54 protein-coding genes (2 of these 54 cut by a window edge) are annotated in these 57,671 nt (G+C 37.5%); 20 read left to right on the top strand and 34 right to left on the bottom strand.

From position 1 onward, the window contains the following. From GQR39_RS08470 to galU, 13 genes are all read right to left on the bottom strand, one after another. Window positions 1-1,300: the 5' portion of an undecaprenyl-phosphate glucose phosphotransferase gene (locus GQR39_RS08470; protein WP_165735367.1), read on the bottom strand. Its footprint begins 104 nt before the window's first position; 1,300 of the gene's 1,404 nt are visible here — the first part of the coding sequence; the start codon lies at window positions 1,298-1,300; its stop codon lies off the left edge, out of view. Window positions 1,301-1,503: 203 nt separating this feature from the next. After that, window positions 1,504-1,890: a 3-phosphoshikimate 1-carboxyvinyltransferase gene (locus GQR39_RS08475; RefSeq protein WP_165735368.1), complete on the bottom strand. Its 387-nt coding sequence runs from the start codon at window positions 1,888-1,890 to the stop codon at window positions 1,504-1,506. A 42-nt stretch (window positions 1,891-1,932) separates the two neighbouring features. After that, entirely contained in the window at window positions 1,933-3,105 is a 1,173-nt protein-coding gene (locus GQR39_RS20475) for an O-antigen ligase family protein (RefSeq protein WP_346774494.1), read from the bottom strand. Beyond that, window positions 3,098-4,135, bottom strand: coding sequence for a glycosyltransferase (locus tag GQR39_RS08485; RefSeq protein WP_165735369.1), 1,038 nt, complete (start codon window positions 4,133-4,135; stop codon window positions 3,098-3,100). The genes GQR39_RS20475 and GQR39_RS08485 overlap by 8 nt, the downstream gene beginning before the upstream one ends. Window positions 4,136-4,177: 42 nt before the next feature. After that, window positions 4,178-5,116, bottom strand: a complete 939-nt coding sequence (locus tag GQR39_RS08490) for a glycosyltransferase family A protein (RefSeq protein ID WP_165735370.1) — start codon at window positions 5,114-5,116, stop codon at window positions 4,178-4,180. Between the two features lies 1 nt (window position 5,117). Continuing rightward, complete coding sequence (locus tag GQR39_RS08495; RefSeq protein ID WP_165735371.1) at window positions 5,118-6,227, bottom strand: glycosyltransferase family 4 protein; 1,110 nt, start codon at window positions 6,225-6,227, stop codon at window positions 5,118-5,120. After that, complete coding sequence (locus tag GQR39_RS08500; protein WP_165735372.1) at window positions 6,228-7,367, bottom strand: glycosyltransferase; 1,140 nt, start codon at window positions 7,365-7,367, stop codon at window positions 6,228-6,230. A 15-nt stretch (window positions 7,368-7,382) separates the two neighbouring features. Further along, a complete protein-coding gene (locus tag GQR39_RS08505) occupies window positions 7,383-8,345 on the bottom strand; it encodes an acyltransferase family protein (RefSeq protein ID WP_039490018.1) in 963 nt (320 codons plus the stop codon). Further along, entirely contained in the window at window positions 8,342-9,997 is a 1,656-nt protein-coding gene (locus tag GQR39_RS08510; RefSeq protein ID WP_165735373.1) for an AMP-binding protein, read from the bottom strand. Before GQR39_RS08510 ends, GQR39_RS08505 begins: the two co-directional genes overlap by 4 nt. 91 nt (window positions 9,998-10,088) lie before the next feature. Further along, on the bottom strand, window positions 10,089-11,534 hold the full coding sequence (locus GQR39_RS08515; protein ID WP_165735374.1) for an oligosaccharide flippase family protein: 1,446 nt from the start codon (window positions 11,532-11,534) through the stop codon (window positions 10,089-10,091). 1 nt (window position 11,535) lies between these two features. Beyond that, window positions 11,536-12,423 carry a sulfotransferase gene (locus GQR39_RS08520; RefSeq protein WP_165735375.1) on the bottom strand — a complete coding sequence of 296 codons (888 nt, stop codon included), beginning with the start codon at window positions 12,421-12,423 and terminating at the stop codon, window positions 11,536-11,538. Between the two features lie 2 nt (window positions 12,424-12,425). Further along, window positions 12,426-13,430: an NAD-dependent epimerase gene (locus GQR39_RS08525; protein WP_165735376.1), complete on the bottom strand. Its 1,005-nt coding sequence runs from the start codon at window positions 13,428-13,430 to the stop codon at window positions 12,426-12,428. Window positions 13,431-13,543: 113 nt separating this feature from the next. After that, window positions 13,544-14,434 carry a UTP--glucose-1-phosphate uridylyltransferase GalU gene (gene galU, locus GQR39_RS08530; protein WP_346774495.1) on the bottom strand — a complete coding sequence of 297 codons (891 nt, stop codon included), beginning with the start codon at window positions 14,432-14,434 and terminating at the stop codon, window positions 13,544-13,546. A 293-nt stretch (window positions 14,435-14,727) separates the two neighbouring features. On the opposite strand from galU, the gene GQR39_RS08535 reads away from it, so the two are divergent. The 4 genes from GQR39_RS08535 to GQR39_RS08550 are packed head-to-tail and all read left to right on the top strand — an operon-like array spanning window position 14,728 to window position 19,371. Further along, a complete protein-coding gene (locus tag GQR39_RS08535; RefSeq protein ID WP_165735378.1) occupies window positions 14,728-15,426 on the top strand; it encodes a transglutaminase-like cysteine peptidase in 699 nt (232 codons plus the stop codon). Then, entirely contained in the window at window positions 15,410-17,419 is a 2,010-nt protein-coding gene (locus GQR39_RS08540) for an EAL domain-containing protein (RefSeq protein ID WP_165735379.1), read from the top strand. Before GQR39_RS08535 ends, GQR39_RS08540 begins: the two co-directional genes overlap by 17 nt. Before the next feature lie 23 nt (window positions 17,420-17,442). Next, entirely contained in the window at window positions 17,443-17,994 is a 552-nt protein-coding gene (locus tag GQR39_RS08545; RefSeq protein ID WP_165735380.1) for a hypothetical protein, read from the top strand. 33 nt (window positions 17,995-18,027) lie between these two features. Next, on the top strand, window positions 18,028-19,371 hold the full coding sequence (locus GQR39_RS08550) for an O-antigen ligase family protein (protein WP_165735381.1): 1,344 nt from the start codon (window positions 18,028-18,030) through the stop codon (window positions 19,369-19,371). A 470-nt stretch (window positions 19,372-19,841) separates the two neighbouring features. On the opposite strand, the gene GQR39_RS08555 is transcribed toward GQR39_RS08550, so the two are convergent. The 14 genes from GQR39_RS08555 to yceD all read right to left on the bottom strand — a co-directional run bounded on the left by GQR39_RS08555 (window position 19,842) and on the right by yceD (window position 31,779). Continuing rightward, on the bottom strand, window positions 19,842-21,701 hold the full coding sequence (locus tag GQR39_RS08555; protein WP_165735382.1) for an alkaline phosphatase D family protein: 1,860 nt from the start codon (window positions 21,699-21,701) through the stop codon (window positions 19,842-19,844). A 4-nt stretch (window positions 21,702-21,705) separates the two neighbouring features. Beyond that, a complete protein-coding gene (locus tag GQR39_RS08560; RefSeq protein ID WP_007585741.1) occupies window positions 21,706-22,485 on the bottom strand; it encodes a YchF/TatD family DNA exonuclease in 780 nt (259 codons plus the stop codon). Between the two features lie 115 nt (window positions 22,486-22,600). Then, on the bottom strand, window positions 22,601-22,927 hold the full coding sequence (locus GQR39_RS08565; protein ID WP_002962367.1) for a PilZ domain-containing protein: 327 nt from the start codon (window positions 22,925-22,927) through the stop codon (window positions 22,601-22,603). Window positions 22,928-22,938: 11 nt separating this feature from the next. Then, window positions 22,939-23,853 carry a DNA polymerase III subunit delta' gene (locus GQR39_RS08570; RefSeq protein WP_024590369.1) on the bottom strand — a complete coding sequence of 305 codons (915 nt, stop codon included), beginning with the start codon at window positions 23,851-23,853 and terminating at the stop codon, window positions 22,939-22,941. 1 nt (window position 23,854) lies between these two features. Then, complete coding sequence (tmk, locus tag GQR39_RS08575; protein WP_007585737.1) at window positions 23,855-24,481, bottom strand: dTMP kinase; 627 nt, start codon at window positions 24,479-24,481, stop codon at window positions 23,855-23,857. A gap of 6 nt (window positions 24,482-24,487) precedes the next feature. Beyond that, window positions 24,488-25,474 carry an endolytic transglycosylase MltG gene (gene mltG / locus GQR39_RS08580; RefSeq protein WP_165735383.1) on the bottom strand — a complete coding sequence of 329 codons (987 nt, stop codon included), beginning with the start codon at window positions 25,472-25,474 and terminating at the stop codon, window positions 24,488-24,490. Continuing rightward, window positions 25,468-26,283, bottom strand: coding sequence for an aminodeoxychorismate lyase (pabC, locus tag GQR39_RS08585; RefSeq protein ID WP_165726123.1), 816 nt, complete (start codon window positions 26,281-26,283; stop codon window positions 25,468-25,470). Before pabC ends, mltG begins: the two co-directional genes overlap by 7 nt. Before the next feature lie 59 nt (window positions 26,284-26,342). Further along, a complete protein-coding gene (gene fabF / locus GQR39_RS08590) occupies window positions 26,343-27,581 on the bottom strand; it encodes a beta-ketoacyl-ACP synthase II (protein ID WP_007585731.1) in 1,239 nt (412 codons plus the stop codon). 216 nt (window positions 27,582-27,797) lie between these two features. After that, window positions 27,798-28,034, bottom strand: coding sequence for an acyl carrier protein (acpP, locus tag GQR39_RS08595; protein WP_002962377.1), 237 nt, complete (start codon window positions 28,032-28,034; stop codon window positions 27,798-27,800). 250 nt (window positions 28,035-28,284) lie between these two features. Further along, the gene (fabG, locus tag GQR39_RS08600) at window positions 28,285-29,031 is read right to left on the bottom strand and encodes a 3-oxoacyl-ACP reductase FabG (protein WP_007585730.1); all 747 of its coding nucleotides are present in this window, start codon (window positions 29,029-29,031) and stop codon (window positions 28,285-28,287) included. Between the two features lie 11 nt (window positions 29,032-29,042). Then, window positions 29,043-29,969: an ACP S-malonyltransferase gene (fabD, locus tag GQR39_RS08605; RefSeq protein WP_007585729.1), complete on the bottom strand. Its 927-nt coding sequence runs from the start codon at window positions 29,967-29,969 to the stop codon at window positions 29,043-29,045. 52 nt (window positions 29,970-30,021) lie between these two features. Beyond that, window positions 30,022-31,062, bottom strand: a complete 1,041-nt coding sequence (gene plsX, locus GQR39_RS08610) for a phosphate acyltransferase PlsX (RefSeq protein ID WP_165735384.1) — start codon at window positions 31,060-31,062, stop codon at window positions 30,022-30,024. Window positions 31,063-31,074: 12 nt separating this feature from the next. Continuing rightward, window positions 31,075-31,245, bottom strand: coding sequence for a 50S ribosomal protein L32 (gene rpmF, locus GQR39_RS08615; protein ID WP_002962381.1), 171 nt, complete (start codon window positions 31,243-31,245; stop codon window positions 31,075-31,077). Window positions 31,246-31,254: 9 nt separating this feature from the next. Then, window positions 31,255-31,779, bottom strand: a complete 525-nt coding sequence (gene yceD / locus GQR39_RS08620; RefSeq protein WP_007585727.1) for a 23S rRNA accumulation protein YceD — start codon at window positions 31,777-31,779, stop codon at window positions 31,255-31,257. A gap of 131 nt (window positions 31,780-31,910) precedes the next feature. Between yceD and GQR39_RS08625 the strand changes: the two genes are divergently transcribed. Beyond that, complete coding sequence (locus GQR39_RS08625) at window positions 31,911-32,510, top strand: Maf family nucleotide pyrophosphatase (protein WP_165735385.1); 600 nt, start codon at window positions 31,911-31,913, stop codon at window positions 32,508-32,510. A 9-nt stretch (window positions 32,511-32,519) separates the two neighbouring features. On the opposite strand, the gene GQR39_RS08630 is transcribed toward GQR39_RS08625, so the two are convergent. Then, the gene (locus GQR39_RS08630; protein WP_346774496.1) at window positions 32,520-33,182 is read right to left on the bottom strand and encodes an HAD-IA family hydrolase; all 663 of its coding nucleotides are present in this window, start codon (window positions 33,180-33,182) and stop codon (window positions 32,520-32,522) included. Further along, window positions 33,179-34,138 (bottom strand): 23S rRNA pseudouridine(955/2504/2580) synthase RluC, encoded by a 960-nt coding sequence (gene rluC / locus GQR39_RS08635; RefSeq protein ID WP_010554171.1) that lies wholly within the window; start codon window positions 34,136-34,138, stop codon window positions 33,179-33,181. The genes GQR39_RS08630 and rluC overlap by 4 nt, the downstream gene beginning before the upstream one ends. Before the next feature lie 772 nt (window positions 34,139-34,910). Between rluC and rne the strand changes: the two genes are divergently transcribed. Beyond that, window positions 34,911-38,087: a ribonuclease E gene (rne, locus tag GQR39_RS08640; RefSeq protein WP_165735386.1), complete on the top strand. Its 3,177-nt coding sequence runs from the start codon at window positions 34,911-34,913 to the stop codon at window positions 38,085-38,087. 780 nt (window positions 38,088-38,867) lie between these two features. On the opposite strand, the gene yejK is transcribed toward rne, so the two are convergent. Then, on the bottom strand, window positions 38,868-39,884 hold the full coding sequence (yejK, locus tag GQR39_RS08645; RefSeq protein ID WP_121955650.1) for a nucleoid-associated protein YejK: 1,017 nt from the start codon (window positions 39,882-39,884) through the stop codon (window positions 38,868-38,870). 62 nt (window positions 39,885-39,946) lie between these two features. On the opposite strand from yejK, the gene GQR39_RS08650 reads away from it, so the two are divergent. The 7 genes from GQR39_RS08650 to GQR39_RS08680 all read left to right on the top strand — a co-directional run bounded on the left by GQR39_RS08650 (window position 39,947) and on the right by GQR39_RS08680 (window position 46,333). Continuing rightward, complete coding sequence (locus GQR39_RS08650; protein ID WP_007375276.1) at window positions 39,947-40,159, top strand: DUF1414 domain-containing protein; 213 nt, start codon at window positions 39,947-39,949, stop codon at window positions 40,157-40,159. Window positions 40,160-40,164: 5 nt separating this feature from the next. Further along, window positions 40,165-41,661 (top strand): DUF3413 domain-containing protein, encoded by a 1,497-nt coding sequence (locus GQR39_RS08655; RefSeq protein ID WP_165735387.1) that lies wholly within the window; start codon window positions 40,165-40,167, stop codon window positions 41,659-41,661. 86 nt (window positions 41,662-41,747) lie between these two features. Beyond that, window positions 41,748-42,227, top strand: coding sequence for a DUF4124 domain-containing protein (locus tag GQR39_RS08660; protein ID WP_165735388.1), 480 nt, complete (start codon window positions 41,748-41,750; stop codon window positions 42,225-42,227). Between the two features lie 103 nt (window positions 42,228-42,330). Beyond that, window positions 42,331-44,049, top strand: coding sequence for a bifunctional isocitrate dehydrogenase kinase/phosphatase (aceK, locus tag GQR39_RS08665; RefSeq protein ID WP_165735389.1), 1,719 nt, complete (start codon window positions 42,331-42,333; stop codon window positions 44,047-44,049). 16 nt (window positions 44,050-44,065) lie between these two features. Beyond that, window positions 44,066-45,004, top strand: coding sequence for a LysR family transcriptional regulator (locus tag GQR39_RS08670; protein ID WP_002961484.1), 939 nt, complete (start codon window positions 44,066-44,068; stop codon window positions 45,002-45,004). A 177-nt stretch (window positions 45,005-45,181) separates the two neighbouring features. Further along, complete coding sequence (locus GQR39_RS08675; protein ID WP_165735390.1) at window positions 45,182-45,625, top strand: PA2169 family four-helix-bundle protein; 444 nt, start codon at window positions 45,182-45,184, stop codon at window positions 45,623-45,625. A 312-nt stretch (window positions 45,626-45,937) separates the two neighbouring features. Further along, complete coding sequence (locus GQR39_RS08680) at window positions 45,938-46,333, top strand: biopolymer transporter ExbD (protein WP_165735391.1); 396 nt, start codon at window positions 45,938-45,940, stop codon at window positions 46,331-46,333. 72 nt (window positions 46,334-46,405) lie between these two features. Here GQR39_RS08680 and GQR39_RS08685 read toward each other — a convergent pair whose 3' ends face one another. From GQR39_RS08685 to GQR39_RS08695, 3 genes are read right to left on the bottom strand one after another with little or no spacing between them, the layout of a single operon-like run. Further along, window positions 46,406-49,441 carry a TonB-dependent receptor gene (locus GQR39_RS08685; RefSeq protein WP_165735392.1) on the bottom strand — a complete coding sequence of 1,012 codons (3,036 nt, stop codon included), beginning with the start codon at window positions 49,439-49,441 and terminating at the stop codon, window positions 46,406-46,408. Between the two features lie 9 nt (window positions 49,442-49,450). Then, window positions 49,451-50,530 (bottom strand): FecR domain-containing protein, encoded by a 1,080-nt coding sequence (locus GQR39_RS08690; RefSeq protein ID WP_007585689.1) that lies wholly within the window; start codon window positions 50,528-50,530, stop codon window positions 49,451-49,453. Then, window positions 50,527-51,093, bottom strand: a complete 567-nt coding sequence (locus tag GQR39_RS08695; protein ID WP_002961494.1) for an RNA polymerase sigma factor — start codon at window positions 51,091-51,093, stop codon at window positions 50,527-50,529. The genes GQR39_RS08690 and GQR39_RS08695 overlap by 4 nt, the downstream gene beginning before the upstream one ends. 108 nt (window positions 51,094-51,201) lie before the next feature. On the opposite strand from GQR39_RS08695, the gene GQR39_RS08700 reads away from it, so the two are divergent. Next, window positions 51,202-51,717, top strand: coding sequence for a DUF2937 family protein (locus tag GQR39_RS08700; protein WP_165735393.1), 516 nt, complete (start codon window positions 51,202-51,204; stop codon window positions 51,715-51,717). On the opposite strand, the gene GQR39_RS08705 is transcribed toward GQR39_RS08700, so the two are convergent. Beyond that, window positions 51,697-52,584: a LysR family transcriptional regulator gene (locus tag GQR39_RS08705; protein ID WP_007585683.1), complete on the bottom strand. Its 888-nt coding sequence runs from the start codon at window positions 52,582-52,584 to the stop codon at window positions 51,697-51,699. The two genes, GQR39_RS08700 and GQR39_RS08705, sit on opposite strands and share 21 nt — an antisense overlap. A 122-nt stretch (window positions 52,585-52,706) precedes the next feature. Here GQR39_RS08705 and GQR39_RS08710 point away from each other — a divergent pair, with 122 nt between their 5' ends. The 6 genes from GQR39_RS08710 to mfd all read left to right on the top strand — a co-directional run. Beyond that, complete coding sequence (locus GQR39_RS08710) at window positions 52,707-53,357, top strand: peroxiredoxin-like family protein (RefSeq protein ID WP_007585680.1); 651 nt, start codon at window positions 52,707-52,709, stop codon at window positions 53,355-53,357. Then, window positions 53,357-54,124, top strand: a complete 768-nt coding sequence (locus GQR39_RS08715) for a haloacid dehalogenase type II (protein WP_010554072.1) — start codon at window positions 53,357-53,359, stop codon at window positions 54,122-54,124. Before GQR39_RS08710 ends, GQR39_RS08715 begins: the two co-directional genes overlap by 1 nt. A gap of 220 nt (window positions 54,125-54,344) precedes the next feature. Continuing rightward, window positions 54,345-54,953: a PilZ domain-containing protein gene (locus GQR39_RS08720; RefSeq protein ID WP_007585675.1), complete on the top strand. Its 609-nt coding sequence runs from the start codon at window positions 54,345-54,347 to the stop codon at window positions 54,951-54,953. 57 nt (window positions 54,954-55,010) lie between these two features. Beyond that, complete coding sequence (locus GQR39_RS08725) at window positions 55,011-56,066, top strand: agmatine deiminase family protein (RefSeq protein WP_165735394.1); 1,056 nt, start codon at window positions 55,011-55,013, stop codon at window positions 56,064-56,066. Beyond that, window positions 56,063-56,956, top strand: coding sequence for a carbon-nitrogen hydrolase (locus tag GQR39_RS08730; RefSeq protein WP_024608294.1), 894 nt, complete (start codon window positions 56,063-56,065; stop codon window positions 56,954-56,956). The genes GQR39_RS08725 and GQR39_RS08730 overlap by 4 nt, the downstream gene beginning before the upstream one ends. Before the next feature lie 59 nt (window positions 56,957-57,015). Beyond that, window positions 57,016-57,671 carry the 5' end (the start) of a transcription-repair coupling factor gene (gene mfd / locus GQR39_RS08735; protein ID WP_165735395.1) on the top strand. Its footprint extends 2,818 nt past the window's final position, so the window shows 656 of its 3,474 coding nt (coding positions 1-656); it begins with the start codon at window positions 57,016-57,018; the stop codon falls past the right edge of the window.

The following is a 57,671-nucleotide window of genomic DNA, read 5'->3' on the forward strand; positions in this document are numbered from 1 at the left end:
CGCGTTTTTCCATTTTATCAAGCGTATCGGTTTCGCCGCGCCAACCATTAATTTGTGCCCAACCGGTTATACCTGGTTTAGCTTTATGCCTAAACATGTAAAACTCAACTTTTTTACGATACTCTTCGTTGTGGGCAACGGCATGTGGGCGTGGCCCTACTATCGACATATCGCCTTTTAACACGTTTATAAATTGCGGTAACTCGTCAAGGCTAGTGCGGCGTAAAAAGCCGCCCAACTTAGTAATACGGGCGTCGTTTTTAGTAGCTTGAGTCACTACTGCACTATTTTCGGTTACCGACATTGAGCGAAACTTCCATACTTTAATTTTGCGCCCATCAAGCCCATATCGGTCTTGTTTAAATATTACAGGCCCCTTAGAGGTAAACTTAACAGCAAACGCTATAGCAATAAGCATAGGAGATATAAGCAGTAATATAATTGACGACACTATTATGTCTTCGGTGCGTTTAATAAACTCACGAGCACCAATAAAAGGAGATTCAAAAACGCTTAGCGTGTCTACATCGCCAACGTGTTCAACACGGGCATGTATTAAATTTGAGAGTAAAAAGTCAGGTATAAAGTGCACGTCTACGGTGGTATCGCCAAGTTGCAATAACAAATCGGCTATCCGCTTATCGGCTTTCATTGGGAGTGCTATATAAAGTATGTCAATTTTGCCTTCGCGGGCAGCACATATAGCATTTTGAATAGTTCCAGACACTTCGTACGTTTTTACATTATTAAATAAACGCTCTGGTTTACGATCGTCAAAAAAGCCTAAAAACTTAAAACCAAGCTCATCGTTTTTTTCAATCTCGTCATACAAATAAACGGCAGACTCTGTGGCACCTACAATTGCGACATTACGTAAATTCATACCTAAACTACGGCGATTTCGTTTATATAATTGCACCACAAAGCGCCATATATACAAATAAACCACACTAAGTAAAAACCATAAGCCTAAACCAATACGAGAAAGCGATTCGGTAAATTTAAACATAAAAGATATAAAAAATAAAATACTAAAGGCGACAAACAATGAGCCCCAAGCACACAAAACCATAGTTTTAAATTTACCAGCACGCCAAGAGCGATAAGCAGAAAATATTTCGGCGCAATATAAAAAGCTTAGTGCAACAGTTAAAACAGCTATCATATAATGAGCTGTCAGTTCAAAACTGTAAAAGAGTGCAGAGCATTGAAAGGCTAAAAATAACGCGAATATATCGAATAAACGATAAAAACTAGCATCGGATGAGCTATTAGGCTTAAACGTCCTTGACGACTTCATACTTTTAGTCCCTAAGTAAAGTGCAGTGGATAAATACCCACATAGCTATAAATAACAATAACGTATTACTTACCTGTATTCAATAATTCAGTTTTTTAAAAGCTAGAAATAGTGTAACAGGCCACAACCAAATTAACTTGTTCTTAATGCAATCGAAACATATATAAACAAAAATAAACATTTAAATTTTGTTTATATATAAACTACAAAAATAAACTTTTAACGTAACTCCATATACCTAATGAAAAACCTTCAAAGAGGTTTATACCTAAAGCCGATTTTAATAAATAAATAAATAACAACACTATAAAAAAACCTAAAGTCACTAAAGTGGCTTGGGCTATGGCAGAAGCTTTTTTTTCGGTAGCACTTAATTGTCGCCTATTTCGACCAGCTAATAATACAAAGTAATATCTGTACTTAAATAATCTAACAACACCTCTGCAATCTACAGCATGAACTCCCCACTGCCTAGCGCCAATGGCTATTTTTAGATGAGATAATTGTTCTTCAGTAAAGCTGTTTTGTACACCTTGGGGCATCCTATTTAGTAAGCTTCTTATTGCCGGGTCTTCAGATAAAGTAGGCATTAGCCACTCCACTTTGTTAAATATTTAATTAAATACAACAAGTTAATCACTCATCTTGTTAGCAATAAAAGCTTTAAAAATTGGTAAGTAAAAAATCACCATAGATGGCGCACCGCCAGACATAAAAAACAACATAAAAATGGAGTATAAACAAAAAGCAAAAAATATCGTTTTATCTTTTTTATTTTTTAACCCAGCATCTCGAGTAACATGAATTAAATAAGGCAAAATTAATAAAAATAAGCCAATTGTGCCTTGCTCAATTAACGTATCTAAAAAAACATTATGTGTATAAAGTGCAAGCCCTTGATTTATATAAAATTCCCCCATATACACTGGTAGCATTTTTGGCCCAACACCAAAAATAAAATGCGTGGTAAATATATCCCAACCATTTGTAACCAAAGATTGTCTGTGCAGGTTAGATATCCACAAAGCTTGCTCTTCATCTAGGTAGAGCATTTCGAGATCTGAGTATTCAAAAAAAGTAAAACTATTTAAAAACGATAAGTCATAAAATAATGCCAATAGCAGTACAGTTAAGCTACACAAGGCTGACATTATAAATTTATTTAACGACCTTAAAGTAATAAAAATATAAAAAAAAGTAACCATATGAAATGCTAAAATCCCTTTCCTCTCTAGAGAGAGTAATATCACTGGGTATAGAAATATCAATGGCTTTAAGTAGCTTTTATCGTCAAAGTAATAAGCGCAACTTATAAGTATTACCCCCGTTAATGCAAAGGCGTATTTAGCATCACCTAAAAGCTTATAGCGTGTTAAGTGCCCATGCATTAAATGATAGACTAGCGTAAAAAAACAAATAACTAATAAAGTTTTTATAAAAATCGCCCTGAACTTTTCAGGGTTTTTAACCGCACTTGTATATACCACAACCAAAGTAAAAAGAATTAGCACCCACTGTACGGTTGCAATAATAGCTTTAGTTAATCCCACTTGCACTAGCGCATTAAAAAAACAATATATTACAAAAATACATATATAGTTAAAACCAACCGGGTACTTAATAATTATTTTGTTTTTTAATAGCAGCAATACAAAAATAGAAATAGAAAATAAGGCTAAAACATCCGAGAGCCTTATTTTTATACTACTTTTTTCTAACCTAAAATCAGTGAAATACATTGGTATTACCATCGCGCTAATCACTAAAAGCACATATTCGAGGTTTTTAACTTTAATACTAAACATTGTTTAATACACTTTTATAAATATTGGTGTGCTCAATAGCTGTGTTTTTAATTGAAAAGCTTATTGCTTTATTAAGCGCAGCTACAGACTGCTCGTTATAATAATTAGTATCATTAACCAACGTGATTATTTTAGCAGTTAATGTATGTGCATCGCCTACTTCAAACAATCCTTGCTCAACAACAACATTATTTAAACCTTTAACATTAGTGGCAAACGATGGAAGCCCCGCTGCCATAGCCTCCACTACTGCAATACCAAACCCCTCCCAATGAGAGGATTGTATATAAACATCAAGTGTATCTAAAAAGTTTGGTATATCGTTAACTTGGCCTAAAAATTTAACTTTGTTGCTTACCCCTAAGCTTAATGCATAATCTTCGTACTCTGATCTTAGTTCTCCATCGCCCGCTAAATTAAGCACAAAACGCTCATCAAGTAATGTCATTAATTTTAGTAAGGTTTTAATATCTTTTTGTGGTGCAAAACGGCCAACCATACCTATGTTAATCTCTTTTGCGTCAGCTCTTAGTGTTTTAGCAGTTTGAGAAAATCGCTCAAGATTAACGCCATTATTTATAACATAAGCTTTTGAGCTATTAGCTTTAATGCTTTCTAAAAATTTAGTTTTAACGCCCTTCGATATACAAATTATTTTTTTAAACTTTTTATAAATAATACTTTCAAGTGTTTTTATAAAGAGTATATCGCGGCGCCTATAATGTGGGTTATGCTCTGTAACCACTGTTGGAGTATTCGTAAAATACGCAATATAAATTGAGGGGTATAAATGGGTATGCACTAAATCAGCTGCATTTAAGCGTTTTATAACACCTAAAAAACCTAAGTCACGCTTATGGAATACCTCTACCCCTAAAGCTTTTAACTCGTCTACGTATTCATTTTTACCACGAGTTAAAATCACTTCAAACTTAAAGTCATTGTTTTGTAGTGTCATCAAATCTACAAGCAGACGCTGAACACCACCTAGACGCTGTAGGTCGTTAGTTATGTGCACTATTTTTTTCATTTATTATCCATAATAAGCTTTAATTTTAAATACACAGTTAAATTACAAAACTCGCCCAATGAAACAGCAAAAGTAAGTAAAACTAAATTTTAAACGTTCAACAATAGAATCATTATATTTAACGAACAGGGGTTTAAACGAATCATTTATTTTTAAGCATTGCCTATAAAATAGATGCCTGTCTTTCCTATCTTTAATTTTAGAACCTTTTAATACTGTTAGTAAAGAGAACCTAGCAACTTCAGCAGTAACAATGTTTTTATGATCGAAAAGCTCAATAGTGTCTTTAACTGAATTAACTAAGTTGAGTAATAAATGAGAATAAGTAGAAGTGCGTATGCTAGTTGTAGAACCCGCTCTTTTTCTGTAGTAAACCAAAACAGAAGATATTTTCACTGTTGTACTTGCCTTCGAAAAAGCCTGGACATTATAAAAAACATCTTCGTAAATCATACCTTCGGGGAAAGTAAGACCATTCAACATACTTTTTCTGTATAAGCGAGTCCAAACAAAAAAACCACTGTAGAACGGGTTTAAATTTGATGACTTTAACTCGGTTAGTACCAGAGTAGACCTAGCGGGGAGAACAGAAGTAAACTCTTCAAAACTAAATTCAATTATGTCATTTTTTGCCGCTGTTACGTAAGATGAAAGTATACCCCAATAATTGGAAGCAATAGCATCGTCAGAATCTATAAAGCCAATATACTCACCTTTAGCAATTAATAAAGCAGCATTACGGGCAGCAGCTTGGCCTTTATTAACTGGCTGCTTAATTATTGTTGAATTAAACTTTATGACTGATTTATGCTCTAAAATAAAACTTTCGCACAGACTTATTGAATTTTCAGGGCAGCAGTCGTCAACAAAAATAACTTCTACCTGCTCGCTATTAACACCTTGCAGCAAGCTTTTCATTAAATCAGGTATAAATTCAGCTACTTTATAAACAGGGCATATAAGTGATAATTTAATAGGCATATTAATTGGTTACACCACTTTTTATTACACCATATTCTTTTGCGTAGCTTTCCAGCATTACAGGTAGCGAGTATTTTTGTTTATACAGTTCATAAGCAGCATCACCATGTGACACTGTTTTAGCCTTATTATTAATGTATTCACTCATAGCAATAGCCATTGTAGATGCATCGCGAATAGGGATTAAATAGCCAGATTCGCCTTCAATTATTAGCTCAGAGCAGCCACCAACATCAGAAGCAATTACCGCTTTTTTACAAGCCATTGCTTCAATAATACTGCGCGGTAAGCCTTCCCAAAAGCTAGAGAGTATAAATACATCGGCTTGAGTTAGTTTTTCGGCAAAGTTGTCAACCACACCACAAAACTTTATTACCCCTTCAGGAAAGTGGGCAAACAACTGCTTTACTTTAGCTTCGTACTGGCCATCGCCATATATGCTTAGCGTAAATGGTTTGCCTTGACTTAATAAAGAGCCACACGCTTGAGCAAGCGTAGTGTAGTCTTTTTGATCTTCAAAACGAGCTGCGGTAATAAAGTTGACGGGTTTGTCGGTTAGTTCCCACGTATCGTTAAATTTACCAAGCATACCGTTACGTATCACTAACAACTTTTTGTCGGGCACGCCTATTCGTAAATACTCGTTTTTGTCGAACTCGCACACACCTATAATTTTTGAGGGTAAATACGAAAGTAACTTTTCAAGTCGCTCATATTTTTTAAAGCCTTTATTTTCGGGTGTATTAACAAAAGGCACTCCATGAGGTACATAATAAGAGCGCTTAAAAGTAAGCATTGCAGCTATACGCCCAAGTGCACCTATTTTAGCCGTATGCCAAGTACAAACTTGCGGGTTTTCCGATATAATTAACCATATTAATTTTAGCAATGACCAAATATCGCTCAGCGGACTTAAATCTCTTTTTAAGTCAGTTAAAGCATGCACTTTAAAACCAGCCGCTCGCAATTTGGTTATAGCATCGCCATTACCACCTAATGCATATACAACTTCTGCACCTTCGTCTCTAAACTTTTCGCCAATTTGGCAAATATGTTTAAATGAACCAGATACAATAGTATCAGAACGCGTCATCCCTATTAAAACCTTCATCTATGAAGCTCCAAGTAATTTTTTATAAAGCTTTACGTATTCTTTTGCTATTACATCTACTGTAAAGTTTGATGCTATTAATTGCTCAGAAAAACTCTGTACTTCACCACTATTTTTATATTGTAATGCAATGCCATCTTCTGTACTTTTAGCAATTTCAGCTGCACTAAAACCTGCAGCAATATAACCGTTTTCATCTGTAAAAATGGCATCGCTTGCCCCACTTACTGGTGTCGACACTAGCACCTTTCCAGCTAATAAAGCCTCAAGTAATGAGTTCGAAAATCCTTCAGCCTCAGAGGCATTAACAAAAATATCAAATTGCTTAATAAAGTTTACCGGATCTTTTACCTCACCATAAAATGTTATTTTGCTTTGCAAGTTGTTTGTTTCAATATATTTTTTTGCTGCAGGTAGTACACTACCACTACCTATTAAGTGAAAATGCACTTGATTATGCTTTTTAGTAAGTAATGCAAACGCCTCCATTAATACATCTACTTTTTTAATTTGTTCTAACCTACCATGGTAAAAAAGATTTATTAAAGAATCATTTTTATCATTTAAAATTGGGCTGTCAGTGTTAATTAAGCTTTTATCAATACTGTTTGGTATATTAATAATATTTTTAAAGCCAAACTCTTTACAGTTTTGTGCGATAACACCCGATATTGCGACTATTGTAGGGTTAGTTTTTAGCACAAAATCAGCCATAATTGGCCCAACAATTTTTTTAGATTTTAATGCTTTAAAATCCATATGTTGGTTAGAGTTACCTACTTTTATTAATATTGGCTTTTTAAATAGACGCGCCAAGCAGCAACCCACAAAGGCGCCAAACTTACCTTGGTGACAATGTATTACATCAAAGCTTTTATTATTGAACATACCCCAAATTAATACGCGCATTAACCAATATACCGAAAAGGGTAACCAGCGACCAAGTAAGTCAGGGGCTATTGGCGAATATAAACGCGTTACAGGTACATCGTTCATTACCTCATTTGCTTTGCCTTTTAACTTTTGGCGTGATGTTAATATATGTACACTAACTCCCTCAGTTTGAATCCCTTTAGAAACTCGCCCACATTGTTTTTCAGCACCACCAAATACATCTGGCATATATTGACATGTCAACATTAGTATCTTCATTAATTATCCAACGCTCTCTAGGTTTCTCTTGTAAATCCTACTAAACGAGGTAGCAGATGCCCACAAAATTATGGATGCAAAAATACCGAAAAAGAATAAGGTTAAATATCCATAACTAAAGGGAGATAACTTTTCTAATACTTCAAAGAAAAATCGATGAAATAAGAAAATTATAAAAGTTGCTTGAGCTACTATAGTAAGTATTTTTTTTAAAAACTTACCAATAATAATAGTTTTATAAAAAACTAATAAATACCCTGCGGAACAAAGCCAATAAAAATTAAGGTCATATGGGCCTATTATTAATATGCATGAAAGAGCTAATATTATAAAAGCAAAGACCTTCTTTGAGAGTGACTCACTAACTTTTGCGTAATAAAAAACCCACCCCATAACGAAAACCCATGCGTACAATTGTGGTACCTTATATTTGAGCATATCTAGCTCAAATGTATAAATACCAATTATAGCTGAGGAAATAGTAATCATTAAAAATAATAAGGATAAACCCCAAGGTTTGCTCTGAATAAATCCAAATACCAATGGTAAAATAAGATAAAGAACTAAAAGCATCTGTAGCATCACCTGAGGATACCATATTGGAAACTTAGAGATTCTATCATTATCTATGAAATTCCTAATAAATAACAATTCATATATATTGAATTTTGATAAAATAACAAAGAAAAAAACAGTTAAAAGTAAAGAAGGTATAGCTATTTTTTTTGCAAACCCAACCAATGAGATTTTTAAGGATGAAACATCACTTTTACTCATTATAAATTCAGCAAAGTTAAAACCTGATATTAGCAATAAAACATTAGCTCCTCCAGCTAAAGATAAACCAAAAAAAACATCTTCAACCGAACCATAAGCTTCATAGTACCTATCTATATAAGCATGGTTAAAAACAACCGAAATAATTGCTAAAGCTCTTATAAATAAGTTCACATCCATTGTTTTCATAGTTCTCCTCCTTTAGACTCTAGTTCGATTAAATCTTTTATACTTAATGACTCCCAGCGCTCTGGAAGAAAACCTATTATCTCATCTAATTCCATGCTTATTGTTACATATGTCATAGAATCACCGCCTAGGTCTTTAAATGAAGCTGTTTCACTAGTGTTATCTGGGAATTCGCGAAAAAAAAGTTTTTTAACAGTTAAGCTTTTATCTAGGAATCCTAGTGTAGTGAAAAGTTCTTTGAAGTAATCTTTCCAAAAAGATTTAGTAAAAATAAATTTAAATATTCTAAAATGATTTTTATTATTTTTATCCGCTAAAGATTTAATAGCTTTGTAATCCACCTTATCATTAGACAAGGTTGGTACAAATTTTAGTTGCAAATTTTGAAAACATGTTTCAGGTATGTTTATTTTTTTTGAAAGTTTACTTATAGCAGCATTTGGGTTTAAAATTCCTGTATGCGCTACTATAATTTTAGTATCATCTCCTGTACAAATAACATCCTGACCTAGGCTATTAAAATACTCTTCTAAATCGTCTAAATTGATGCGGATACCAAATAGCTTAACGAAACGTGAACTCCTCCCTACTATTGTAAATAGGCCTAATTCATTAAACTTCGCTATATCACCAGTATATAATTCTGAAACAACCTTACCTTTACTCAAGTCATCTAAAGATGAGGCATAGCCTTGCATAACATTTGGACCACGATAGACAAGCTCCCCTTCGACATTAGGCTCTCTTATAATATTCTTTTTATCATCAACTAGTAAAATTTCTCCATTGGGAATTGCAACCCCTATAGAATCTGGGTACTGTTCTACATACTTAGGGGGTAAATATGACATTCTCGGTGCAGCTTCAGTTTGCCCATACATAACAAAAAACTCTATTTCGTTTTTAATGGATTTTTTACTCCACCTTAGTACATCATCTTTAAACATCTTCCCGCCAGCTTGGGTTATTTGCCTCAAAGAAGGGTACTGGCTCAAATCAAAGGAAGCCTTATCAAGAGCCTGAAATATAAATGGAACGCCTGAGAAACTAGTTATATTATGTTTCTTTATAAGCTTACCAAAGCTTTCATCCATAGCAGTGGTATTTGTAATTACTACTGAAGCTCCAACTGACATATACGAATTCAGTATTGACAACCCAAAAGAGTAATGTAACTTTAAATGCAACAGAGCTCTATCTGAAGGTCTTAGTTCTAAATAATCAGCAATAGCTGCGGCATTACTATCAATATTTGAACCAGTTAATCTAACAAACTTTGGAGTTCCAGTACTGCCAGAAGTAGAAAGTAGCAGTACAGTTTCGGAGTGCAAAGATAACTTGTCACTATGTAGTGTTGTATATTCGCCATTTTCAAATAGATAGTTAGGGTTATAAATATCAATTAAATTATTAACTACTGATTCATTATTACTGTCGTAAAGATATACAATATTACCCGCAACTAAATTACTCAAATAAGCAACAATCGTCTCTAAGTCATTACTTGCTTTTATAAATACTAATGATTTAAAAGGAAGTTTCAAAGCACTATTATTATTTATCTTTTCTGCAAGCTCCCTATATGTAATCTCTTCTGACCCGCTTATTATAGCAACATTTTCGTTGAATCTATCGAGATTTAAAAAAAACATCTTAAACTCCATTTTATAATATTAACATTTCAAATTAATTAAATTAACCCACTTAAAAATCCAATCAAATCCAACCCAGCATTGTAAAAAACTATTTTTTATTCTTTAAGTTTTTAATATCACCTATTATTCCCAACACTACTTCAGGGAATACAAGCCTGTAAAATAAAAAATAAAACAACAGTCCTATTGGAATAATTAAAACCACTTTAACTAACGCTTGTTCTTCAAATAAAATAAAATAATCTACAAGGTATAATACCCCTCCCATAGCAAAAGAAGACACTATCGTTGGTAATAAACTTATTATCATTAATTTAATAGAAAAATAAAATTTACTTCCTAAAACAAATAACATACTCGTAGTTAAAATACTTGCAATAACAACATTAGAAAAAACCACATGAAAAATTGAGTATTGAGCAAAAAAACTAACAACGGAGATTGTAATAATAAATTCTACAACCCTTAACTTAAATGGGATATTTGAATTATGAGTTGCATGACATAGTGGTGCAAAAAAATAATTAAATGATGCACTAAAGCCACTTAAACATAATATAGAAAATATCACTCCACTTTCAGACCATTTATCGCCAAAAACTAAGTACACCATTTCGTCACCAATAATAAAACCACCAATAAATATAGGTAACGAAAATAATGCAGTTGTAGTAATAAATTTAATAAAACAAGCTTCTAACTCACTACTATTGCTTTGTAAGGTAGAAAAAGCTGAAAAAGAGACATCAACAATTGGTCTTATTGTAAATTGCACAATAACGTCAAGCAATTTACCTGCAATTTTAAAGTAACCTAATGCAATTACTCCTAGAAAAAAACCTATTATAAGTTCAACAAATCTAAATATCCCCTGCCCAACCAGTGAACTTAATAATATAGGTTGACCTTGTTTTAATGTATTTAAAATATCACTTACTGATAAACTTAATACAGGCCTCCAGCTAATTGCCTTCCACACAAGTAATAATGATAAAAAAATTGATAAAATTTTCTGGATTATTAAGCTATAAAAGCCATAACTTGCATAAGCAAGGTAAACAGCTACAGCACCGGAAAATAATGACGAAAACAATAGCCTTATAGCAAGTGCTTTAAATTTAAAATCACGTTTAAGTAACCCCTCAGGTACTGTTGATAATGCTTGCATTACAGGTACGATTGAAAGTATTTGTAATGATATTGCAAGGCCAGGAGCTTCAAATAGCACTTCTAAATAAGGTGATGCAATAATAAAAAATAGAGTCGAAGCTAATCCAATTAATAAAGTGGCGAAGAAAACACTATTTTCTACATTTGAGTTGTTTTTACTACGTACAACCACTTCAACTAATCCGTACCTAACAATTGTGTTTGTTAGCTCAACAAAAACGATGGCTAATGCTGCAGTACCAAAATCAACAGGAGATAAAATACGTGATAAAATTATGAATATAATTAACCCAGATAATTGAAATGAAACATTACCTATAAAACTCCACAATGAACCACTAACAATTTTATTTTTTAATGTCATTTTATCTTTTATCAATATATTTTTTGGGGTTAACGAACTTTTTAAACCAGATTTCTTTTAAATACTCTTTAATTAAGTGTAATTTAGTTACTTTTAAACCATCAGTTTTTATTAATTTATAATCAAGTAAATTTAAAGTATCTTTAGCGTAGTATTGAAAGTCTGCTATGTTTTGTTTTGTCATTTTACCCTTCCATGCGCTTGCGCGGCTAGCATCAGGTGCTTTTCCGACTAGAGCATGTTGAGATTTAGTAAATTCAGGTAAAAATTCATTTTTAATACCATTTAAATCAATTATTTTTGGATTATTTAAAAAGCTTATAATTCTACTTATTTCATTTACTTCATTATGGAGTAAGTCTTCATACTTTACTAAAAGAGTTTTATTAGGAAATAATGCTTGGGTAATAAACCCATATAATATTTTGTTGTTCCAGGCTCTAGATGCGTCTAAATAGGTATTTGAACCCCATTCGAGTGGGACTTGTGATTGCGCCACCGCACGCCCATCACGAACTATATGTATGAAGTAACATTCACTAAAAACATCATTTAGCCACTTAGAATAAACTAAGTTATTAGGTGAGTGGTCAATCCAGTACTGAGCACCTCTTCTCTCATTATACAAATCAATTAAGTCGCTATAAAAATCTTCAAACGAACTATGTTCCACCTTTTTGAGAGAAGTAATATCTAGTGCCCAAGATTTAAACCTATCGTTATTTTCTAGTAAATCACAGTATATTTTTGTACAAAAATGTTGATCAGCTAAAACTTCATTTTTAAATAAAGATTCAGGGGTAACAACACTTTGGTCAATTTTAGAAAGCAAAGAAGCAAGCATGGTTGTACCGCTTCTATCTGCCCCACCAATAAATATACATTTCATGATTACTTCCCTGAGTTATAACTCCGGTACCAATCAACAAACTGTTGCATACCATATTCAATGTTTGTATTAGGTTTAAAGCCAACCTCAGCATGTAAGCTATCTATATCTGCAAATGTTGCTGGAACATCCCCTGCTTGCATTGGCATATAGTTTTTATCAGCTATTTTGCCTGCTGCTTTTTCGATTGATTCAATAAAGGTCATTAATGCAATGGGTTCGTTGTTACCAATATTAAACACACGATATGGTGCTTTACTTGACTCTGGCGAGGTATTGCTGTTGTTAGGATCTCTTTTTGGAACTACGTCTTGAATGCGAATAATGCCCTCCACTATGTCGTCTATGTAGGTAAAGTCGCGTTTCATTTTTCCGTTATTAAATACTTTAATTTCTCGGTTATTTAATATTGCATCTGTAAATAAGTACGGGGCCATATCTGGGCGACCCCATGGGCCATACACTGTAAAAAAGCGTAACCCTGTTGTTGGCAGGTCGTATAAATGGCTATAGCTATGCGCCATCAACTCATTTGATTTTTTAGTTGCAGCATACAGCGATACTGGATGATCTACTGCATCGTCAGTCGAAAATGGCATTTTTTCGTTCATGCCATAAACAGAGCTTGATGATGCATATACTAAATGCTGTACTTTATTATGACGACAACCTTCTAAAATAGTAGCCGTGCCCACTAAATTAGAGTCAATGTAAGCCATTGGGTTTTCTATCGAGTAACGCACACCTGCTTGCGCTGCTAGGTGTATTACGCGGTCAAACTTTTCGTCTTTAAATAAGTTGGCTATGCCGTCTCTGTCGGCTAAATCCATTTTTACAAAACGAAATTGCGTAAGGTGTTTAATACGCTCAAGTCTTGCATGTTTTAATGCCGGATCGTAATAGTCGTTTAGGTTATCTAGACCTACTACTTCGTGGCCATCGTTACATAAGCGTTCAGCCACAAAGTTACCGATAAACCCTGCGGCACCAGTTACAAGATATTTCATTTGTAAGAATCCTTTAAATTTGCTTTATTAATTTAATTTCAAGCACTGCTGTTTTGGCGTTTAAATATTACCGTTAAATACAAATTAAATTTGGTTATGATTATACAAATAAGTTACAAAACCAATTTTTTAACTGCTTTAGTAAACTCTTCACCCATATGGCTTGATTGCATCGCATATTCTACGTTGGCAAGCATATAGCCTAACTTAGAACCACAATCGTGCGACTGGCCTTTTAGATGGTACGCTTCAAGTGTTTCTAGGTGGCGTAGTTGCAGTAATGCATCGGTAAGTTGTATTTCGCCACCGGCACCAGGAGGTGTGTACTCTAGTAAATCCCAAATAGTAGGCGATACAACATAACGCCCTGTAATAGCTAAGTTGCTTGGTGCTTCATCGGTGTTTGGCTTTTCTACCATGTTTTTAATTATTGCGTTTTCGCCCGCGTTAATTTTTATACCCGCTAGGTCAACCACACCATATTGGTGTACTTGCTCTTTTGGTACTGGCTCTACCATTACTTGGTTGTGACCTGTTTTGTCGAAGCGGTCGATCATTTGACTTAAATTATCGGTTTTTGGATTTGATTTGTATTTATCAATAATTACGTCAGGTAACATTACTGCAAATGGGTTGTTACCTACTATTGGTTTGGCGGCAAGTACTGCGTGGCCAAGTCCTAAAGGTGCTGATTGACGAACCGAAATTACGGTTACGTCTTTTGGTACTATTGAGCGCACTTCTTCTAGCAGGCTACGTTTGACACGTGCCTCTAGTGTGGCTTCTAACTCAAAGCTGGTATCAAAATGGTTTTCGATTGAATTTTTTGAAGCGTGAGTTACAAGTATTATTTCTTTAATACCTGCTTGTACAGCTTCGTTAACTACGTATTGAATAAGTGGTTTGTCTACCAGAGGCAGCATTTCTTTTGGAATGGCTTTTGTGGCTGGTAACATACGCGTACCAAGGCCAGCTACAGGTAATACTGCTTTTAAAACTTTCACTTTAATTCCTTTCATTATTTTTTTGTAAATATATAAAGAAGAAACTAAAGTTTACTTCCATATAACGTGCTTCACATACCTTGTGTTAGCATTATTATACACACCATAATGTTTGACTCAATAAATAAAGCATACTTTTAGATTGTTTTTCTGTTAATTTTATGTTGCACCAAACTGGTTAGGGTGAGTTATATTGGAGCATCTCATTCTTTTTGATGACCTACCTTTTTTAAAGTAATAATACTATACTGGTTAATGTCGTTTATTAGGGATTACCAACTTAAGGAACATTTGTGCGTTTAGGGCTTTGCATTTTATTTATTGTCTCGTTTTTTGTATGCGCGCAAGATATGCTTTTGTATTTGCGTAATAGCGATATTATTTCCCGTGCACAGCAACAGTATGGCAACGAAGGTCATAAACGAATTAAAGATTGGCTTAACTTTATTGATGACTCTGCTGATGAAAGCGAATGGAAAAAAATTCATCTTGTTAACGATTTTTTTAATAAACACATTAAATACAAAAGCGATGAAGATCTTTGGCAGCAAAAAGATTACTGGGCTACCCCGCTAGAGAGTTTAGGCGTTGGCATGGGCGATTGCGAAGACTACGTTATTGCTAAGTACTTTACGTTAATAGCACTAGGTGTTCCCGAAGATAAAATTCGTTTAATGTATGTACGACAGCGCACAGTAAACCAACCCCACATGGTACTTATATATATAGAAGATCCAAACAGAATTCCCTTTGTTTTAGGTAACTTTAATACTAAACTGCTGCCCGCTAATAAACGCCCCGATTTAACGCCTATTTACAGTTTTAATGGTCAAGGGCTTTGGTTAGCAAAATCGAAAGGGTTAGGTAATAAGGTAAAAAATAGCCGTGGTGTGTCGGCTTGGAATACTATGCTAGAGCGAATTGAACAAGGTGAGCTTGCTCCCATTAAAAGTAACATTAAAGGAACTACCAGTTATGTCTCGACTTTTTAAAAATGGATTGAGTCTTAAAACCCAAGTTTACGGTTTAATAATCGTTATTTCGGTTGTTTCATTTGTGGTTAGGGTAGTTACAGATGTTGAAACCACCCGCGATTACTTACAAACGCAAATGGGAAGCCACGCCCAAGACACTGCTACTAGCTTAGGCCTTTCTATTTCGCCTTATTTAGAGCCAGAAAACCTAGTGATAGCTGAAACAATGGCTACTGCTATTTTTGATTCTGGTTACTACAGAGAAATTAAATTTACAAATTCACAAAGCCAAGTTGTATTTGATCTCGAAAATCCTAAGCGTGTTGAGTCTGTGCCTAATTGGTTTATTGCTTTAAGTAGTTTAAAAGCACCCACTATGCAGTCGGAACTAAATAATGGTTGGATCATGGCGGGTATACTTGAGGTTACAAGCCATACTGGCCAGTCTTATGTTACGTTGTGGGAGCATACAAAACGCAGCTTTTATGGTTCTTTTTTAATACTAATTGCCTCCCTTGCAGTTGCCTTTTTAATATTACGTGAAGTATTTAAGCCTTTAAAAGCAGTTGAACATCAAGCTCATCTTGTTACTCGTAAGCGCTTTACATTAAACGAAGAAATACCTATTGCACGAGAGCTGCGCACAGTAACTAAAGCTATAAATAATATGGTTATTAACTTACAAAGTACTTTTGATTCTTTAACTAAGCAAACACAAGCCTTAACTGAAGAGGTTTATATTGATTCTTTAACAGGGTTAGGTAATCGAAAGTTATTTGAAAATCACTTTAGCTCGGTTGTTGACACAATAACCATTGATGCTCCACTTACTGCAATGATGATTACCCTACCTTCACTTACAAATATAAACCAAACCGTTAGTTATCAAGATGGTGACGCCCATGTGAAAGATGTAAGCGTTATTCTTACTAAAATTATTGGCAACCTAACTAACTCTAAAATATTTAGGTTAAATGGTAGTACTTTTATAGCGCTTATTCCTTACGATACGCAGTTTTTAAATAGAACCCGCTTAGAAATTACCGATGCCTTTAGTAAACAAAAAAATAGCTTACATGTTAATGGATTTGCTAATTTTGCTATATTAGAAGTGAATAAAGGCTCGTCTATTGGTAGTGTTTTATCTGCTTTAGATACAGGTAGTACTATTGGCGATACAATAGAAACTAACAAAATAGATAAAGATACGCTATTTAGTGTTAAACAATGGCGTACTCTTATTCAGTCGATTATTGACTCTGGTGAGGTTAGCTTTTCGGTGCAGCCAGTTAAACGCGCTAACTCACAAAACAAGCAGTGTTACTTTGAGGCATTTGCTCACTTTACCCATGAAGGTGAAAAAGTAAATAATGGCCACTTATTTGCTATGGCCGAAAAGCTTAATTTAACCGAAGAGTTAGACAAAAAAATAATTCGTAACTTTGTAAATATAAAAGAACAATACCCTGATGATGTATTTGCCTTAAACGTAAGTAAGGCATCTTTATATTCGGCTGATTTTATACAATGGTTAACGCTTTATGCACACACTAAACCAGTTATCAAAACTAACCTTATTTTTGAATTACATGAAATTAGTTTACTTTATAATGTACATATAGCTTCAAAGCACATAGATGCAATTAAAGATATTGGCATTAATGTTTGTATAGAGCACTTTGGAACAAGCTTAACGTCGTTTAGGTATTTACAAGGCCTTGATATTGAATATGTAAAAATTGACGGCAGTTATATTCAAGACTTGTTAGATAACTCTCAAAGCCAATTTTTTATTCAAACCGTTAATAATATTTGTCATGGTTTTGGTATTAAAGTGTTGGCATGCTTAATTGAAAAACCCGAAACATTAAAAATGCTTGAAAATTTAGGCTGTGATGGTGTACAAGGTAATTTAATTATGGAGCCTTCTAAAGTACTTACAAATAAGAACCGTGGTAACGTTAATAAAGAGTTTACTTTTTGCGCAGACACGCTAAAATTCTGTAATTAGATACTCACTTAAAGGGACACAAGATGAAATCAATTTTTTTAAAGAGTTTATTAATAGGTGCAATGGCTTTTACCGTTTCACCAGTTTATTCACAAGCAGATTCTGATGTTGTAGTACAATCTGACAGCCTTACTAATTTACTTAATATTCTAAATAATGCTCCTGATGATATTTCGTCTGAGGAACTACAAAGAGAGTTAGTTGCTGCTATTGAGCAATTTTGTCAAAATATGGGGCCTATTGACCTTGATTCGCCTATTGCAAACGGCACGTGTTCTGCTGAACAACTTGATATATTAATTAACGCGGTTGTTGCCTCTTTAGGTGCAGATAATGCGTTAATTTCTGACTTTTTAGCAGCCTTAGTAACTGCTGGTGCTGATAGTGATGCGGTAACTATTGCTGCAATCACTGCTGGTATAGATGCCACCGTTGCATCTGAAGCTACTGCTGCGGGTCCTACTGATGGTACTCCGGTTGCAGCCCCGCCTGTTGTAGTTTTACCTACAGTTACTGTACCGCCTGGTACGGGTGGTACTGGTGGTGATGCTGGTATATCTGAAGTTGGTAACTAAACACTCTTCTAAAATATAATACAAACGCAGCCTATGGCTGCGTTTTCACTTTATGAGTTTACATTGAATCGTTTTATATTTTTGTTGCTATGCGCAATACTTTTTTTACTACCTATCCCCTTAGGTAGCTATCGCCCTTGGGCTATTTTAGCTCTTGGTTTGTTGATTGGTGCCACTTTTTTAATTCATTTAATTAATAGCGCTATAAATAATAAGCAGCCGCTCTATCCCCCTTTATATTCCTGGCCTTTATTTGTTGCACTTGGTGCTGTTGTTTTAATTTGCTTTATACAAATATTTAACGTTAGCCTTGATCCGTTTCAAACAAAACAAATGCTTATTAAAACAAGTTTTATGATTTTATTTTGCTGGCTATTATTTATTTATTGTAATACTGAAAAGCGTATTAAAAATTTAATATATGCAATTATAAGTGCCGGTGTGTTTCAGGCTTTGTATGCCACTTATTTAAATTTATCGCCAGATATAATTAGCCCGTTATTTGGCTATAAACATACCGAACGTGCTATTGGTACGTTTACTTATTCTAACTTTTTAGCAAATTTTTTAGCTTTATGTTTATGTTTGGGTATTGGTGTTTTAGTTAGTGAGCTAAAACGCTCTACTAGCGATTACAAACAAACATTAAAACAAACGCTTCGTGCGTGGACAGAAATACTTTTAAGCTCAAAAATAATTTTACGTATTTCGTTAATTATTATTATTGTTGCGTTAATTTTAACGCGTAGCCGTATGGGTAACTCTGCATTTTTTATTGCATTAATGGTTGTTAGCTTACTCGCGTTTTTTATTTACAGGCAAAAACCTAAAGCGTTTAAGCTACTTATAGTTAGTTTTTTTATAATCGATTTAATTATTATTGGCGCTATATTTGATGTAGAAAAAGTTAAACAGCGTATCAGCGAAACCAGTATTTCATCAGAAACCCGCGACGAAGTTGTACGTGATTCAATACCGCTCATTTTAGATAAACCTTTGTTGGGCTCTGGTGGTGGTACATTTTATACTGCGTTTCCGGCGTATCAGTCTGAGCCTTATTCAGGTTACTACGATAATGCCCATAACGATTACGTGCAGTTTACAGTAGAGCTGGGTATACCCACTACAGCTGCACTGGGCTCACTTATACTTTATTGTTTATGGTTATGTATAGCAACTATGAGAAAGCGTAAAACAGCGCTGTTTCAGGGTGTTGCCTTTGGTTGTGCCATTGCAATTATAGATATGCTGCTGCATTCGTTGGTAGATTACTCTTTACAAGCCGGTGCAAACTCAATGTTGTTTATGACTATTTTATGTTTGGCAATATTAAGTAGTAAATTACCCGCGTCTAAACGAAGTCGTGGTCTTAAATAGCTAGTTATCAAAAATATAAGTAGTGAAATATATAAGAAATTAAATCACCACAGAGAGCACCGAGAAGAAAAGGAGTAGTTATTTTAGAGCTAGTAACTGCTAGCAAATTTAACTTAGCTTTTCTCTGTGTAGCGCAAGGCGCCTCTGTACTCTCGATGGTGAGAATAATATTTTAAAGATGAGAAGCTGCGCTTCTAACGTAAGCAAGCTCACCATCTACAATTAAACGCCACATTCAAACATAGTCTGTAGACGCGCCGCTTGCTGGCGTTTAAAAGCAACGTTTGTACATTTGAATACATTAGTAAACAAGTTATTAAATCACCACAGAGAACACCGAGAAGAAAAGGAGTAGTGACCAGCCATTACTAGTATTTCCTCTGTGTAGCGCAAAGCGCCTCTGTGCCCTCAGTGGTGGGATCCATTTTTAAGTAATAAGAAACTGCGCTTTTACGTTTATGAGTAACTTATTACTTATGCTCTAAATCAAACTCAGTTAGATGCCCTTCACCATGTATGAGTTGGTAGCGGGCTAAATTTCCTTGCTCTAGTGTTATTAAACTAATAGCTGAGTCACTTACTAAGTATTTTTGCCCTTCACCTTTAGTTTGGTGCTTATCTACTTCCATGTGCCAGCGTTTGGTAAAAAAGTTTAATGGGCTTTTTGGGCCGTATAGAATTGAATCTAGTTTATCGAGTATGTTTATTAATTTACGCGGGAACTCGTTTTTAATACCGCTGGCGGTAAGTTGCCAAATTCGATTGGGATGATCGCCAAAACGCTTTTGCACCGAAAAGCAAAATGAGTAATGTACATCGCCAGATAAAATAAGGGTTTCGTTTGGGGTGTCGGTTCGTCTAAAAGTATCGAGTAGCTTTTTGGCTGAGCCTTCGTGCGCCATCCAGTTTTCTACGTCAACCATGAGCGGTTGGCCACATATGTTAAACATGGCTTGAATGGCTTCTATTGATTTAACACCAAATACAGGGGCTGGCGATACAATAATAACTTGGTCGTGGCTTAATAGGCTTTCCTCAAGCTCTGTGAGGCGTTCCCAATCAAGTAGACCTGACGGCTCATTAAAGTTTTGCTCATTTCGCCAGCGATGCGTACGCGTATCTAGCACCACTACTTTGGGTATTGTAGTAAGTTCGTAATGCCAAAAACTAAAATCGTTTAGTGGTTTATCAAATGCTTTAAACTGCCATAAATTATTAGCAGTACGGCTTTGCTTAAAAGGTGTAAGTAGCTCGCCTGTTTTATTTAGTGTATCGTTCCCCATTCCCTGAAAAAGCCAATAACTAATTAAGCCGTTATTAATAATTCGTTTACTACTTGGGTTTTCATTTATAGCTTGCTCCCACCCAGCGGTGAGGTTCCAATCATCAGTTACATCATGATCGTCAAACATCATTAATGTCGATACATTGGCAAACAATCGCTCTACTTCACTTAAGCCTTTTGCATAATCAATCAATGCTGTTTTTTCAGCGTTAAAAATAGTTTTATTTTGCTCGCTATGACCTAAATACATTGTTTTTTGTATATCAACGCATTGCCAAGCAGCAGCACTAAAATTTAATAAATAGAGTGCTATAAATTCTTCAAAATGGACAAGGTGATTGTAGGCTTTTACACTTGAAAAATGAGGTTCGTCTTTTTTTAGCCAGTAGCCAACACCTAACTTTGAGCGTTTTTGCCAAGGCGTTTTTGGTAAGAACAAATGGCGATTATAAAGTTGCTCATTTATGTCGGCGGGTAGCTCAATGGCAAGTGGTTGCTCTTTATAGATACCCAAGGCTTTAATTAACTGATGAATAGCTAATAACATGGGCCCTGCTACGTCATCGGCATAAACCTGATCACCACTCAGTAATAACAATTGTGCGCCTTGATTATTATTACCGCGCTGAGTATTTTGCCAGTGACTTGCAGACACTAAGCTGTCTTTTGCTGGATGATGTGCATTACGGCACGAGCCATGCAAAATATCACTGAGTTTATTGGGAATTACAAATGCAGGCGTTGTTTGATTGCTATAGCACCAAGGCGATAAATCCATTGCTGTATCGTCAATTACAAGTTCATAGCTTAATAAGCTATCGACAGGGAGTTTGTTATTTATTGGCTTTATAATGACGAAATGCAGGTATAAATGTTCGCCTAAAGAAACAGTGTGTTGATCGCTATAACATTCAATATTTAATAAGTTTATTTGGCAATTTGCAGGTCTGGAGGTAGCAAACTGAATACAGACTCCAGTTTGATCTGCACGGCGCACCATTGGCCCCATTAGTAAAATAGGAAGGTTTGCCGTGTGAGTAATCATGTATTTAGCCTTTAGCTGCTAATTTAAATAAAGAATAAAAGTTCTCGGTAGTCGCTTTAGCAAGTTCATTAAAGCTAATGCCTTTAAGTTCGCTAATGTAATAAGCAACATCTTCTACGTATGCCGGCTGATTAGTTTGCCCACGGTACGGTACCGGTGCTAAATAAGGCGAGTCGGTTTCTATTAGTAATCTATCTAGCGGTATTTGCTTTACTACTTCTTTTAGCTCAATAGCATTTTTAAAGGTAACAATGCCCGAAATAGAAATATAAAAGCCCATGTCTATCGCTTTTTTAGCCATATCCCAGTCTTCAGTAAAGCAATGTAGCACACCACCGCAGTTTTCGGCCTTGTGCTCACGCATTAAATTAATGGTGTCGGCGCGGGCATCACGAGTATGAATAATTAACGGTTTTTGTAATTCGTTAGCCACTTCAATATGCCCAACAAAGCTTGCTTGCTGCACTGCGTGAGTATCTTTTGAATAGTAGTAATCAAGACCCGTTTCGCCAATAGCAACGACTTTTTCGTGTGAGGCTAAGTCAATTAGTTGCTGTTTATTAAGGGCGTCTTTTTGATCAAGTGGATGTACACCGCATGAGGCTGAGACATCGTCGTAATGCTTGATTTTATCAAGCATGCTTGGAAACTGATCAAGCGTTACGCTTACACATAAAAAGTGCTCTATTTGCTTTGCACGCGCTTTATCAAGAACTTGGTCAAGGTTTAAGTCTAGTTTATCAAAATCAAGACGATCTAAATGGCAATGAGAATCTACAATCACTATAAGGCCTGTATTATGTTCAGGGTTTAAATTTGTTCGTTTAATTTATTATGTTAATAATTAAAAGAACCCAATATAGGGCGGCGTTAATCTCAATGAAAAACCGACCCTATAACTACATGGTATATGTTTGATCGCCTGAGTTTAACATAGTCCCAAGTAGCTTTTCGATTTTAGCGTTTAGGTTTGTTTTATCGTCTAAAAAGCTAATACCAATACCTGGAGGGTTAGAGCTTTGTGCCCCTTGTGGCGTGATCCACGACACTTTACCTGTTACTACATCATCTTCTAAGGCATCGGGCAAGGTAACTCTAAGCGCTAATGAATGCCCTGCTTCGTAACGCATATTAGTACGTACAAATAAGCCACCTTTTTTTAAGTAAGGCATATAACAACGGTATAACTCGTCTAAATCGTCTATGTCTACTAGTAGTTCTTGCATGATTAATCCTTTTAAGAATTTCGCAATGTGTATGCTAATCGTGATACAGCAAGCGGTAAATTAAGGCCAAGTACTTGTGTGTTATTTTGTAAAAACTCGCCTAATGCATTTTGCGCACTTTGATAAGCGTCAAAACTCATACCTTGCAGTAATTGCTGCTTTAGTTGCACGCTTAAAAACAAAGTAAATATACGAACAAGTTCAGGCTGTTTATTTATTATATCGACTAACGCTTTGAAATTATGGCTTTGTTTAAACTCAGTTGCAAACTTATACAGTGTATCAATATTTTTTAGCTGGTCTTGCTGTTGCCAATGCTTTACTTGCAGCGGTTGGTTATAAAAAAGTGCTAGCCAACTATAGTTAGGTATATCTAATGTCTCTAACCATTGCTGAGCAAGTGCTGTATTTGTTATTTTTACGTCACTTTTAGCGCATCGACTTAAAATAGTTGCAGGGAGCTGTGCTGGTTGGCTTGTAGTTAATATTAAAAAGCGGCTATTAGTTGGCTCTTCAAGTGTTTTTAATAATGCGTTAGCTGCTGCAGTAGTCATTTTTTCGCAATTTTCGATTATTGCTACTTTATTACCATTTTGCGCTGCTGAGTGATTCATAAAATCACTAATGCCGCGTATATCATCTACGCCTATGCTTTGCCCATCAACTTGCGTTAAGCGCTTGTCGGGGTGAGTACCAGCAAGAGTAAGTAAGCAGCTTTTACAGTGTCCGCAAGGTTTTAGCATACTGTTTTGCGCAGCTACCTGCTTAGCTATATTTTGGCATAACAAAGCATTACCAAGCTCATCACTTAACTCAAACTTACCTACGCCAACAGGCCCACAAAATAATTGCGCATGATGAAAACGCTCTGCACGATAACTTTGCGCTAAACGTGCTTGGGTATCATGTAGCCACGGCAATGGCATATTATTTTAGGCCTTCAAAAAATGAATGCAGTACATTGGTTATATCGCGATGTACTTTATCAATACTTTGGTTTGCATCGACCGTTTTAATTGTGTTGTCGTCATTAGCAAGTTCAACATAACGCATACGTGTACGCTGAAAAAACTCAATGGCTTCTTGTTCAATACGGTCAAGCTCACCACGCCCTTTTGCACGTTCAAGGCCTATCACTGGGTCAATATCAAGGTAAATAGTTAAATCAGGCTTTAAGCCCTTTAATACCATTGACGAAAGTGAAGCTAATGTATTTGAGCTAATACCACGCCCGCCACCTTGATACGCCTGAGACGATAAATCATGACGATCGGCAAGTACCCATTGGCCTTTATCAAGCGCTGGGGTAATAACATTGTGCATTAATTGCGAACGTGCTGCGTACATAATAAGCAACTCGGTTTCAAAGGCAATTTCTTCTTCGTGCTCTGCTTTTACAAGCGTACGAAGCGATTCAGCAAGCGGCGTGCCGCCAGGTTCGCGGACGTTAATGAAGTCTATTTTTTGTTTGTTTAAAAAGTCTTGGCATAACGAAATAGCGGTTGATTTACCCGCGCCTTCTAGCCCTTCTATTACTATAAATTTTGATTTCATAAAATATTAATTCTTTTTATTTAATATATACGTTTTAACTGCTGCGTTATGCTGCTTTAACGTGGTTGAAAATTGGTGGCTACCATCGCCTTTTGATACAAAGTAAACGTATTCACTTTGTGGCGGATTAACTGCAGCTAAAATAGCGGCTTTTGATGGCATTGCAATCGGTGTTGGTGGTAAACCATTAATACGATACGTATTGTAAGGCGTATAATCGCGTAAATCTTTGCGTTTAATATCGCCATCAAAATCAGCGCCTAATCCGTATATTACGGTTGGATCGGTCTGTAGGCGCATATTGGTGTTTAATCGATTAACAAACGCTGATGCAATTAACGGACGCTCGCTGGCAAGGCCTGTCTCTTTTTCAATAATTGAAGCCATTATTAGTGCTTCGTATGCTGTTTTATAGGGTAGATTAGCGGCGCGCAGCTGCCAAGCATCATCTAACGTTTGCTGCATTTTTTGTGCTGCACGTTTTAATACACTGCTTGCAGTATCGTTATTATGATAATGGTAAGTGTCGGGGAATAACCAGCCTTCTAAGTGCGTGTCATTACCCAGTATTTGAGTACTTAGTTCGTCAGTTTTTAAATCGTTTTGTAAATTATCAGCTTTTTTAATAGCACTTAGTACTTCACGTAAGTTTTGCCCTTCGATTATGGTAAAACTAAAGTTGATTTGCTGGCCTTGATTAATTTTTTTTACGTTGTTGATAACGCTATCGGCTGTTAGCTCGTAAAGGCCCGCTTTTAAGTCGGTAAGTGTGGGATCTAATTTGGCAATTACTTGATAACGCCAGCAGCCTTCCACCCAGTTATTAGCTTGCCACTGCTGACATAACTTATTAAAGCCAGTGCCATGCTTAACTTCAAATTGTGTGTTTTGCGCTACTTTTAGCGGGCTATTTATTGTTGCTTGTAATTGCTGGTAACCAATAGCAGTGGTTATAACAGCTAAAAAAAGTACCGATAAAATAACTTTTAACACTCAGCCTCCTTGGCTAATAATTTAGTTAGTAATGCGTGGCTGTCGTCTGTATTAAATACCTGTTGCTCAATACGTTTAACAGGTACTGCTCCCATTAAGCTATTACACACAAATACAGCGTCTGCTTGGGTTAAATCTTCTACTTTCACGCGTTTAAATTCAACAGGCAATTTATCACATAACGATTGTAGATAAACGCCCTTTATTCCGCACTCATCAAGCAATGGCGTAAACACACACTTATTTTTAATCGCAAAAATATTAGCTGCTGAAGCTTCAATTACATTGTTATTGTAATCAAGTACTAACACATCGTCACAGTTTTGCGTTTGCATTGCTTTTTTAATTAGCACTTGTTCAAGTCGATTTAATGTTTTAAGGCCCGCTAAATAAGGCTGTGCCGCTAATTTAATTGGGCTTATTTCGAGATTTACACCCTTTTTAGTAAGCGCTTCGTAATTACTAGGGTAGTCCAACACGCTCAATAAAATAGTGACATTACACTCACTTGGCAGCCCATAACCACGCCCGCCTTCGCCTCGCGTTACAAGTATTTTAAGCACGTTTAGTGGTGCAGCGTTTATATGCAAAGCAATTCGATTTTCAAGGCTATTAAAGTCTAACTCAGGAAACCCCAAGCGCTGTGCGCATTCAATCAAACGCGCTTTATGATGAGCCCAATACTGTACTTGCCCATCAACAACCTTAGCGGTTGTAAAAAAGCCATCACCGTAATTTAAGCCCCTGTCACGCGTGCTTAAAGTGCTGTTTTGATCTACTGCTATTATTGTTTGCATTTTGTTTGGCATATAAAAAAAGCCCAGTTAAACAACTGAGCTCTTATAATTTGATTCGTTGTTAAAAAAGATTATACCTTTTTAAATAGCAACGAGCCATTAGTACCGCCAAAACCGAACGAGTTACACAGTGCAAAGTCTAACTTTGCATCACGTGCAGTGTGTGCAATATAATCTAAGTCGCACCCTTCGTCTGGGTTATCAAGGTTGATAGTTGGCGACACTTTTTGATCTGTCAGTGATAAAATCGAAATAATCGATTCAACCGAACCTGCAGCACCTAACAAGTGACCCATCATCGATTTAGACGAGCCTACCATTACATCTTTAGCTGCATTACCAAAAATAGACTTAACAGCGGCAGTTTCTGCTTTGTCGCCTGCATTTGTAGATGTACCGTGTGCGTTAATGTAACCAATTTGCTCAGCGTTTACTTGCGCATCGTTTAGTGCGTTTTGCATTGCAAGTGCAGCACCCGCACCATCTTCTGGTGGTGACGTCATGTGATACGCATCGCCACTCATACCAAAGCCTACTAGCTCAGCATAAATTTTAGCACCACGTGCTTTAGCATGTTCGTACTCTTCAACTACAACAACACCAGCGCCGTCAGAAAGCACAAAGCCATCGCGGTCTTTATCCCAAGGGCGAGAAGCCGCTTGTGGATCGTCGTTACGAGTTGAAAGTGCACGTGCAGCATTAAAACCACCCATACCAATTGGGGTACACGCTTTTTCTGCACCGCCAGCAACCATTGCATCTGCATCACCGTAGGCAATCATGCGCGCTGCATGGCCAATATTATGCAAACCAGTAGTACAGGCAGTTACAATTGAAATATTTGGACCACGAAGTCCATGCATCATTGATAAATGACCTGAGATCATATTAATAATGGTAGACGGCACATAAAATGGCGATAACTTGCGCGGACCACTATTTAATAGCTTAATGTGGTTTTCTTCAATTAACGTAAGCCCACCAATACCTGAACCTACAGCTACACCAATGCGTGCTGCGTTTTGCTCAGTGATTTCAAGGCCTGAATCTTTAAAGGCTTGAACACCCGCTGCAATGCCGTACTGAATAAACAAGTCCATTTTTTTAGTATCTTTCGCTGACATGTATGCAGTTGCATCAAAATCATTTATTAAACCAGCGAATTTAGTACCAAATTTTGATGTATCAAAGTGCGTTATTGTTTGAATGCCACTTTTACCATCTAATAAGCCTTGCCAGGTTGATTGAACATCATTACCTAGCGGCGTCAACATTCCTAAGCCAGTTACGACGACTCGACGTTTAGCCACGGTTTGCCTCCAATAAGGGATATTTTACAAGGGGATGATCATACCCAAGCTACCTCAAAGTGCTAGTCCCAAAATAGATTAAAAACGCATAACACAATCAAAATTAATTTTTAGCTAAAATTGAGCATAGAGATTTAAGTTTTGAATCACGAACTTTGAGGTGGTTTGGATATAAAAAATTAAAGGCAGCGGATGCTGCCTTTAACGTGCGATTAATTACTCAGCGTGTGCTGTAACGTAATCGATAGCAGTTTGTACTGTAGTGATCTTCTCAGCTTCTTCATCTGGGATCTCAGTATCAAACTCTTCTTCAAGAGCCATTACTAGTTCAACAGTATCAAGAGAATCTGCACCTAGGTCATCTACGAAAGAAGATTCATTTTTAACTTCTTCTTCTTTAACACCTAGTTGTTCAATGATAATTTTCTTTACGCGTTCTTGGATATCGCTCATTCTTCTTTCCTTTATTAAAAACGCCAATGCGTTATTTTCAGATTGCGGCGTAGTTTACGCCGCATAATTCTCTGATTCAATGATTTGACCATAAATAATTGTCTGGTCAAACCTCTGAGTGTGTGTTTTGTCTTTTATCGCTTATTTTCGCAGCGATTTCAAGTATGTTTAAAGCAAGTTCACAAATAATTCAATGTTTTTGAGGTAACTTACTTAACTTTATCAAGTAGCAATCTAGGTACAATGGCGATTAAACCATGTACATCGCGCCATTTACATGCAAAGTTTCGCCTGATACATACGCAGCCGCGTCAGATGCTAAATAACATACTGCAGCAGCAATTTCGTCTGGTTGGCCTAAACGCCCTGCTGGAACATTTGCAAGTGTTGCTGCTTTTTGCTCATCAGTTAAATTATCAGTCATGTCTGTTTGAATAAAACCAGGTGCGATTACGTTAACTGTAATACCACGTGATGCAACTTCGCGCGCAAGTGACTTAGAAAAACCAATTACACCCGCTTTAGCCGCTGCATAATTAGCTTGACCTGCATTACCCATAGTACCCACTACTGAGCCAATGTTAATAATACGGCCTTTCTTTTTCTTCATCATTGGACGAAGTACCGCTTTAGATAAACGGAAAACTGAGCTTAAGTTAGTGTCGATTATATCGTCCCACTCAGTCTCTTTCATACGCATTAATAAGTTATCGCGTGTAATACCTGCGTTATTTACAAGTACGTCAATATCGCCTAAATCAGCTTTTATTGCAGCAAGTGTTGCTTCAATAGATGCAGGATCGGTTACGTTTAATGCATAACCTTTACCATTGTCACCTAAGTATTCACTGATTTTAGCAGCGCCTGACTCACTTGTCGCAGTACCTGCAACTTTTGCACCTTGTGCAACTAATGTTGTTGCAATTGCTTTACCAATACCACGGCTGGCGCCAGTAATTAGGACAATTTTGCCCTCTAATGAAAATAAATTAGACATTTTATATACTCTTATTTAGCTGCATCAATTGAAGCGGCGTCGTTTACTGAGCCACAGATCATTGCTTTATCAATTCGTTTAGCAAGTCCTGTTAATACTTTACCAGGACCAAATTCGTAGCTTTGTGTTACATCTTGCGCAACCAAGGCTTGTACTGTTTCTGTCCAGCGAACTGGGCTATAAAGCTGACGTACTAGTGCGTCTTTAATTGCATCAGCTGACGTTTCAGCTTTTACATCAACATTATTAATTACATCACACTTAGGTGTATTAAATGTTAAAGCGGCTAAGTCTGCTGCTAGCTTGTCAGCTGCTGGCTTCATTAACTCACAATGTGAAGGTACGCTAACAGAAAGTGGTAATGCACGTTTAGCACCGGCATCTTTACATGCTTGCGATGCTCTATCTACTGCCGCTTTATGGCCTGCGATAACAACTTGACCAGGAGAGTTGTAGTTAACTGGAGATACAACCTCACCTTGCGCTGAGGCAGCACACGCCGCTTTAATTTCTTCATCGCCTAAGCCAATAATAGCAGCCATTGAACCTACGCCTGCTGGCACGGCTTCTTGCATGTATAAACCACGGTTTTCAACAAGCTTTACGGCTTCACTCAAGCTTAATACATCGCTACATACTAACGCTGAGTATTCACCTAAGCTGTGACCCGCCATAACAACGTCTGCATCAGGGTTAGCTGCTAACCAATCACGGTAAATAGCAACACTTGCAGTTAGTAATGCAGGTTGTGTGCGGTGGGTTTGATTTAATTTTTCTTCTGGGCCATTAAGAACTAGCTCTGCTAAGTCGTAACCCAGTGCATTTGACGCTTCTGCAAATGTTGCTTTAACAATGTCAGAACTCTCTAGTAGTTCTTGTAACATACCAACGCTTTGCGAGCCTTGACCTGGGAATAGAAGTGCAATTTTTTGTGCCATACTTTGCTCTTTTTAATTAAACAAATAAATAATGAAATACACGGCACATCAATTATTGATTAACCGCCGTGTCTTTAGAATGTGTTTTTTCGAAAATAGCGGCTATTTTATCAGGAAGTTGACGTTCAACCTCTTTTACCGCTTCATCAATTGCTGCTTGAAATGCTTTAGCTGACGCATTTCCATGACTTTTAACGACAATACCGCGCAATCCTACCAGAGAAGCACCGTTATACTGGTCGGGGTTCACCCTTTTATAGAGTTTTTTTATTATTGGGCGCAATATAAACGCCATACATTTATATAAAAGGTGCTTTTCGAGCGCGCTTGTAAACTTATTCATAATAAGCTTGGCAATGCCTTCACATGTTTTAAGTGCTACGTTACCAACAAACCCTTCGCATACAATGACATCAGCCTTACCCGAAAAAATATCACTTCCTTCGCTGTAACCAATATAATTTATGTGTGGGCTTTGCTGCATTAATTGTGCAGCTTGTTTAATGTCGTCGTGGCCTTTAATGTCCTCAGCGCCAATATTTAATAAACTAACGCGAGGATTATCCAAACCAAGTGCTTGTCCTGCAACAATAGAGCCCATAATGCCAAACTGATAGAGCATTTGCGCATCACAATGCACATTAGCACCTAAGTCGAGTAAATATACTGGGTTTTTAAGCTCTGTAGGAACAGATGAAATGAGTGCGGCACGTTTAACACCTGGCAGCATTTTTAATACATAGTGAGCCATAAAAAATAGAGCGCCGGTATTACCTGAGCTAACACATGCTTGAGCCTCGCCCGATTTAACTAAATCTAGGGCAACACGCATAGATGAATCTTTTTTTGAACGCACAGCAATTGCAGGTTCACAGGCATTAGTGACTATTTCACTACAGTGACGAATTATGAGTCTAGGATGAGGTAGAGAATCGAGGGATTCGAGTTCTTTAGATATAACGTGTTCATTGCCACATAAAATGAGAGTTAAATTGGCATGAGCATTTACTGCACAAACGGCAGCAGGAATAGATGAACGGGGGCCGTAATCGCCCCCCATCATATCTAACGCTATGGTTAGATCTTTCAGCATATAAGTAATCTCTTATTTAGAAATTACTTGAACGCCTTTGTAGTAACCATCTGCAGTCACATGGTGACGACGATGAGTCTCACCAGATGTTTGATCTACAGTTAAAGTTGGACCACTGATCGCATCGTGTGAACGGCGCATGCCGCGTCTTGCACGAGACTTTTTGCTTTTTTGTACAGCCATAGTCTTCTCCTAAGAATCTTTCTTAAGTTGTTTCAAAATATCAAATGGATTAGGTTTATCATCTTCCGCCTTTAATACACCAAAGCTGGCAGGCTTTGCTGAATAACTGCATGAAGCTTCGTTGTGGGTAGCCACTAATGGAATTGCTAAAATTAGTTCGTCTTCAATTAAATTAAAAACGTTAACTTCACCATTTTCATCAAGCGCTACTTCATCGTAGTCTTCTGGAAAAATATCTAACTCTGTATCTTCACCTACTGGTGAATATGCAAAGTCTTGAACCAAATCCAACCCTAAATCACCATTACAACGTTGACAAATGACAGTAACGTGTGTGGACAAATTGCCTCTAATCACAGCGAAACCTTGATCATCGTTTTTGCAATGTATTTTTACCGCTATTTCACCTACTTCTTCCTGCACAACTTTCTCTAAACGAGTAAGTTTTTCAAGCGGTACAATTCCGTCATACTTTAAACGGTGCTGCGCTGCTTTGCCTGGATGAAGAGTGATGGGAATTTTCACCTTTTGCATAGGGGCTGCATCATATAGATAGTTAGTTTGTTAGTCAAAGTAAAAAACCATTTTTACTTGGTTTTTAACGTGTTTTACTCTCGGATCTGATTTATCCTAACTCAATCTGAATTATCGTAGGAAAACAGTCCGTGAAGCATCCACTCATTTTAGCGTCAAGCTCGCCTTTTAGGCAGTCTTTATTACAAAAATTTAATTTACCATTTGATACGTTTTCACCAGACGTTAACGAATCAGCACTTGAATGCGAAACACCTACCGAACTGGTTAAGCGCTTAAGTGAATTAAAAGCCTCAGCGGCTAATAAACACTTTAACAAAGGGTTAGCTATTGGATCAGACCAAGTCGCTGTGTTTAATAATCAAATTTTAGGTAAACCACATAATAAACAAAATGCCGTAAAACAACTAAATTTATTTAGCGGTAATACTGTAACATTTTTAACAGGGCTTTGTGTTTACGATATTGTAACTGGCACTAAAAAAACCTGCGTAGAACCTTTTAATGTGACGTTTAAAACTCTCAGTGATGCACAAATTAGTGCTTATTGCGACGCAGAGCAGCCTTATAATTGTGCTGGCAGCTTTAAAAGTGAAGGGTTGGGTATCTGTTTATTTGAAAAACTAAGCGGAGACGATCCTAATAGCTTAATTGGATTACCATTAATTAAACTCAGCCAGCTACTGGCTGAGTTTGGTATTGATGTACTTACTGCTCAAAACAAGTTCTAGTTAAATAAATTAGCCAAGCAAAACCTGTTGCAGCTGTAGATAGTTATCTACTGTTGCAACAGGGCTAAGCTTATTTAGTTGCTGTGCGTTGTGCACACCCATTGTTACGCCAATTCTATCCATGCCAGCAGCTTTTGCCATAGTCATGTCTATTTGAGTGTCGCCAATCATTACAGCGTCTTGAGCGCTTATGCCAAGTTCTTCAAGTAATTGATACAACATATCTGGAGAGGGCTTTGATTGCGCGTCATCGCTTGTAAGTGTCGCACTAAAAAAATGCCTCAATTGACTTTGTTCAAGCAAACGCTCTAACCCACCCCTACCTTTACCTGTTGCAACCGCTAAAACAATGCCCTGCTCTTTTAAGGCACCTAAAACGCTGACAACATTAGCAAATACAGGCGTGGGAGTAGTATCCACACTGTATTGATATTTATAACCTGAAATTAGCGCTTGGTGCTGCGCTACATTATCGGGAAATAAAACATCAATTGCTTTTTCAAGCGACATACCAATAATATTTTTAATTGCTAAATCACTTGGCGACACTAAATTAAGTGACTCAGCACTACTACGAATACAGTTAACTATTTTAGTGACTGAATCCATAACGGTGCCGTCCCAATCAAAAATGACGAGCTTATATTTTTTAATTGGGGCTACTTTTATCACAGTTTTGCATCTCGTAATTTTAGTAATGTATTTTTAAGCGTTTTATCTAGCGGTGCTTCAATACGCATAGTTGTTTCGTTTTTAGGGTGATAAAAACTTAAATCATGTGCGTGTAAAAACAATCGGTTTAACCCAACTTTACGCATAGAATCGTCAAAACCCTGATCGCCATATTTATCGTCGCACGCTATTGGGTGACCTTTACATTGCGTATGCACACGAATTTGGTGCGTACGCCCTGTAACAGGCGATGCTTGTACAAGTGAGCAATCGTTAAAACGTTCAAGTACTTTAAAACGAGTATGTGAAGGTTTTCCCTCAGTGTTATCTACGCGTACTACGCGCTCGCCCGATTTAAGTGTATTTTTACGCAGCCCTTCAGTTACGTTTTTAGTTTTAGAATCCCACTGCCCTTCTACAAGTGCCCAGTAATTTTTTTCCATTGTTTTTTCACGAAGTTGTTCATGCAATGCTGTTAACACCGAACGACGCTTCGCTATAAGTAAACAACCCGATGTATCACGGTCAAGCCTATGAACTAGCTCAAGGCTACGTTCCTCTGGGCGAAGTGCTCGCAAAGCTTCAATCAAGCCATAACTTAAACCACTGCCGCCATGAACAGCCATACCTGATGGTTTATTTATTACGATAAGGTATTTATCTTCAAATAAAATATCGTTTTCTAGGCGAGTTACTTTGTCTAATTTTGATGGAACAAATTCTTCACGCTCAGCAACCCTGATAGGTGCAATACGAAGTACATCTTCAAGCTGTAGTTTATATACAGGCTTAATACGCTTTTTATTAACGCGTACCTCACCTTTGCGCAAAAGTTTATAAATAGCGCTTTTAGGCACCCCTTTTAAGTGGGTAATAAGAAAGTTATCAATACGCTGACCTAAATGGTCTTCGTTGATCGTGACATAAGTTACTTGTAAGTCGTTTTTTTCTGACATTGCCTAATCACTAATTTAAGTAAAATAATTTAGTTGCTAACACTGTAATAATAGTGGGATAATCAGCAGCGCAAATATTTAGTATTTGCAAATAACAACGGTGCTTTTTAACACATTAAAACATTCGTGATGCACATTCTGGGTAGCCGATCATACAGATCCGAGTTAAGTTTTCCAAAGCTTTTATGCCTCCTCAGTTAACACGTGCGATCAATTAACGGCAATGCGCGTAATATATTGCTGGTTAAGTTTGAACATGAAGCGATTTTTAACGTGCTAGAGAAAGCAATGAACAGATAATTTGTCTGATAGTGACGACGTAAAAAACGTCGTTCAGCACTAGCTCAATTATTGTAGTACCGTATAGCAGCTTATTTAGAACTAAAAAAATCTAATAAATAAGCGTTCATTAACATCGGCAGCGATTTTTGCTCTTAAAACGGATATTAGCGATACATCAGTATGTATTGCTCACCAACTTAATGAGCCCTACGCGCCTAATATGAATGATATTTAGTAAGATTAATATGACAGGCCGACTTCTGGGTAAAACTTGTAAACGTAGCTGAAAAGCCGACAGTTTTAGCACCATTAAGAATTTAATAGCGATAATAATTGCTATTGTTTGCCAGCATTTAAAATACTGCATACGAGAAACAGAGCCGTTCCGTTAAAGACCCAGTCGTGAGGCTGCACATTCTAAAAATAGGGACAACTGAACAGGCGAGAAAAACATCGTCATGTCAGCGACATAAATAAGTAGAGTAACAATATGAAACGTATGCTAATCAATGCAACGCAGCAAGAAGAAATGCGCGTAGCACTGGTTGATGGCCAGCGCCTATATGATTTAGATATCGAAAGCCCAGGTCACGAACAGAAAAAAGCCAATATTTATAAAGGCAAAATCACTCGCATTGAACCATCTCTTGAAGCAGCATTTGTTGATTACGGTGCTGACCGCCATGGTTTCCTTCCTTTAAAAGAAATTGCCCGTACTTACTTCCCTGCAGGTTACACTTTTCATGGTCGCCCTAACATCCGCGACGTGATCAAAGAAGGTCAAGAAGTTATAGTACAAGTTGATAAAGAAGAGCGTGGCCAAAAAGGCGCTGCGTTAACTACTTTTATCAGTGTTGCTGGTAGCTACTTAGTGCTTATGCCTAACAACCCTCGTGCTGGCGGTATTTCTCGTCGCATTGAAGGTGATGAACGTACTGAACTTAAAGAAGCATTGGGTCGTTTAGAACTTCCTAAAGGTATGGGCTTAATTGTTCGTACAGCGGGTGTTGGTAAATCGTTTGAAGAATTAAACTACGATTTAAAAGCATTATTAGTACATTGGGAAGCAATTAGACAAGCAGCAGATAGTGCTAAAGCGCCATTTTTAATACACCAAGAAAGCAATGTAATATTCCGTGCGATACGCGATTATTTACGTCGTGATATTGGCGAAATTTTAATTGATAAACCACGTGTTTTTGAAGAAGCTAAAGCGCACATTGAGCGTTTTCGTCCTGACTTTATGAGCCGTGTTAAGCTTTATCAAGGTGACACTCCTTTATTTACGCATTACCAAATTGAAAGCCAAATTGAGTCTGCGTTCCAGCGTGAAGTACGCTTGCCTTCTGGTGGTTCAATTGTAATTGACCCAACTGAAGCACTAACGTCTATCGATATCAACTCGTCTAAAGCAACTAAAGGCGGCGATATTGAAGAAACAGCACTTAATACTAACTTAGAAGCGGCCGATGAGATTGCACGTCAATTACGTCTTCGTGACTTAGGTGGTTTAATTGTTATCGACTTTATCGATATGACACCTCCGCGTCATCAACGTGAAGTAGAAAATCGTTTAAAAGATGCTGCTCGTCCAGATCGTGCTCGTGTTCAAATTGGTAAAATTTCACGCTTTGGTTTACTTGAAATGTCGCGTCAGCGTTTGCGTCCTTCATTAGGTGAAGCAAGCCAAGGCCCATGCCCACGTTGTAGTGGACAAGGTACTATTCGTTCAAACGAATCAATTGCACTTTCTATTCTTCGTTTAATTGAAGAAGAAGCAATTAAAGACAACACAGCACAAGTAAATGCACAAGTGCCTGTTGCCGTTGCCGCTTATTTATTAAATGAGCAACGTCGTAGTGTTCATCGCATTGAAAAACATCATAAATGTGACGTAGTGATTATTCCTAATCAACATATGGAAACACCACATTACGAAGTTATGCGTTTACGTAAAGACGAAACACTTGAAACGGTAAGTTACGGACAAGTTGTTGCGCCAGAACCTGAAGCATTTGAGATGTCAAAATCACCAAGTGCACCAGTACGTGAAGAGCCAATGCTAAAAGGTGTTGTAATGCCTTCTACACCGGCTCCACAAGCAGCGCCTACACCAGTAGCTCAGCCTGTAGTAACAGAGACTAAAACTGAAGGTGGCTTGTTTGAAGCAATCACTAAATGGTTTAAATCGTTATTTGCAAGCGAAACAGTAGAAGAGAAAAAAGAAGCTGTAGAAAAAGAGCAGCAAGAAGCGCGTAATAACGCTCGCCGTGGTAACGATAATCGTCGTCGTAATAACAACCAACGTCGTCGTAATAATAACCCGCGCACTAATAAACCACGCAATGAGCGCCCTGCAGCTGAAGAGGAAGTTAAAACAGACTCACCAGCAGCAACAAGCACCGAGACGCAAGAGAGAAACGAGAACCGCAATAAGCGTCGTCGTAACCCTAACTCTCGTAAGCGCCCAGAGCATAAAAGCGAAGAAAAAGATCAAGTTAAAACTGAAGCCCCTGTAAAAGCAGAAGTAGAAGTAGAAACTGATTCTAAGCCAGCTCAAGCTGTAGAGCCTAAAGAGCAAAAGCCTAAGGTTCGCCGTCAACGTCGTAACATACGTAAAAAAGTACGTCTGCAAGATGAAAACGCTGAGCAAGCAAACTCAACAGAGCAAACACCTGAACAAGCGGTAGTTACTGACACTCCACAAGTTCAAGAGCAAGCACCTGTTGTAGAAAAGCAAACACAAGCTCCGGCAGAAAAAACAGCTCACATTAAAGAAGAGAAAGTTGACGTTGTTGATTCTAACGATGAAGCAGCAACGACTGAAGACGAGCAAGAGCAAACACGTACGCGTTCACGCCGTTCTCCTCGTCATCTTCGTGCATCAGGTCAACGTCGTCGACGTCCTGAAGGTGAAGCAGAAGTTAAATCTGACGAAGCCCCTGCATTTGTTCCAGTTGCTGATCAAGCTGCTGCAGAATATGAAGCAGAACTTAAAGCTAAATCTGAAGAAACACCTGTAGATGCAGCGCAGCAAATTGAACAAGCCGTTGCAGTTGAAGACTTAGCAAAAGTTGAAGCTGTAGAAGAGCCAGCTAAAGTTGAAACGCCAGTAGCAACTGAAGAGCCAGCTAAAGTTGAAACTCCAGTAGCAACTGAAGAGCCAGCTAAAGTTGAAACTCCTGTAGTAACTGGAGAGCCTGCTAAAGTTGAAACTCCAGTAGTAACTGAAGAGCCAGCTAAAGTTGAAACGCCAGTAGTAACTGAAGAGCCAGCTAAAGTTGAAACGCCAGTAGTAACTGAAGAGCCAGCTAAAGTTGAAACGCCAGTAGTAACTGAAGAGCCAGCTAAAGTTGAAACGCCAGTAGTAACTGAAGAGCCAGCTAAAGTTGAAACGCCAGTAGTAACTGAAGAGCCAGCTAAAGTTGAAGCAAAAGTGAAAACTGAAAAATCAGCACCGCATGTTAAAACAGCGGTTACTCAAGGGTCTGCAAGTGCGCCAATGGCACAGCCTACTCCTGTAGCTGATAGCGAAGTAAAACATACATCTGTAGCAATGGCTCACGATAAACGTGAACTAGTGCCAGAAAGTGGTTTACGTGCGGGTTCTATCAAACCTGCTGGTCGTGCGAGTTCTGCAATGACTAAAACATTGAGTGTTGATTAATAACTAACACTTATTAAAAAGCCCCGCTATTTAATAAATAGCGGGGCTTTTTTGTTTACATGCTTTGAATAATTATTAAAGTTTCTTCACGCCCATAATAAGCGATTTGTTCACAAAGAGGTTAGGAGACGCTGCGCTTTTAGAGGTAGTAATAAGGCTAAGTCTTGCTAATAAAGCATGGCTTGTGTTTTCTCATTTACTCCTCTTTCACTTCTCTTTGTGAAATAGATCTTTAAGTGGTTTTGTTAGCAAAGAAATTAAATAACTAGATGCGATGCTTCTTGCGTAAGCAAGCTTCACGCCTACAGCCGGAATTAAATATCCAGTACAAATTAACCTGTAGAAGCACAACTTATTGTCGTGACGAGTAACGTCCGTAATAAGCGATTTGTTCACAAAGAGGTTAAAAGACGCTGCGCTTTTAGAGGTAACAATAAAGCTAAATTGAAAGAGCTCCGCTAATAAACCATCGCTTGTTTTTTCTCATTTACTCCTCTTTCACTTCTCTTTGTGAAATAGCTCTTTAAGTGGTTTTGTTAGCAAAGAAATTAAGTAAACAGAAGCGGTGCTTTTTGCGTAAGCAAGCTTCACGCCTACAGCCGAAATTCAACACCGTGAATAAGATTAGCTTGTGTTTCTCACTTACTCTTCTTTCACTTCTCTTTGTTCAATAGATATTTTAGTGGCTCTGTTCCGATTCAATGAATTTAGATACCGGTATAAAAAAGCGCGATATAAATATCGCGCTCTTAAATCAACTTTCAACTCGCTCAAATGAGTTTACTCTTTTTCATTTTCCATAAAACGTTGTAGCTGATCTTTTAAGTTTGGCGGAATGCCTTTAATCACTAGTGTATCGGTTGCTTCGTTGTACGTTACGCGCTCACCTAAGTGTTTACGTTCAAAACTTACACTTACACCACCACCAAGACCTGAAAACTTAACCATACTGGTTACTGTTTTTTTATCAACGGGGAAAGTTTCTTCCAAGTCATAGCTTTGCTCTTTGCAAAAACTATCAAACGGGCTGTCATCGCCTTTTGTAAGCGTTGCAGATAGATCGCTCACACTTGCATCTTCGCCTGTGGTTACGCAATCATTACAGTAATCAAATACTTGTTTACGTAAATCATCTTTTTCTGATTTATCAAACTGTTGCTCTGATAAATAATCCTCTACTGCGCTAAGCATTACTTGGCTTTGCTGTTTTGAATCAATACCCTCTTCACAGCCTAAAAAGTCTAAGAAAAAGTCAGCAACTTTACGACCAGCACGCCCTTTGATAAACGAAATATAACGATTATCTTCTGCTTGCGTATCCCATGCTGTTAAATCGATACGAGCAGCGAGTTGCATGCGAGATATATCTAAATGGCGAGAAGCCGCTAAATCAAGCTCAGAGGTCATAGAGTAATGCTCTTTAATGTTAATCATCGCAATTAACATGTAATCGGTAGCAACATACTGATAATGACAAAATACTAAATAGCCTGTTTCACTAAATGCATACTTATCAAGCTCTTCTTTTAAAACCGTTGAGGCTTGCTCGGTCATATGCCAAAAGCCTAACTCATCGTTACGGTAGCTTTGCATTGCAGATGCTACAACGCTGTTTTTATCACCACTGAAAGCACAGTAACCTTTACCTGGCTTACCATTATATGCATGATGTAATTGTTCGATAAAAACGGCTACTTTATCGTTAATTACCATCTCATCATTTCGAAGGTGAATTTGCGTATCGTCGTCTTTTTTGTCTACATAATGAACGACTAATTTTTTAACGTCTGTTGTCATCTTTGTTTTTCACGCCTCTAGTGTTAAAATACGAGAATATAACTATTTTATTGAACCAACTGATGCCAATCTTATCAAAATACTCTAATGAAGAAGTAGAACAAATCGTCGATCAGCTTATTGATGTGTTAACTAAACACAATGCGCCGGTAGATTTAAGCCTTATGTGTTTAGGAAATTCTATCACGCATATCTTAAAAGAGCATGTACCAACAGGGAAAAGACAAGCCGTAACTGAGAACTTTGCAAAAGCTCTATCACAGTCGGTTAAATAAACTCTATGAATTTATCGCAGCACAATCAGTTTTCATCAAAAGCGAGTCAGCTATTAAGCTGGGGCCATTGGTTTACTTTTGCCAATATTGGCTTGGCGCTATTTATTAGCTTAAGCTACTTATTTGCCGACTCGCCACCAACAAGCTTTATGGGCATTACTTATATGCTAGTAACGTGGTTAAGCCACACTAGTTTTATCGCCTTTTTAGCGTTTGTGCTGACGGTATTTCCGCTTAGTTTAATATTCCCCTACCCACGACATATACGAGGCATGGCGGCTGTTATAGCCACACTAGGCGCTTCACTGCTTACCCTTGATGCTTATGTGTATGTTAATTTGGGTTATCATCTAAGTATATCTGCCTTACCTGAGATTATTTCTCTACTGTGGCATCGCTTAACCAGTTCACCTGCTTTAACAACCATTTTAGCCAGTGGGATTGTATTACTTATTTTAGGCTTTCAGCTACTTGTGAGTAATTACACATGGCAACACCTTGAGCGCTTAAAACAATATAAATTTGCACGTTACGCAATTTCATTTTTAATAGTGTGTTTTTCACTTAGTCACAGTATTCATATTTGGGCCGACGCAAATTTAAACTTTGACGTAACGAAGCAAGATAATGTACTACCACTGTCATACCCTACTACCGCTAAAAGTTTATTAGCTAAAAATGACCTGCTTGATATAGAAAGCTATAAGCAAGCACATAACGTAAAAATTAATAACCAAAACATTAGTTATCAAATGCCAAGCCCGCTTGATAAGTGTGAAGACCACACACAAGCCAATGTAGATATTTTTGTATTTGAAACCGAGCAACAACTCGCTAAATTTGTTGCCGATAATAAAAACTTACACAAAACAGAGCAGTTTTTACAGCCAACTAATCACGACGATATGCTATTTAGCTTAGTGTATGGTTTGCCAGCTTTTTATAAAGCAGCAATTTTAAGAGATCAAACTCTTCCCGCATGGCAAAGTCAGCGCCGCAGCATTGAAGTAACCGGCGTGGAAGAACTTAGTTTTATAAATGATCAAGCACATAGTTCTAGCGCAATTAGAGTTATTAAAAGTAGCGATAACGCCGTTGTACGAGATGATAAAACACAGGTTTTTGCTTTTAGTCTTGCCAATAACAAGCAAGAAGTAGTAACAACATCAACTTTATATAGCTCCGACAAACGTATTTCTAAAGTAGATGGACTTATTCAACCTAGCGATTTAATTGCAACAAGTGTTGGCCAATATTTAAATTGTAAAGCCATTGCTAAGCAAACAATGCTGGGCGTTAATTTATACAAGAAAAAAGATGATATGGGCGTTAACTACTCTCAGGGTGTTGTTATAGCCTATAAAAAAGATAGGATTACCTTAATAGATTCAGATGGTAACTTTAAAAACATCTCTGCCGCTGAAGGTTTTTCTATTGAACAAGGTTTAGATATACCATTTTTAGTACAGAGTATTAAAAAGCTTAAAACCTTCACCCAATAGCCGTTATCCTAACCTAGCTTGATATACCACCAAGCTAGGTTATAGTTTTATATTGTTGTTAGATATAAAAACCAAGGATGACATGTATGTTTAAAACTTCTCGTTATATTCTCCATTCTAGCTTTTTACTTATCAGTTTTTTTAGCTTTAGCGATACCACTTACTACAAATGTGTAACAGAAAAAGGCACTGTCTTTTCTCAACTGCCGTGTGACGACGAAGCAACGACTTATAAAGTTAACACGACGGGTAATCAGTATTCTGGTCCTAAGGTTGACTACACTAAACAACTAAACGAACTTGAGCGTGAAAGGCTTCTATCTGGCTTACAGGCAGAGCTTCGCAGTAATAACCATAAACTAACAATACTTGATCGTAATAAAGAGCGTGCTGAATACAAACAACAAGAGCGGTTAAATCATATCTTAGCCATTGATGATAAAAAGCGTATTACCAAAGATATTACTAAAAAATTAAAAATAATTAATAAAGAGTACAAAAAAGATGTATTGGTTATTACTAAACAAATTAAAATTCTCGAAAAAAAGATAGCTCAATACCAATAAATCACTCTTAATTAGCAAGTAATATTTATCTTGGTTTTAAACTTAAAATAACATACCCTTAACACAATAGAGTATAAGCTCTAGGGACTATTAAGGAGTGCAAATGCAGCCTCGCCATATTGCTGAATTAATTTTAACGGGTTTTAAAAGGCACTATCAGCTATTTCAAAAAACAACGGCCAAAGCCCCTCTCGCCTTTGCAAAAAAAGATTGGCAAGCAATTAATGATATCAGCCGTTTGCGTATCAGCTATTATGATGATCGTGTTAACGAAACCACACAAGCGCTAAAAAAAGAAACCCCAACAGAGCAATTAGATGAAAGCCTATGGCTCGAAGTTAAAAAGATATATCAGCACTTTTTATGTTTCCACCCTCAAGCAGAACTCGCCGAAACCTTTTATAATTCTGTATTTTGCCGGCTGTACCATAGGCGCTATTTTCATAATGACTTTATATTTGTAAAAGCAACTTTGAAAGACGCTCCTTCAGTACCTGTTGAGGCTGAATATAGGACATACTTTCCAGTAGTTGATGGCCTAAAGCCAACAATAAAACGCATTATTAATCATTTTGATTTTAAAGCCCCATTTGTAAATTTAGAGCGTGATATTCGCCTTCTTGTTAAAGCTTTTTATAAACAAGCACCCGATACACATCATCAACCTTGGCAAATGCGCTTTGATATTTTGCACACACCTTTTTATCGTAATAAAGCAGCTTATATTGTTGGTCGTGTTGTTTCAAAAAGTGGGGTTCAGCCTTTTATAATCGCCGTATTGCACGATGAAGATAACGGATTATATTTAGATGCACTTTTAACTAAATCATCTCAAATGCGTGTCATTTTTGGCTTTGCCCGCGCCTACTTTATGGTAGAGACTCATGCACCTTCAGCACTTGTCCGGTTTTTAAATCAGCTTATGCCAAACAAAACACTTGCTGAGCTCTATAACGCAGTGGGTTTTCATAAGCAGGGGAAAACTGAGTTTTATCGAGAGTTTTTAAATCACTTATCTCACTCTAGTGATGAGTTTACAATTGCACCGGGTACTCCCGGTATGGTGATGATGGTATTTACCCTTCCCTCATTTGGTTATGTTTTTAAAGTAATAAAAGACAAATTTGGTGAAAGTAAGCCCTTCGGCCGTGATACCGTATTAAAGCGTTATCAACTAGTAAAAAACCATGATCGCGTTGGCAGAATGGCCGATACCATAGAGTATTCTAACGTCGTATTTCCTTTGGCGCGTTTTGATAGTAATTTACTTGCGCAATTACATAAAACAATTGGCGCATCAATGGTAATTGAAGGCGAATGGTTGATCATCAAGCATTTATATATTGAACGGCGCATGACACCACTCAATTTATTTTTAGAAAATGCTGATGAAGAAAGTGCCGCAGACGCGATTGAAGAATACGGGCAAGCTCTAAAAGAAATGATTGCCGTTAATATATTTCCTGGCGATATGCTCTTAAAAAACTTTGGTGTAAGTAAGCACAAACGTATTATTTTTTACGATTACGATGAAGTTCAATACCTAACAGATATGAACTTTAGAGCATTACCAAAAGCAAAGAGCTACGACGATTATTTAATGGATGAACAAAGTTACTCTGTTGCACCACAAGATGTATTCCCAGAGCAGTTATGTACATTTGTAATGCCTAATTCTATGTATAAAAAGTTTTTTCTCAGCACTCATCCAGAGCTTATAGATGTTAGCTTTTGGAAGCAGGCGCAACAAAATATAAAAAATGGGCAGGTAAGTCATATTTACCCTTACCCGACAGCACAGCGATTTATCCATCACTGGTAGACGCAAAGGACACACAATGAATATAAGTAAAATAGATTTAAATTTACTCGTTTATCTCGATACATTGCTTCGAGAATGCAACGTAACACGCGCTGCTAATCAATTGAGTATTACGCAGCCCGCAATGAGTAATGGCCTTAAACGTCTTCGTAACTTATTTAACGACCCTATTTTAGTTCGTACCAGCGATGGTATGGTCCCGACAGAGCGCGCTTTAGAGTTACAACCCGTTATTCGTGGCATATTAATGACGCTTGAAGAAACCCTAGCACCTAATAGAGAATTTGAGGCAAGCCAGAGTAAACGTGTATTTAGAATAATGGCCAGTGATTACGCTGCAAGTACGTTAGCGCCAAAGCTCTTAAGTAAACTACACGAAGAAGCCCCCGATACTACTTTAGATATACTCACACCAAGTGATGTAACCTTTCATGACGTAGAAAACGGTAAAGTAGATATGGCAATCAACCGTTTTGAAAACTTACCTCAGTCTTTTCATCATAAACGTATTTGGAAAGACAGTTTTTGCTGCTTAGTTAAGGCCGACAACCCTATTATTGAAAACTTTAGCCTCGACAGCTACTTAAAAGCGCGCCATATATGGGTGAGTAAAACAGGTTTTGGTGTAGGCGTGGGCATGGACCCTAAAGATGTGCAAAAACTTGGTTGGGTTGACGAAGCACTTGCCCACTTTGGTAAACATCGTAACATTGCCACTTTTACGCGTAACTACCATGTAGCGATTCATTTAGCTAAAGAGAAAAATTTGATTGCGACCCTTCCTTCAAAAGCCGCAAATATATACTTAGATGATCCGGGGCTTAAAATTTTAGAGCCACCGTTTCCAATTCCTCCTTTTGAGCTTGATATGATTTGGAGCCCACTGTTACATCGCGATGCGAGCCATATCTGGTTACGCCAAAAAGTAGCTGAAGTAGCTGAAGAGCTAAAATAACTTTATTACACAATATAATGTAAAAATTGCTAGGTTAATACTTTCCTCATTAACTTAGCCCCTTTCTGAAATGAAATTAAACCAATAAAATCAAATGACTACATGAAAATAAAAACATGGAACATACATTGCTTTTATTAAATTGAACTATACATTCATTTAATAAAAGAGGTCATTATGAACACCCATCAAGGATCAGAAGTAAATCATATTACTGACATCATTCAAGTTATGAACAGCGGCATCGACTTTTATCAAAAAGCACAGGAAAAAGTTGAAGACCCTGCTATTGGCGCCCTTTTTCAGCGTATGATAGATGCCCGAAAAGTGAGTGTTGAGCGCTTGCAGCCATATGCAATTAATGAAAAAGGCGAACGCGAAGATGGTTCATCTTTCGCAGTTGAAGCACGACGTGCATACACAGCCTTACTTACTACATTCACCTCACATAACGACAGCACGTATGTAAAAGAGCTTGAAGAAGTAGAAGATAAAACGCTTGTAGAAATTAAAACCGCTATGGATAAACCACAACCGGCTGATTGCGAAGCTGCACTGGCTAAAACATTATTAACAATGCAAAGCTGCCATGCAGAAATGAGCCGTATGCAAAAGCATTAAGCTTACATAATGCATAAATAGAACCCAGCCTAGCGCTGGGTTTTTTATTGCCTCTAATACCAACCTGCATAGATATTTAAGCAATTTAACGAATTAAATTACACTATAACGATGCTAAATAGACCCCATATAAGCAGATTGCTATAAACACCACCTTATTTCGCCACATTTTAAATACATAATGAATACAAATATTTAATGTTATTAGAATATTTATTTAACCACGATTTATTTTTGCTGTGCTAATTTTGTTAGTAGGTACCTAAAACCTTGCTGTGGCGCCGCAGCATTTAATTAAAAATAAGGTCCAATATGAAAAGTAAACTAAGTAAACTGCAAAATAATGCTGATGTAGATATGACCCCGATGTTAGACATAGTGTTCATATTACTAATTTTCTTTATTGTAACTACATCTTTTGTAAAACCTGTGGCTATTGAATTAAACCGACCACTCGACAGCCCTCAAATAGGTAAGCCTGTTAAAAATGCTTTATTTAGAATTGATGAAAGTAACGGAGTATATTTTTCAGGGAGGTTAATTGATTTAGAGCAAGTTACGTCTAATTTAGCGATGTTCGCGGCTAAATATGAAATAAGTTCGGTACTTATAACCGCAGACGAAAACAGTACACATAATACTTTAATGAGTGTAATGAATAATATTAAGCAATACGATGATTATTCAATAAGTTTGATTTCTAAATAAAACAGCCCAATATAAAACCAAAAAAAGGGCCTTACGGCCCTTTGAGTTAAATAACGAAAGGGAGGTTATTAATTAAAAACGGTATTCTGCGCCTATGTAGTAGTAAGCACCGTTAAATCCAAATGGAGCAGAACGACGTGAGTAGTCAAACACACCTGAGCTACTTATTACTGTGTTGCCACTAGCATCCACAATAGTACCTGAGCGAGAGTTACCTATTTCATTTTTATCTGGGTAAACATCGAACAAGTTATTTGCACCAATGTTTACCGACAAATCTTCAGTAACGAAGTAGTTAACTTTAACGTCAGTTAAAATTTCTGCGCCATACGTTTGACGACCACCATCTTCTACTGTGTACTCACCAAAGCGATTAAGTGACAGGTTAACTGTCCAATCATCACGTTGATAAAGTGCACTTAAGTTAATACGATCCTCTGGTTGCCACTCTTCAATAATAGAGATGTCTTCAGCTGAAAATATATCTTCTACGTTTACTGTCTCAAGGCTTGAGCCAGCAGGCGAAAATAACGATACAACATCTGTTTTAGTAAAGTTAGCTGCAAGTGTAAAATCAAGCGTGCCGCCTAAACCTTCAGTGTTCCACGTTGCTACAAAATCAACACCACGAGTTTCTGTATCAGCACCATTTAAGAAGAACTGACCTACGCCAGCACCCGCACTATTTAGTGCAGCATCAAGGCTTGTAGATAAACCTTTACCTAAGCGGTCACTAATTACAATACGGTCGTCAATATCAATTGAGTAGTAATCAACGGTTACATTAATATTATCTGTAACGTTATATACAATACCTAAACTACGGTTTTGTGATTTTTCTTCTTTAAGCTTTGGAATACCTAAGCTTTGCGCAAGTGTTGAATCATTTCTAAATGTACCAACCTCTTCTGCAACTAAATTACCATTAGTACCAACAACAAATTGCGTACTTACGTTATTAAAGTAAAGCTGTTGCATAGAAGGCGCTCTAAAACCTGAGCTTAATGCACCACGTAGTGAAATATCGTCGGTTACAGACCAGTTACCAGCAAGCTTAAAGTTTACTGTATCACCGAAGCCTTTGTAGTTATCGTAGCGAAGTGCACCCGATAAAATTACATCTTCAATCACATAAGCTTCTGCATCTATGTAAAATGAAATTACATCACGCGATTCATCAACTGATGACGCAGGAGCTGAACCACCAAAACCTTGTGAACCACCTGATGCATCTTCAGAGCCAACACCACCACTTAAACCGTTATAAATACTTACACCGTTAGTAGTATCGTAATCGCGGTAAGCATATTCACTACCTTCTAAGATACGGTATTCGTCAGTACGAATTTCAGCACCCATCGCTAACGAATAATCATCAAAGTTTTGCGTAAAATCAATATTGATTGTTTGCAGTGATAATTCCATGCCGTAAGCGTACGCTTCACGTGGGATAGTTGTACGAATATCAGCAGCACTTAAACCTTGATCATAACGTAAAAAGTTAGCGTATGAGGCATTGATAGTATCACTTGTCGTGTAATCAATGCTGTTTTCACCATAGGTGTAAGATACATCAAGGCTTGCATCGTTATCAAACTCAGTTTTATAACCAAAGTTGTACGAGATATCGTCGATAGTTGTATTAATTTTTGGTAAGAAACCTAATGGAATCGTTGCATCATTATCTTGTAGTACTGGGTTACCACCTGCATTTGCATTATGACGGAAAAATGCAGCCGACTCATTTTCACGTGTTGAGTAAGTAATAAAGCCGTAAAGCTCGCCATCACCTAACTCGTAACCGGTATTAATTGTTAAACCAAACTGCTGAGAATCAGCATCACCAATTCTGAATGTATCACGATCGGCTGTCAGCTCACGCGGATCGCCAGCAAGTAAAGTACCGTCACTTAGTTCTGTACAACCATAAAACTGACAAGAGCCATGTAAACCTGCACGGTTAGTCGGTGCACGGTCACGGTAATTGATAGTTGTATTTAAATAACCGTCATCACCTAGCGCAAAGCCTTTATTAAAATCAAGGTTGATGGTTTCGCCATCGCCTTCAGAATATTGACCGTAGTTAATAGCCGCTTTGCCACCTTCGCTACCATCCTTAAGCACAATATTAATAACACCTGCAATTGCATCAGAACCATACTGAGCAGCAGCGCCATCACGTAATACTTCAATGCGTTTAATTGCAGAGGCTGGAATTGCATTCATGTCAGTACCTGCGGTACCACGCCCAACAGAGCCATTAATATGAATAATACTTGCTTGGTGACGACGTTTGCCGTTAATTAAAACCAATGTTTGATCGGGGCCCAAACCGCGAAGTGTCGCAGGTCTTAAAGCATCAGTACCGTCACTAATTGCAGAGCTTGAAAAGTTAAATGAAGGGGCGATAGACTGTAGCATACGACCAACTTCTGTTTGGCCTGTATTTTCAAGCGCTTCTGCACTTAAGATATCTACTGGAACGGGTAAATCTTCAACTGAACGTCCTGCTACACGGCTACCGACAATAGCAATTTTTTCAATTTTTTCTTGAGCGACTTCTTCTGCTGCGTTTACACCTTGCGAATTTACTGCAAGTAAAGCTGGTAATACTGCTGCACTGACCGCTGAAAGCTTCATCATGTTGTTATCATTCCTGTTGATTTGTTTGAGTTTTATACTCAGTAAACCATTTTGATCAACAACCGCATCGAGTTCAGTCCCACCTAATAATGCCTCTAGAGCATCTAGCTGAGTGTAAAATCCATAAACTGAATTTGCGTCATACTGCTTTGCCAACTCATAAGAAAACACCACGGTTTGCTCTGTTTGTTTAGCATATTCAATTAAGGCTTTGTCTGCTCGCTGCGCTTTTATATCAAATTGCACCATTTGCCCAGTGGTTTGAGTTGCTGCTTGTACACTCAAGCTAAAAATAGCCGGTACAAGCACACTAAATCCACTCAATAAATGCGTTTGGTTACTGCGCAACTTATATAAACAGCTGACAAACAAAAATCCTCTATGGCTTTGTTTCTTTTTTTTAATGTTTTTTTTACGTTCAATCTTTATTGATGCAACTTTATCTAACATTAGTTTGATTTGCATAACGTCTACTTATGATTCTGTATGGTGTTTTAGCGTTACTACATGCTCACCTAAACGCTCATGATCAATCGAAAAATTAGTTTGTAAACTCTCAAGTAAACCTTCAACGTCACCCGCTTTAAATACCCCAGCTACTTTAATACTGGCAAGCTCGGCCGATGAAAGCTCAAAACGTGTCGCGGTATAGCGACTTACTTCATTTAAAGCATCGCTTAGCTCTTCTCCATTAAAAATAAGCATGCCATTTTGCCATGCCAAATCGCGTTGTACGTCGTTCATTGAAAGCTGGGTAATTGGCTTTGTAACACTCTGCTCTATAATTACTTTTTCGCCTGAGGTAACAATATTGGCATTAATTTGACGAATTTTTTGCGTGCTGTTATCTGCAAGCTGATAATCTTTAAAGTCATTTGCATCAACCGCTACACTAGGGTCGGTGATCATCACTTTGCCTTCGGTAACAACAAGCTCTAAATCTGATGAGGTATTACGCTGTACATTAAACACGGTACCGAGTGCGGTAAAGCTTTTGTCGCCGGCCATAACACTAAACGGACGCGTGGCATCTTTTGCTACATTAAAACGCCCTTCTCCACGACTAAGTAATAACTGCCTGCGGCCTTTGCTATAAGCAACTTCTAGCAAGCTATTAGTATTAAGCTGCACTATGGTGCCATCTGGCAACACATACGTTGCTTGCTCGCCTACTTTTGTTTTGTAAATTTTAGTGTAATTAACTTTTGCAAGCTCTTGGTTATAGCCATTTTCTAAATTAATTAATAAGTAGCTGCATACCATTAGTGCTGCAAATAAACTCGCTGCAATTGAGTAAGAAAACATCCACTTATTTTTTGATGCTTTAGTATTGTTACGCTGAGGAAATAAATGACTTAATTCATTTAATACCGAAAGCTCATCCCAAAGCTGAGCAAGCTCGTATATAGAGTCTTGATGGGCGATGCTTTGCATCATCCATAATTTAAATTGCTCTTTTTCATCATCAGTTAAACCACGATCAATCGCGCTTATCCAATCACATGACTTTTCTAAAATTAAATCTTTTGAATTAAATTGATGAACATTACTCATTCTGCGACCCTCTTAACTGAGATAGGGTGTGCTTGAGCTTTAGGGTTTGTTTGTGGACTTTGCTCATGTTCCCGCATGTACAACATGGTTTGTAACAATCCTTTGGCAATGTGTTTTTCAACAGTGCTTTGGCTTAACTGCATTTGGTCTGCGATCTCTTTTTGGCTCATGCCGTAAACTTTTTTTAATATAAAGCATTTACGAATCGATGAGCTTAGTTGCTCAGTAGCTCTACAAAAAAGTAAAAAGCGCTCTTTAGATGTGTATTCATCCTCAAGCTTCATTGATTTGAGTAATACGGGTAATTCGTTATCATTTTCTAACGAATCATTAAATTTGTTGTCCCACTTAGCTATATGGTTAAGTGCTAAGTGTTTTGCTGTTTTAAGCATGTAACTGCGGGTAAACTGTATATCTTGCTTTAAATCAGCTTCGTAGCTTTTTACAAAGGTTTCTTGCACAATATCTTCTACATCGTCGGGTTGAACAATGCGCGATACAAAACGTTTGAGCTGTTTAGATATATCAACAAATGTTGACGTGAATTTTACTTTTTTCGTCATCCTTAACATCCACCTGTTGTTATTTTTATTACCGACAGGTTACGAGTTTTTGATATAAAAACAAGCTCAAATGTTAATTCTGGGTTATTTAAATGGATAGGAAGATAAATGAGTAAATTTTTAGATTACATCCGGCTTAGTTTCTTTGCATTCGGTTTACTACTTGGAGTGCAAATTCCTGCATTTGTAAGCGATTTTGGCCAAGCATTATCAGCCCAATTAATTGAAGCTAATAATGCTATTGCGCCTTTTAAAAACGATGCAGCTAAGTATTTTAATAATGATTTAAATAAGCTAATTAAACACTATAAAAATATTGATGATGGGATTGTGAATAAAGGTGCAAGTAATATCAGTACACTTTACACACGACAACAAGACTTACAAATCGCTGTAAATAGGTTTGCGCAATCTCCATATATTTTTACTATGATCAGTGGCATGTGTGATGTAAAGCAACAAGTGTGGCAACGCTTCGAAGGTCAAATCATTTTAAAAAAAGACTCTATTATAGCCGCCATTGTTGCAGCTATTATAGTTGCCTTACTTGCCGAACTTACTGGTTATTTGTTTTTAACTGGAGTAAAACGCTCATTTAAACGCTTATTCGCAGCTCAAAAATAGTGATTTCATAAAGTCATAAAATACATCGGTTTTGCGGGTAGTTAAGCTATTTTGCGGACGCAAAAACCAAACTGGTGCATCATCTTGTGCCATGACACCGGGCATAACTTCAACTAAAATGCCATTTTTAATATCTTCATGAATAGCTATCATTGATTTAATTGCAATGCCATGACCTGCAATGGCTGCTTGAGTCATATTGTCGGAATTAGAAATAGTAAAGCGTGTTCTTGCATTAAAAGTATGTGTTTTACCTTGTTCATCAAAAAGCTTTAATTGGCGCTGCCACGGCAGGCAAACCCAATAGTGTTCGCTCAATTGAGCTAAGCTTTTAGGCATGCCATATTTTTTTATGTAGCTAGGAGCTGCGCAAAGTATACGTTTGTTGTTTACTATTTTTCGTGACAGTAAACCGGAATCATTTAATTGTCCTACACGAATTGCCACATCTTGTGCGTCATCAACCACATTTACAAAATGATCAGTAATTAAAAAATCAAGTTTTAGTTCAGGATAGGCCTGCTCTAACTCATTAAGTCTTGGCATTACGTATTTTGAAAAAATCCAAGGGGGCATAGTCACGCGTAATAAACCACTCACAGATGAACTACGCGCACCAATACTATGCTCAGCGTCGTGCAGCGCCTCCATTATAGCGCCAACTCGCGTATAAAATATTTCACCTGCGGGAGATAACCGTACTCGTCGGCTATCTCTAAAAACAAGTACTGTTGCAAGCTCACGTTCTAATTTACTTAAGCGATGGCTTACCGTTGCAGGCGATAAACGCTGCTCGCGCGCAGCAGCAAGCACCCCTTTATTTTCAACTACTGCTATAAATGTTTCTAGGTCGCTTAAATTATACATAAAGATGCCATTGTGCACTTTTCAATGTTTAACATTTTCGAATGAAGCTTTCAGTTTTGCAATGTTTATTTAAATATGTAAAACACTATAATTGCAAATAGTCTAATTATTGAGGTTCAATCATGAGTTTAAAAGCGCAAATAGATGCCTATAACGTACAAAAAGATGCCAAGTTACCGGCTGACGTTTTAGCATTAATGAACACTACAAACGAAGAGCTTATTGCACAGCATATTAAAGACAATGCGTTGCAAATTGGTCAAAAGGTAGAAAACTTCAGCCTAGCCAACCATAACGGCGAAAACATTGAGCTTGCGGATTTATTAAAAAAAGGCCCGGTAATTATTAGCTTTTATCGTGGTGGCTGGTGCCCATATTGTAATTTAGAGCTAAAAGCACTTAATGACTACTTACCGCAATTTAAAACTCAAAATGCTCAGTTAGTCGCAATATCACCACAACTGCCTGATGAAACTCTCTCAACTGCACAAAAAAACGATCTTGAGTTTGACGTGCTTTCAGATGTTAGTAATAAAGTAGCTGAGCAATTTGGTTTATTGTTTACACTTGATGAGCGTATTCAAGCGTTATACACACAATTTGGTATTGATTTTGAACACTACTACGGCGATAAAAGCTTTAAATTGCCGCTACCGGCTACTTATGTGATAAACCAAGAAGGTGTTATTACATACGCATTTTTAAACGAAGACTACACCCTACGCGCAGAACCTACTGATATTATGGCAGCACTTGAATCGGAGAATAACTAATGTCTATTTTAAAATCGTTAAAAACACTTACTCTTTCACTACTTGTAGGCACAAGCCTTGTATCTGGTTATGCAGTCGCTGATGAACCAAAAGAACAAACAAAGCCCAAAGTGCTTATTTTTGATGTAAACGAAACCCTACTTGATTTAACGTCAATGCGTACCTCTATTGGTAAAGCACTAGGCGGGCGTGAAGATTTATTACCACTTTGGTTTTCGACTATGCTGCACCATTCATTAGTAGATACAGTAAGCGGTAGTTATCACGACTTTGGGCAAATTGGGGTGGCATCACTCCTTATGGTTGCTCAAAATAACAATATTGATATTACTAGTGAACAAGCTAAAACAGCTATTGTTACGCCTCTTTTAACGCTTCCTCCACACAGCGATGTTAAAGAAGGACTGGCAAAACTTAGAGCTCAGGGCTATAAGTTAGTAAGCCTTACAAATTCTTCAAACAAAGGTGTAAAGGCACAGTTTGAAAGCGCTGGTTTAATGTCTTACTTTGATGCACGTTACAGCATTGAAGATATTAAAATTTACAAACCAGACTTACGTGCTTATGAATGGGTACTTAAAAAGCTAAATGTAGCACCAAATGAAGCTATGATGGTTGCAGCCCATGGCTGGGATGTTGCTGGCGCAAAAGAAGCAGGCTTACAAACCACTTTCATTGCGCGCCCAGGTAAAGCACTTTACCCATTAGCTAAAAAACCAGATCACGTTGTGAAAGATTTACATGAATTAGCCGCTCTACTTAAATAAGTATGCGCTGATGAATCAATACCCAAGCGGCCAATGTTAGGATGACATTGGCCGCTTTTTTATAACTACCCCTAAATATGTCTTAGTGTATTTATTTTCATAATCAGTATGTTAAAAATTGAATGTAAACAAAGCATTTAGCCCACTATGAGTTATTTTATCTGCTAGCAATTTAGTACTCACAACGCTACTATTAAATAAATACGTGGTGGAGAACATAATGAATAGTGAAAGATTAGGTGAGTTTGAGCAGTACTTTCAAATTAATGAAAGTATAAGAGTGAATTTATTCGCCGTATCGAACGGACAAGTTCCTAAATCGCAGCTTGAGCTAGAAGACGATATCCCCCCACTATTTAGATTAGCAAATGAAGTAAGTGAACTTGAGCAAAGCTCGTTACGCCCGCTGCGTAACTTAGGCGATATAGCACAAGAACTAGCTACATTTTTACAAGCGCAGTCACGTAAAATAGATTTAATAATGAGCCATATTTTGGCCTCAGAACAAGCCCAAGATAATGCAATTCAATGTGATAGCTACGGCGGGGGCGGTATTCGCTTTACATCACCCGAAGTACATTCAATTGGCCAAGCATTTAGAACAAAACTGTTTTTGCACCACGAAGCCTCTGCGGTTTATTGTTACACCGAAGTTGTGGCAGTAGAAAAACAAGATAGCGAACATTACCAATACACTATGCTCTTTACCGCAATTAGAACCACTGACCAAGAACTTATTGTTAGAGCGAGTTTACATGCTCAAACCCGTCAACTTAAAAAACGTCAAGAACTTGATCAAAACCAAGCCGACCTAAACAGTGATAATTAGCTGACATCTTTATGTAAAATGCTAAACTAGCGTCATCTTAATTAGTATATAAAATTCATGAACTTTAGACTTTTACCAGAATGGGCCGAGCAAGACGCTGTTATGCTTACATGGCCTCATAAAGACACAGATTGGGCTGATAATTTAGCACGTGTAGAACCTGTATATATTGAGCTTGCTAAGCATATAACAACGCAGCAACAGCTTGTTATTGTGGCGCATAATAGTGCCTTAAAAATGCATATTACAGCATTGCTAAATAGCGCTAACATCTCTCTTAAACGTGTTCATTTTGTAGTAACGCCTACCAACGATACCTGGGCGCGCGATCATGGTCCGCTTACTTGCGCCGCTATTGATTCACCAGAACAACTAAAAGTATATGATTTTACTTTTAATGGTTGGGGCAATAAATTTGAAAGCGCATTAGACAATCAAATTAATCGTACTTTGGTAAAAGAGCTAAGTAGCACAAACAACCAATATCAAGCGCTCGATATGGTACTTGAAGGTGGCGGTATTGAAATAAACGAGCATGGTGTGTTGCTAACAACCAGCGAATGTTTGCTTAACAAAAACCGTAACTCAGATTTAAACCCTGCTGACATAGAAGTACTTTTAAAAGAGCACTTGGGCGCAACACATTTTTTATGGGTTGATCATGGCTATTTAGCGGGTGATGACACCGACAGCCACATTGATACCTTAGTGCGCTTTGCTCCAAATAATACCCTTGTATATGTACAGTGTGACGATAAAACTGATGAGCACTTTAGCGCACTTGATGCAATGGAAAAACAACTAAAAACCTTTAAAACTGCCGATAACACCCCATATAACTTAATTGAGTTACCGTGGCCAAAAGCCGCTTATGACGATGAGCAAACACGCTTACCGGCTACCTACGCTAACTACTTAATTATTAATAACGCGGTGCTTGTGCCAACGTATAATGATGCTAATGATGAACGTGCTCTAGCACAAGTTCAAAAAGCATACCCACAACACACTATTATTGGCGTAAATTGCCAACCAATTATTGAACAATTTGGCAGCCTGCACTGTATTACAATGCAATTACCTCGTGGATTTTTAGCTGGAGCAGCACAATGACAAGCCCTGCAAAATTAACCGTTGCGTTAGTGCAACAAAGCAATACCGATAACGCTCAGCACAATATGGCAAAATCAATGAGTGCCATTCGTGAAGCCGCTCAAAAAGGTGCAAAACTGGTTGTACTTCAAGAGCTACACCGAAGCCTCTATTTTTGCCAAACCGAAAATGTTGACGTATTTGATTTAGCCGAAACCATTCCAGGCCCTAGCAGTAACGCCTTAGGTGAGCTTGCTAAAGAGCTAAGCATTGTTATTGTGGCCTCTTTATTTGAAAAACGCGCTACGGGCCTTTATCACAACACTGCGGTTGTATTAGAACAAGATGGCAGTATTGCGGGTAAATACCGCAAAATGCATATTCCTGATGACCCTGGTTTTTACGAAAAATTCTACTTTACCCCAGGTGATATCGGTTTTGAGCCTATTCAAACCTCGGTGGGTAAATTAGGCGTGCTAGTATGTTGGGATCAATGGTTTCCTGAAGCTGCGCGTTTAATGGCAATGGCAGGCGCTGAGGTGTTAATTTACCCAACCGCTATTGGTTGGGATCCTAACGACGACATTGCTGAGCAAACTCGTCAAAAAGATGCGTGGGTTATTAGTCAGCGTGCCCATGCTGTTGCCAATGGTGTACCGGTAATTAGCTGTAACCGTGTCGGCCATGAAAGTGACCCAAGTGCGCAAAGCGATGGTATTGCGTTTTGGGGGAATTCGTTCATTGCAGGCCCACAAGGTGAATTATTAGCAGAGGCTAATAATACTGATGAGCAAATTTTAGTTGTTGAAATTGATCAAAAACGCTCAGAAAACGTAAGACGTATCTGGCCGTTCTTGCGTGACCGTAGAATTGATCACTATAAAGACCTAACAAAAATATACCGAGACTAAGAAATCTTAACTCAAGATGGCTCTTACTTGCTAAGAGCCAACTATAAATGGAGTAATAAATGGCGTTTGAGCAATGGGCAGCCTTGCCTTGGGTAAAATCTCAAAAAGATAAAATTCAATGGGGCCAGCTAAGCGGAAGTGGTTTAAGTATTGCCATTGCTGAAGGCGTTAAACAACAAGACAACTTAGTCTTGATTGTTTCTCCTGATACACCAAGCGCACTACGCCTTGAAACAGAATTAGAATATTTATTACCCGATAACCCAGTAATGGTATTTCCTGATTGGGAAACTCTGCCATACGATCACTTTTCTCCCCATCAAGATATTATTTCAGCCCGTTTAGCCACTTTAAACACCTTAAAAAAAGAACAACAAAGTGTGTTAATTGTGCCTGTATCTACCTTAATGTTGCGCACAGCCCCGGCCTCGTTTATTTACGGTTCAACAATAAACTTTAAAGTGGGCGACAAACTAGACACTCATAACTTTCGTGACAATTTAGAGCAAGCCGGTTATTTAAATGTTCAACAAGTAATGGAGCACGGCGAATACGCTATACGCGGCTCTATCGTTGACTTATATCCAATGGGCAGCCCGCATCCATTTAGACTCGATTTTTTTGATGACGAACTCGACACAATTCGCTTATTTGATGTAGAAACGCAGCGTTCTGATGAAAAAGTAGATAAAATTGAGCTACTTCCAGCGCATGA

The organism is Pseudoalteromonas sp. C8 (assembly GCF_011378685.1).
Classification (GTDB): domain Bacteria; phylum Pseudomonadota; class Gammaproteobacteria; order Enterobacterales; family Alteromonadaceae; genus Pseudoalteromonas; species Pseudoalteromonas arctica.

What these genes read in the sequence shown, in the direction of transcription:
- GQR39_RS08660 (WP_165735388.1), top strand. Translation starts at nt 41,748, where the DNA reads ATGTTTAAAACTTCTCGTTATATTCTCCATTCTAGCTTTTTACTTATC.
- GQR39_RS08565 (WP_002962367.1), bottom strand. Translation starts at nt 22,927, where the DNA reads ATGCAAGAACTACTAGTAGACATAGACGATTTAGACGAGTTATACCGT.
- GQR39_RS08685 (WP_165735392.1), bottom strand. Translation starts at nt 49,441, where the DNA reads ATGCAAATCAAACTAATGTTAGATAAAGTTGCATCAATAAAGATTGAA.
- yceD (WP_007585727.1), bottom strand. Translation starts at nt 31,779, where the DNA reads ATGCAAAAGGTGAAAATTCCCATCACTCTTCATCCAGGCAAAGCAGCG.
- GQR39_RS08680 (WP_165735391.1), top strand. Translation starts at nt 45,938, where the DNA reads ATGAAAAGTAAACTAAGTAAACTGCAAAATAATGCTGATGTAGATATG.
- GQR39_RS08505 (WP_039490018.1), bottom strand. Translation starts at nt 8,345, where the DNA reads ATGAAAACAATGGATGTGAACTTATTTATAAGAGCTTTAGCAATTATT.
- GQR39_RS08475 (WP_165735368.1), bottom strand. Translation starts at nt 1,890, where the DNA reads ATGCCTACTTTATCTGAAGACCCGGCAATAAGAAGCTTACTAAATAGG.
- rne (WP_165735386.1), top strand. Translation starts at nt 34,911, where the DNA reads ATGAAACGTATGCTAATCAATGCAACGCAGCAAGAAGAAATGCGCGTA.
- plsX (WP_165735384.1), bottom strand. Translation starts at nt 31,062, where the DNA reads ATGCTGAAAGATCTAACCATAGCGTTAGATATGATGGGGGGCGATTAC.
- GQR39_RS08540 (WP_165735379.1), top strand. Translation starts at nt 15,410, where the DNA reads ATGTCTCGACTTTTTAAAAATGGATTGAGTCTTAAAACCCAAGTTTAC.
- GQR39_RS08710 (WP_007585680.1), top strand. Translation starts at nt 52,707, where the DNA reads ATGAGTTTAAAAGCGCAAATAGATGCCTATAACGTACAAAAAGATGCC.
- GQR39_RS08700 (WP_165735393.1), top strand. Translation starts at nt 51,202, where the DNA reads ATGAGTAAATTTTTAGATTACATCCGGCTTAGTTTCTTTGCATTCGGT.
- GQR39_RS08720 (WP_007585675.1), top strand. Translation starts at nt 54,345, where the DNA reads ATGAATAGTGAAAGATTAGGTGAGTTTGAGCAGTACTTTCAAATTAAT.
- acpP (WP_002962377.1), bottom strand. Translation starts at nt 28,034, where the DNA reads ATGAGCGATATCCAAGAACGCGTAAAGAAAATTATCATTGAACAACTA.
- GQR39_RS08695 (WP_002961494.1), bottom strand. Translation starts at nt 51,093, where the DNA reads ATGACGAAAAAAGTAAAATTCACGTCAACATTTGTTGATATATCTAAA.
- rpmF (WP_002962381.1), bottom strand. Translation starts at nt 31,245, where the DNA reads ATGGCTGTACAAAAAAGCAAAAAGTCTCGTGCAAGACGCGGCATGCGC.
- GQR39_RS08730 (WP_024608294.1), top strand. Translation starts at nt 56,063, where the DNA reads ATGACAAGCCCTGCAAAATTAACCGTTGCGTTAGTGCAACAAAGCAAT.
- GQR39_RS08525 (WP_165735376.1), bottom strand. Translation starts at nt 13,430, where the DNA reads ATGAAATATCTTGTAACTGGTGCCGCAGGGTTTATCGGTAACTTTGTG.
- GQR39_RS08500 (WP_165735372.1), bottom strand. Translation starts at nt 7,367, where the DNA reads ATGTTGACATGTCAATATATGCCAGATGTATTTGGTGGTGCTGAAAAA.
- GQR39_RS08485 (WP_165735369.1), bottom strand. Translation starts at nt 4,135, where the DNA reads ATGAAAAAAATAGTGCACATAACTAACGACCTACAGCGTCTAGGTGGT.
- GQR39_RS08545 (WP_165735380.1), top strand. Translation starts at nt 17,443, where the DNA reads ATGAAATCAATTTTTTTAAAGAGTTTATTAATAGGTGCAATGGCTTTT.
- GQR39_RS08655 (WP_165735387.1), top strand. Translation starts at nt 40,165, where the DNA reads ATGAATTTATCGCAGCACAATCAGTTTTCATCAAAAGCGAGTCAGCTA.
- aceK (WP_165735389.1), top strand. Translation starts at nt 42,331, where the DNA reads ATGCAGCCTCGCCATATTGCTGAATTAATTTTAACGGGTTTTAAAAGG.
- GQR39_RS08550 (WP_165735381.1), top strand. Translation starts at nt 18,028, where the DNA reads ATGGCTGCGTTTTCACTTTATGAGTTTACATTGAATCGTTTTATATTT.
- GQR39_RS08495 (WP_165735371.1), bottom strand. Translation starts at nt 6,227, where the DNA reads ATGAAGGTTTTAATAGGGATGACGCGTTCTGATACTATTGTATCTGGT.
- fabG (WP_007585730.1), bottom strand. Translation starts at nt 29,031, where the DNA reads ATGTCTAATTTATTTTCATTAGAGGGCAAAATTGTCCTAATTACTGGC.
- GQR39_RS20475 (WP_346774494.1), bottom strand. Translation starts at nt 3,105, where the DNA reads ATGTTTAGTATTAAAGTTAAAAACCTCGAATATGTGCTTTTAGTGATT.
- yejK (WP_121955650.1), bottom strand. Translation starts at nt 39,884, where the DNA reads ATGACAACAGACGTTAAAAAATTAGTCGTTCATTATGTAGACAAAAAA.
- GQR39_RS08725 (WP_165735394.1), top strand. Translation starts at nt 55,011, where the DNA reads ATGAACTTTAGACTTTTACCAGAATGGGCCGAGCAAGACGCTGTTATG.
- fabD (WP_007585729.1), bottom strand. Translation starts at nt 29,969, where the DNA reads ATGGCACAAAAAATTGCACTTCTATTCCCAGGTCAAGGCTCGCAAAGC.
- GQR39_RS08520 (WP_165735375.1), bottom strand. Translation starts at nt 12,423, where the DNA reads ATGAAATGTATATTTATTGGTGGGGCAGATAGAAGCGGTACAACCATG.
- pabC (WP_165726123.1), bottom strand. Translation starts at nt 26,283, where the DNA reads ATGCCAAACAAAATGCAAACAATAATAGCAGTAGATCAAAACAGCACT.
- GQR39_RS08490 (WP_165735370.1), bottom strand. Translation starts at nt 5,116, where the DNA reads ATGCCTATTAAATTATCACTTATATGCCCTGTTTATAAAGTAGCTGAA.
- rluC (WP_010554171.1), bottom strand. Translation starts at nt 34,138, where the DNA reads ATGTCAGAAAAAAACGACTTACAAGTAACTTATGTCACGATCAACGAA.
- GQR39_RS08510 (WP_165735373.1), bottom strand. Translation starts at nt 9,997, where the DNA reads ATGTTTTTTTTAAATCTCGATAGATTCAACGAAAATGTTGCTATAATA.
- GQR39_RS08670 (WP_002961484.1), top strand. Translation starts at nt 44,066, where the DNA reads ATGAATATAAGTAAAATAGATTTAAATTTACTCGTTTATCTCGATACA.
- GQR39_RS08570 (WP_024590369.1), bottom strand. Translation starts at nt 23,853, where the DNA reads ATGCCATTGCCGTGGCTACATGATACCCAAGCACGTTTAGCGCAAAGT.
- GQR39_RS08675 (WP_165735390.1), top strand. Translation starts at nt 45,182, where the DNA reads ATGAACACCCATCAAGGATCAGAAGTAAATCATATTACTGACATCATT.
- GQR39_RS08650 (WP_007375276.1), top strand. Translation starts at nt 39,947, where the DNA reads ATGCCAATCTTATCAAAATACTCTAATGAAGAAGTAGAACAAATCGTC.
- GQR39_RS08690 (WP_007585689.1), bottom strand. Translation starts at nt 50,530, where the DNA reads ATGAGTAATGTTCATCAATTTAATTCAAAAGATTTAATTTTAGAAAAG.
- GQR39_RS08515 (WP_165735374.1), bottom strand. Translation starts at nt 11,534, where the DNA reads ATGACATTAAAAAATAAAATTGTTAGTGGTTCATTGTGGAGTTTTATA.
- GQR39_RS08715 (WP_010554072.1), top strand. Translation starts at nt 53,357, where the DNA reads ATGTCTATTTTAAAATCGTTAAAAACACTTACTCTTTCACTACTTGTA.
- GQR39_RS08555 (WP_165735382.1), bottom strand. Translation starts at nt 21,701, where the DNA reads ATGATTACTCACACGGCAAACCTTCCTATTTTACTAATGGGGCCAATG.
- GQR39_RS08705 (WP_007585683.1), bottom strand. Translation starts at nt 52,584, where the DNA reads ATGTATAATTTAAGCGACCTAGAAACATTTATAGCAGTAGTTGAAAAT.
- tmk (WP_007585737.1), bottom strand. Translation starts at nt 24,481, where the DNA reads ATGAAATCAAAATTTATAGTAATAGAAGGGCTAGAAGGCGCGGGTAAA.